At 67.1% G+C, this 56,270-nt stretch carries 50 protein-coding genes and 1 pseudogene (2 of these 51 running past the window's edge); 22 read left to right on the forward strand and 29 right to left on the reverse strand.

The window, feature by feature from the left end; all coding sequences use genetic code 11:
• Positions 1-434 carry the 5' portion of a universal stress protein gene (locus tag ACTJKF_RS10710; RefSeq protein ID WP_440623511.1) on the reverse strand. It extends 1 nt beyond the left edge of the window, so the window shows 434 of its 435 coding nt (coding positions 1-434); it begins with the start codon at positions 432-434; only part of the stop codon is in view: it crosses the left edge, with 2 bases visible at positions 1-2.
• Between the two features lie 372 nt (positions 435-806).
• Here ACTJKF_RS10710 and ACTJKF_RS10715 point away from each other — a divergent pair, with 372 nt between their 5' ends.
• From ACTJKF_RS10715 to ACTJKF_RS10730, 4 genes are all read left to right on the forward strand, one after another.
• The gene (locus tag ACTJKF_RS10715) at positions 807-2,291 is read left to right on the forward strand and encodes an amidase (protein WP_440623512.1); all 1,485 of its coding nucleotides are present in this window, start codon (positions 807-809) and stop codon (positions 2,289-2,291) included.
• 281 nt (positions 2,292-2,572) lie between these two features.
• Positions 2,573-3,265 carry a hypothetical protein gene (locus ACTJKF_RS10720; RefSeq protein ID WP_440623513.1) on the forward strand — a complete coding sequence of 231 codons (693 nt, stop codon included), beginning with the start codon at positions 2,573-2,575 and terminating at the stop codon, positions 3,263-3,265.
• Between the two features lie 124 nt (positions 3,266-3,389).
• Entirely contained in the window at positions 3,390-4,223 is an 834-nt protein-coding gene (locus ACTJKF_RS10725; protein WP_440623514.1) for an arylamine N-acetyltransferase family protein, read from the forward strand.
• A gap of 119 nt (positions 4,224-4,342) precedes the next feature.
• Entirely contained in the window at positions 4,343-5,209 is an 867-nt protein-coding gene (locus ACTJKF_RS10730; RefSeq protein WP_440623608.1) for a class I SAM-dependent methyltransferase, read from the forward strand.
• Between the two features lie 24 nt (positions 5,210-5,233).
• Here ACTJKF_RS10730 and ACTJKF_RS10735 read toward each other — a convergent pair whose 3' ends face one another.
• From ACTJKF_RS10735 to ACTJKF_RS10755, 5 genes are all read right to left on the reverse strand, one after another.
• Positions 5,234-10,084: an NAD-glutamate dehydrogenase gene (locus ACTJKF_RS10735; protein ID WP_440623515.1), complete on the reverse strand. Its 4,851-nt coding sequence runs from the start codon at positions 10,082-10,084 to the stop codon at positions 5,234-5,236.
• Between the two features lie 159 nt (positions 10,085-10,243).
• Complete coding sequence (locus tag ACTJKF_RS10740; RefSeq protein WP_440623516.1) at positions 10,244-10,465, reverse strand: hypothetical protein; 222 nt, start codon at positions 10,463-10,465, stop codon at positions 10,244-10,246.
• A 105-nt stretch (positions 10,466-10,570) separates the two neighbouring features.
• Complete coding sequence (locus ACTJKF_RS10745; protein WP_014898956.1) at positions 10,571-10,759, reverse strand: 4-oxalocrotonate tautomerase; 189 nt, start codon at positions 10,757-10,759, stop codon at positions 10,571-10,573.
• 53 nt (positions 10,760-10,812) lie between these two features.
• Positions 10,813-11,589 carry a class II aldolase/adducin family protein gene (locus ACTJKF_RS10750; RefSeq protein WP_440623517.1) on the reverse strand — a complete coding sequence of 259 codons (777 nt, stop codon included), beginning with the start codon at positions 11,587-11,589 and terminating at the stop codon, positions 10,813-10,815.
• Positions 11,564-12,457 carry an urea transporter gene (locus ACTJKF_RS10755; protein ID WP_440623518.1) on the reverse strand — a complete coding sequence of 298 codons (894 nt, stop codon included), beginning with the start codon at positions 12,455-12,457 and terminating at the stop codon, positions 11,564-11,566. The genes ACTJKF_RS10750 and ACTJKF_RS10755 overlap by 26 nt, the downstream gene beginning before the upstream one ends.
• 286 nt (positions 12,458-12,743) lie before the next feature.
• On the opposite strand from ACTJKF_RS10755, the gene ACTJKF_RS10760 reads away from it, so the two are divergent.
• Positions 12,744-14,282 (forward strand): Fic family protein, encoded by a 1,539-nt coding sequence (locus ACTJKF_RS10760; protein ID WP_440623519.1) that lies wholly within the window; start codon positions 12,744-12,746, stop codon positions 14,280-14,282.
• Between the two features lie 29 nt (positions 14,283-14,311).
• Here the strand turns inward: ACTJKF_RS10760 and ACTJKF_RS10765 are convergent, their stop codons facing one another.
• The 8 genes from ACTJKF_RS10765 to ACTJKF_RS10800 all read right to left on the reverse strand — a co-directional run bounded on the left by ACTJKF_RS10765 (position 14,312) and on the right by ACTJKF_RS10800 (position 22,349).
• On the reverse strand, positions 14,312-15,241 hold the full coding sequence (locus ACTJKF_RS10765) for an alpha/beta fold hydrolase (protein WP_440623520.1): 930 nt from the start codon (positions 15,239-15,241) through the stop codon (positions 14,312-14,314).
• Between the two features lie 4 nt (positions 15,242-15,245).
• Positions 15,246-16,151 carry a metal-dependent hydrolase gene (locus tag ACTJKF_RS10770; protein ID WP_440623521.1) on the reverse strand — a complete coding sequence of 302 codons (906 nt, stop codon included), beginning with the start codon at positions 16,149-16,151 and terminating at the stop codon, positions 15,246-15,248.
• Complete coding sequence (locus tag ACTJKF_RS10775; protein WP_440623522.1) at positions 16,148-17,077, reverse strand: SDR family NAD(P)-dependent oxidoreductase; 930 nt, start codon at positions 17,075-17,077, stop codon at positions 16,148-16,150. The genes ACTJKF_RS10770 and ACTJKF_RS10775 overlap by 4 nt, the downstream gene beginning before the upstream one ends.
• Before the next feature lie 21 nt (positions 17,078-17,098).
• Complete coding sequence (locus ACTJKF_RS10780) at positions 17,099-18,682, reverse strand: flavin-containing monooxygenase (protein WP_440623523.1); 1,584 nt, start codon at positions 18,680-18,682, stop codon at positions 17,099-17,101.
• A gap of 246 nt (positions 18,683-18,928) precedes the next feature.
• The gene (locus ACTJKF_RS10785) at positions 18,929-19,600 is read right to left on the reverse strand and encodes a lysoplasmalogenase (RefSeq protein ID WP_440623524.1); all 672 of its coding nucleotides are present in this window, start codon (positions 19,598-19,600) and stop codon (positions 18,929-18,931) included.
• Between the two features lie 306 nt (positions 19,601-19,906).
• Positions 19,907-20,743: a MerR family transcriptional regulator gene (locus ACTJKF_RS10790; RefSeq protein WP_440623525.1), complete on the reverse strand. Its 837-nt coding sequence runs from the start codon at positions 20,741-20,743 to the stop codon at positions 19,907-19,909.
• A gap of 9 nt (positions 20,744-20,752) precedes the next feature.
• Positions 20,753-21,313: an N-acetyltransferase family protein gene (locus tag ACTJKF_RS10795; RefSeq protein ID WP_440623526.1), complete on the reverse strand. Its 561-nt coding sequence runs from the start codon at positions 21,311-21,313 to the stop codon at positions 20,753-20,755.
• A gap of 121 nt (positions 21,314-21,434) precedes the next feature.
• Positions 21,435-22,349, reverse strand: coding sequence for a LysR family transcriptional regulator (locus ACTJKF_RS10800; RefSeq protein ID WP_440623609.1), 915 nt, complete (start codon positions 22,347-22,349; stop codon positions 21,435-21,437).
• A gap of 125 nt (positions 22,350-22,474) precedes the next feature.
• Here ACTJKF_RS10800 and ACTJKF_RS10805 point away from each other — a divergent pair, with 125 nt between their 5' ends.
• Positions 22,475-23,473: a quinone oxidoreductase family protein gene (locus tag ACTJKF_RS10805; protein ID WP_440623527.1), complete on the forward strand. Its 999-nt coding sequence runs from the start codon at positions 22,475-22,477 to the stop codon at positions 23,471-23,473.
• Positions 23,474-23,578: 105 nt separating this feature from the next.
• On the opposite strand, the gene ACTJKF_RS10810 is transcribed toward ACTJKF_RS10805, so the two are convergent.
• A complete protein-coding gene (locus ACTJKF_RS10810) occupies positions 23,579-25,093 on the reverse strand; it encodes an MDR family MFS transporter (protein WP_440623528.1) in 1,515 nt (504 codons plus the stop codon).
• A gap of 228 nt (positions 25,094-25,321) precedes the next feature.
• On the opposite strand from ACTJKF_RS10810, the gene ACTJKF_RS10815 reads away from it, so the two are divergent.
• Complete coding sequence (locus tag ACTJKF_RS10815) at positions 25,322-26,881, forward strand: methyl-accepting chemotaxis protein (protein ID WP_440623529.1); 1,560 nt, start codon at positions 25,322-25,324, stop codon at positions 26,879-26,881.
• A 199-nt stretch (positions 26,882-27,080) separates the two neighbouring features.
• On the opposite strand, the gene ACTJKF_RS10820 is transcribed toward ACTJKF_RS10815, so the two are convergent.
• The 4 genes from ACTJKF_RS10820 to ACTJKF_RS10835 all read right to left on the reverse strand — a co-directional run bounded on the left by ACTJKF_RS10820 (position 27,081) and on the right by ACTJKF_RS10835 (position 31,534).
• Positions 27,081-27,476, reverse strand: coding sequence for a hypothetical protein (locus ACTJKF_RS10820; protein WP_440623530.1), 396 nt, complete (start codon positions 27,474-27,476; stop codon positions 27,081-27,083).
• 53 nt (positions 27,477-27,529) lie between these two features.
• A complete protein-coding gene (locus tag ACTJKF_RS10825) occupies positions 27,530-28,699 on the reverse strand; it encodes a DUF6402 family protein (protein ID WP_440623531.1) in 1,170 nt (389 codons plus the stop codon).
• A gap of 191 nt (positions 28,700-28,890) precedes the next feature.
• Positions 28,891-30,558 (reverse strand): ATP-binding domain-containing protein, encoded by a 1,668-nt coding sequence (locus ACTJKF_RS10830; RefSeq protein ID WP_440623532.1) that lies wholly within the window; start codon positions 30,556-30,558, stop codon positions 28,891-28,893.
• 121 nt (positions 30,559-30,679) lie between these two features.
• Positions 30,680-31,534: a helix-turn-helix domain-containing protein gene (locus ACTJKF_RS10835; RefSeq protein WP_440623533.1), complete on the reverse strand. Its 855-nt coding sequence runs from the start codon at positions 31,532-31,534 to the stop codon at positions 30,680-30,682.
• Positions 31,535-32,063: 529 nt separating this feature from the next.
• Here ACTJKF_RS10835 and ACTJKF_RS10840 point away from each other — a divergent pair.
• Both ACTJKF_RS10840 and ACTJKF_RS10845 read left to right on the forward strand, forming a co-directional pair.
• Positions 32,064-32,273, forward strand: a complete 210-nt coding sequence (locus ACTJKF_RS10840; protein WP_440623534.1) for a hypothetical protein — start codon at positions 32,064-32,066, stop codon at positions 32,271-32,273.
• Between the two features lie 255 nt (positions 32,274-32,528).
• Positions 32,529-32,813: a hypothetical protein gene (locus tag ACTJKF_RS10845; protein ID WP_440623535.1), complete on the forward strand. Its 285-nt coding sequence runs from the start codon at positions 32,529-32,531 to the stop codon at positions 32,811-32,813.
• Positions 32,814-32,969: 156 nt separating this feature from the next.
• On the opposite strand, the gene ACTJKF_RS10850 is transcribed toward ACTJKF_RS10845, so the two are convergent.
• Positions 32,970-33,404: a hypothetical protein gene (locus tag ACTJKF_RS10850; RefSeq protein ID WP_440623536.1), complete on the reverse strand. Its 435-nt coding sequence runs from the start codon at positions 33,402-33,404 to the stop codon at positions 32,970-32,972.
• A 106-nt stretch (positions 33,405-33,510) separates the two neighbouring features.
• Between ACTJKF_RS10850 and ACTJKF_RS10855 the strand changes: the two genes are divergently transcribed.
• On the forward strand, positions 33,511-34,845 hold the full coding sequence (locus tag ACTJKF_RS10855) for an NAD(P)/FAD-dependent oxidoreductase (RefSeq protein WP_440623537.1): 1,335 nt from the start codon (positions 33,511-33,513) through the stop codon (positions 34,843-34,845).
• Between the two features lie 87 nt (positions 34,846-34,932).
• Positions 34,933-36,027 carry a potassium channel family protein gene (locus ACTJKF_RS10860; RefSeq protein WP_440623538.1) on the forward strand — a complete coding sequence of 365 codons (1,095 nt, stop codon included), beginning with the start codon at positions 34,933-34,935 and terminating at the stop codon, positions 36,025-36,027.
• Positions 36,028-36,136: 109 nt separating this feature from the next.
• On the opposite strand, the gene ACTJKF_RS10865 is transcribed toward ACTJKF_RS10860, so the two are convergent.
• On the reverse strand, positions 36,137-36,676 hold the full coding sequence (locus tag ACTJKF_RS10865; protein ID WP_440623539.1) for a TetR/AcrR family transcriptional regulator: 540 nt from the start codon (positions 36,674-36,676) through the stop codon (positions 36,137-36,139).
• Between ACTJKF_RS10865 and ACTJKF_RS10870 the strand changes: the two genes are divergently transcribed.
• The 6 genes and pseudogenes from ACTJKF_RS10870 to ACTJKF_RS10895 all read left to right on the forward strand — a co-directional run bounded on the left by ACTJKF_RS10870 (position 36,609) and on the right by ACTJKF_RS10895 (position 42,660).
• Positions 36,609-38,405, forward strand: coding sequence for a carboxylesterase/lipase family protein (locus tag ACTJKF_RS10870; RefSeq protein ID WP_440623540.1), 1,797 nt, complete (start codon positions 36,609-36,611; stop codon positions 38,403-38,405). The genes ACTJKF_RS10865 and ACTJKF_RS10870 overlap by 68 nt on opposite strands.
• A 32-nt stretch (positions 38,406-38,437) precedes the next feature.
• Positions 38,438-39,883 carry an APC family permease gene (locus ACTJKF_RS10875; RefSeq protein WP_440623541.1) on the forward strand — a complete coding sequence of 482 codons (1,446 nt, stop codon included), beginning with the start codon at positions 38,438-38,440 and terminating at the stop codon, positions 39,881-39,883.
• Between the two features lie 100 nt (positions 39,884-39,983).
• Positions 39,984-40,157, forward strand: coding sequence for a hypothetical protein (locus ACTJKF_RS10880; protein ID WP_440623612.1), 174 nt, complete (start codon positions 39,984-39,986; stop codon positions 40,155-40,157).
• A pseudogene (locus ACTJKF_RS10885) lies at positions 40,145-40,255 on the forward strand (porin); the annotation flags it as partial. The gene ACTJKF_RS10880 and the pseudogene ACTJKF_RS10885, both read left to right, overlap by 13 nt.
• A 114-nt stretch (positions 40,256-40,369) precedes the next feature.
• The gene (locus ACTJKF_RS10890; protein WP_440623542.1) at positions 40,370-41,848 is read left to right on the forward strand and encodes a sensor domain-containing diguanylate cyclase; all 1,479 of its coding nucleotides are present in this window, start codon (positions 40,370-40,372) and stop codon (positions 41,846-41,848) included.
• Positions 41,849-42,327: 479 nt separating this feature from the next.
• Positions 42,328-42,660 carry a cupin domain-containing protein gene (locus ACTJKF_RS10895; RefSeq protein WP_440623610.1) on the forward strand — a complete coding sequence of 111 codons (333 nt, stop codon included), beginning with the start codon at positions 42,328-42,330 and terminating at the stop codon, positions 42,658-42,660.
• An 18-nt stretch (positions 42,661-42,678) separates the two neighbouring features.
• Here ACTJKF_RS10895 and ACTJKF_RS10900 read toward each other — a convergent pair whose 3' ends face one another.
• From ACTJKF_RS10900 to ACTJKF_RS10910, 3 genes are all read right to left on the reverse strand, one after another.
• Positions 42,679-43,437, reverse strand: coding sequence for an SDR family oxidoreductase (locus ACTJKF_RS10900; RefSeq protein WP_440623543.1), 759 nt, complete (start codon positions 43,435-43,437; stop codon positions 42,679-42,681).
• A gap of 116 nt (positions 43,438-43,553) precedes the next feature.
• Positions 43,554-44,498 carry a LysR family transcriptional regulator gene (locus ACTJKF_RS10905; RefSeq protein WP_440623544.1) on the reverse strand — a complete coding sequence of 315 codons (945 nt, stop codon included), beginning with the start codon at positions 44,496-44,498 and terminating at the stop codon, positions 43,554-43,556.
• Positions 44,499-44,522: 24 nt separating this feature from the next.
• Positions 44,523-44,687, reverse strand: coding sequence for a hypothetical protein (locus ACTJKF_RS10910; RefSeq protein ID WP_440623545.1), 165 nt, complete (start codon positions 44,685-44,687; stop codon positions 44,523-44,525).
• Between ACTJKF_RS10910 and ACTJKF_RS10915 the strand changes: the two genes are divergently transcribed.
• Positions 44,686-45,900, forward strand: a complete 1,215-nt coding sequence (locus tag ACTJKF_RS10915; RefSeq protein ID WP_440623546.1) for an FAD-dependent monooxygenase — start codon at positions 44,686-44,688, stop codon at positions 45,898-45,900. The genes ACTJKF_RS10910 and ACTJKF_RS10915 overlap by 2 nt on opposite strands.
• Before the next feature lie 115 nt (positions 45,901-46,015).
• Here ACTJKF_RS10915 and ACTJKF_RS10920 read toward each other — a convergent pair whose 3' ends face one another.
• Complete coding sequence (locus ACTJKF_RS10920) at positions 46,016-47,416, reverse strand: LLM class flavin-dependent oxidoreductase (RefSeq protein ID WP_440623547.1); 1,401 nt, start codon at positions 47,414-47,416, stop codon at positions 46,016-46,018.
• The gene (locus tag ACTJKF_RS10925) at positions 47,413-48,678 is read right to left on the reverse strand and encodes an acyl-CoA dehydrogenase family protein (RefSeq protein ID WP_440623548.1); all 1,266 of its coding nucleotides are present in this window, start codon (positions 48,676-48,678) and stop codon (positions 47,413-47,415) included. The genes ACTJKF_RS10920 and ACTJKF_RS10925 overlap by 4 nt, the downstream gene beginning before the upstream one ends.
• A gap of 294 nt (positions 48,679-48,972) precedes the next feature.
• On the opposite strand from ACTJKF_RS10925, the gene ACTJKF_RS10930 reads away from it, so the two are divergent.
• Positions 48,973-50,211 (forward strand): SfnB family sulfur acquisition oxidoreductase, encoded by a 1,239-nt coding sequence (locus ACTJKF_RS10930; RefSeq protein ID WP_440623549.1) that lies wholly within the window; start codon positions 48,973-48,975, stop codon positions 50,209-50,211.
• Positions 50,212-50,327: 116 nt separating this feature from the next.
• Here ACTJKF_RS10930 and ACTJKF_RS10935 read toward each other — a convergent pair whose 3' ends face one another.
• Both ACTJKF_RS10935 and ACTJKF_RS10940 read right to left on the reverse strand, forming a co-directional pair.
• Positions 50,328-51,263, reverse strand: coding sequence for an alpha/beta hydrolase (locus ACTJKF_RS10935; RefSeq protein WP_440623550.1), 936 nt, complete (start codon positions 51,261-51,263; stop codon positions 50,328-50,330).
• Between the two features lie 66 nt (positions 51,264-51,329).
• Positions 51,330-52,433: an OpgC domain-containing protein gene (locus ACTJKF_RS10940; protein WP_440623551.1), complete on the reverse strand. Its 1,104-nt coding sequence runs from the start codon at positions 52,431-52,433 to the stop codon at positions 51,330-51,332.
• Positions 52,434-52,816: 383 nt separating this feature from the next.
• On the opposite strand from ACTJKF_RS10940, the gene ACTJKF_RS10945 reads away from it, so the two are divergent.
• The gene (locus ACTJKF_RS10945; protein WP_440623552.1) at positions 52,817-53,971 is read left to right on the forward strand and encodes a porin; all 1,155 of its coding nucleotides are present in this window, start codon (positions 52,817-52,819) and stop codon (positions 53,969-53,971) included.
• Between the two features lie 53 nt (positions 53,972-54,024).
• Here ACTJKF_RS10945 and ACTJKF_RS10950 read toward each other — a convergent pair whose 3' ends face one another.
• Positions 54,025-54,936 (reverse strand): LysR substrate-binding domain-containing protein, encoded by a 912-nt coding sequence (locus ACTJKF_RS10950; protein WP_440623553.1) that lies wholly within the window; start codon positions 54,934-54,936, stop codon positions 54,025-54,027.
• 138 nt (positions 54,937-55,074) lie between these two features.
• On the opposite strand from ACTJKF_RS10950, the gene ACTJKF_RS10955 reads away from it, so the two are divergent.
• Both ACTJKF_RS10955 and ACTJKF_RS10960 read left to right on the forward strand, forming a co-directional pair.
• Positions 55,075-56,091 carry an aldo/keto reductase gene (locus tag ACTJKF_RS10955; protein ID WP_440623554.1) on the forward strand — a complete coding sequence of 339 codons (1,017 nt, stop codon included), beginning with the start codon at positions 55,075-55,077 and terminating at the stop codon, positions 56,089-56,091.
• Between the two features lie 110 nt (positions 56,092-56,201).
• Positions 56,202-56,270 carry the 5' end (the start) of a sulfite exporter TauE/SafE family protein gene (locus ACTJKF_RS10960; protein WP_440623555.1) on the forward strand. Its footprint extends 672 nt past the window's final position, so the window shows 69 of its 741 coding nt (coding positions 1-69); its start codon is at positions 56,202-56,204; its stop codon lies off the right edge, out of view.

A 56,270-nucleotide genomic window follows, 5' to 3' on the forward strand; every position in this document is an offset into this window, starting at 1 on the left:
TACCGTACGGTCGTCACCGGCACATTCGCAATCCGCACGAGCCGGCCCATCATGCTGCGGCGGAACATCGACAGCATCGTGTGAAACGGATCGTGCCGCGGCGCGACCACGACGATTTCGTCGCAGCCCGTCTCGGCCGCCACCGCCGCGATCGTGTCGGCCACCGGCCCGACCTTCTTCACGATGCTGTATCGGACCTCGGCTTCCCGCAGCATCCGCTCGGCGAGCGCCAGATCGTCGCACGCGAACCGGTCCTCGATCGAGCGCAGCCGCGACAGCGAATGAAACGCCTCGAGCCGCGTCGCTTCGAGCGGCGGCTGGACGTTGATCAGCACGATTTCCGACGCGCAACGCTCGCGATACAGGAAGATCGCGTGGCGGACCGCCTGCAGCGAGCGGGGCGAATGACCGACCGGAACCAGCAGCTTGAGCATGAGGATGCTCCGGAATCGAGAGGCTTCCAGCGTAGCGCGCGGCCTGGTCGCACGACCTAAAGAGATCGGGCGGCCGCGTAAAAATGGCGTCAACGTCCACCGCGTCTATTAGAAATATAAGAAATTTAAGTTTATGCGCATAAACGTTTTCACCAACCGGCCCGGCGGCGCAGCCTCGCCGATTCAGTCGGATCCTCAATGAATCGCGGCGAAAAATATCGAAGGTCGGCGATCCGGCGTCGCGTAGAGTAGGGCAACGGCCGCGGCGCGGCCTCCTCCCGGGCGTTCCAGGCTTTCCAGGCGATTCGGGACGGACGATGAGCGCCGCCACCACGCGGCCCGCCATTCCATTCCGATTCCAGGAGACCTCGCATGCCGCACGGCGCCCCGCAGCCTCTCGCTCCCGCTTCCATCACCGTCGACCCGATCGTCCGCCTGTCGGCCGGCGAGCTCGCGTCGGCGATCCGCAGCCAGGCGGTCTCGTGCGTCGAGACGATGCGTGCGTATCTCGATCACATCGAGCGCGTGAACGGCGCGGTGAACGCGCTGGTCTCGCTGCGCGATCGCGCGACGCTGCTTGCCGAAGCCGCGGAAAAGGACGCCGCGCTGGCCCGTGGCGAGTATCACGGCTGGCTGCACGGGATGCCGCAGGCGCCGAAGGATCTCGCGATGACGAAAGGGCTGCGGACGACCTACGGCTCGCCGATCTTCCGCGATAACGTGCCGCAGGCCGATTCGGTCGGCGTCGGGCGGATGCGGGCAGCCGGCGCGATCTTCATCGGCAAGACCAACACGCCGGAGTTCGGCCTCGGCTCGCACACGTTCAATGAAGTCCACGGCGCGACGCGCAATCCGTACGACCTGACGAAGAGCGCGGGCGGCAGCAGCGGCGGCACCGCGGCGGCGCTCGCATCGCGCATGCTGCCGGTCGCCGACGGCAGCGATTTCGGCGGCTCGCTGCGCAATCCGGCCGCGTTCTGCAACATCTACGGTTTTCGTCCGTCGCAGGGCCGCGTGCCGCGCTGGCCGGGCGTCGACGTGTTCATGCAGCAGCTCGGCATCGAGGGGCCGATGGGCCGCACGGTCGGCGACGTCGCGCAGCTGCTCGCGATCCAGGCGGGCTACGACCCGAACGATCCGCTGTCGCTCGCGGAAGATCCGGCCGTGTTCGCGAAGCCGCTCGACAAGGATCTGCGCGGCGAGCGCATCGCGTGGGTCGGCGACTGGAACGGCTACCTCGCGACCGAGCCGGGCGTGCTCGCGCAGTGCGAAAAGGGCCTCGCGACGCTGCGCGAGATCGGCTGCGACGTCGATGCCGCGCTACCGGCGTTCGCGCCCGAGCGGATCTGGCGTCTGTGGCTCGCGCATCGGCACCTGCTGTCCGGCGGCGGGCTGCTCGCGCACTATCGCGATCCGGCCCGGCGCGCGTTGCTGAAGCCCGAGGCGATCTACGAGGTCGAAGGGCTGCTCGCGATGCCGGCTGCCGAGGTGTTCGACGCGAGCATCGAGCGCACCGCGTGGCACCAGGCCGTGCTGAGCTTCTTCGATCGCTACGACTTCATCGCGGCGCCGACCGCGCAGGTGTTCCCGTTCGACGTCGAGCAGCGCTGGCCGAAGGAAATCGCGGGCCGCACGATGGACACCTACCACCGCTGGATGGAAACGGTCGTGCCGTGGACGCTCGCCGGCTGCCCGGTGATCAGCGTGCCGGTCGGCTTCAACGGCGCGGGGCTGCCGATGGGGCTGCAGCTGATCGGCCGGCCGCGTGCGGATCTCGCGGTGCTTCAGCTCGCGCGCGGTTACGAGCGGGCGGCCGACTGGGTCGGCCAGCGGCTCCCGGCGTGGATGGCGGCCTGACCCGCTGCCTGACTGCCTGGCACAGGGTGCGGGGGCGCCGCGCGCGGCGTCGATGCCGGAAATCCGACGCCAACGATATTGATGCGGCAAAGGAACGAATCCCGATGCGCACCTGACATCGCGCGGCAAACGCGGCGGAATGCGCGCGGTGACGTGACGCGGCGGCGGAATTGCAAGCGACCGCCGCGTGCGATTTCGTTTCGATGTGTTTCAGTCGTTGCGGCGGCGTGCGACGCGCTTCGACAATAACGGCCTCAATAATTCGGGCACGAGGCAAACACATGAAGCACATTCGCGCGACGGGCAAGCACCTGGCATCGGCAGGCATCGCATTCGGCATCCTGCTGGGCGTGAACGGGTCCGCGCATGCGCAGCTCGACCTGCAGTCGATCGGCTCGGCGCTGCTCGGCGGCGGGCAGCAACAGGCCGCGCCCGCGCAGGGCGGCATCGCGCAACTGATGCAAGCCTACGTCGGCGCGAACCAGCAGGTGCTGACCGGCCAGTCGTCGCTCGCGTCGGCGATGGGGCTGACCGGCGCGGCCGGCCAGGCGCAGCAGGCCGCCAGCCTGCTCGGCGGCGGCAATGCATTGACGCCGGCCGCGCTGTCGCAGATGGGCGGCGCGCAGCAGTCGGTGTCGCAGGCGCTCGGCCAGGCGTTCGCGAGCGGCGGCGCGGCGCGCGGCCCGGTCGACAAGCAGGCATTCAGCAACGGTCTGGCGTCGCTCGGCCAGGGCCTCACGCAATACTCGCAGCTGCAGTCGGGGCTCGGCAGCCTCGGTTCGACGAGTGCCGCGTCGCTGCTGCAGGCGGGCCTGAATCCGCAGAACATGCAGGCGGCGTCGTATATCGCGCAAAGCGCGCCGGGCCAGCTGCAGTCGCTCACGTCCACGCTCAGCCAGGCCGTGCAGTTCGCGACGAGCCAGGGCATTGCGGTGCCGTCGGTCGCGTCGTCCGCGCTGAAGCTGCTGCCGTAACGCCGCCGGACCCGCGCGCGACGGCGGTGCCGGCCGCGCGCGCGGACCTTCGGGATAGCCCCGGGCAACATGGGGATTTCGCTCGATGCTATCGTGGCGTGTCTCCCGTTCCCGGTGCCGGTTCATGACTGACTCGTTCGACCTCCCGCGCTACTTCGCCCGCATCGGCTACGACGGCCCGGCCGAGCCGTCGCTCGACGTGCTGCGCCGGCTGCATCGGCTGCACCCGCAGGCGATCCCGTTCGAAAACCTCAATCCGCTGACCGGCGCGCGCGTCGCGCTCGACCTGCCCGCGATCGTCGACAAGGTGATCGGGCACCACCGCGGCGGCTACTGCTTCGAACTCAACAAGCTCTTCTACACCGCGCTCACGACGATCGGTTTTCGCGTGACGCCGCTGATCGCGCGCGTGCGCTGGATGCGGCCGCCCGACGTCGTCACCGCGCAGACGCACATGCTGCTGCGCATCGATCTCGACGGCGCGGCGTGGCTCGCCGACATCGGCTTCGGCAGCGCGACGCTCACCGCACCGCTGCGCTTCGTGCCGGGCGAGCGGCAACTGACGCCGCACGGCGCGTTTCGCGTCGTCGACGCGCCGGTCGACGGCGAATTCGACATGCAGTTCGAGATTCCCGACGGCTGGCAGACCACCTACCGGTTTTCGCTGAAACCGGCCGAGTGGATCGATTACGACGCCGCGAACTGGTTCACGTCGACCTATCCCGACTCGATCTTCGTGAACGACCTGATCGCGTGCCGCGTGCTGCCGGAGGGCCGCGCGGCATTGTTCAACACCGTGCTGACACTGCGCGACGCGGCGGGCGCCGGGCGCACCGTCACGTTCGACGACGCGGCCGCGTGGGGCGCATGCCTGCGCGACACGATCGGCATCGATACGGCCGGCTTCGATCTCGACGCGCTGTTCGCGCGGGTGGCCGCGCGGGCGAACACGATGTGACGGCAGTGCAAGCGGCCGTGCGGCGGTAGGGTCGCGCGTCGACGTCTGCCGCGCGCCGCGCCGCCGATTCCGGTACCCGATGGACTTTCGCCATTTTTCCAGCATGTGAGGGCATGACGATGACCGATGACCGCCAGGATCAGGACGCCCCCGACAGCACTGCCGCGCGCGTCGCGCTGTGGCGTGCGCTGCACGTCGAACTCGATGCGCCGCCGCACGTGCTCGCCGACGAAGTCGGCCGGCAGCTGCTCGCGCCGGAACCCGGCTGGCAGCAGCGCGGCGACATGGATCCGGAGTTCACGCGGCCGTTTCGCGCATCGATCGTCGCGCGGGCGCGCTTCATCGAGGATCTCGTCGTCGAGCAGGTCGCGCGGGGCGTGAGCCAGTACGTGATCCTCGGCGCGGGTCTCGACAGCTTCGTGCAGCGACGGCCCGAGATGGCGGCGCGCCTGACCGTCTTCGAGGTCGACCCGCCCGTACCGCAGGCGTGGAAGCGCCGCCGCTTGACCGAGCTCGGTTTCGGCGTGCCGGACTGGCTGCGCTTCGTGCCGGTCGATTTCGAGGCGAAGCAGTCGTGGCGCGACGCGCTCGTGCGCGCGGGCTTCGAGGCGGGCAAACCGGCGATCGTGGTGTCTACCGGCGTCAGCATGTACCTGACGCGCGAAGCGAACGCGGCGGCACTGCGCGAAGTCGCGTCGCTCGCGCCGGGTTCGACCTTCGCGATGACGTTCCTGCTGCCGCTCGAGCATGCCGATCCGGACGTGCGTCCGGGGCTGGAAATGGCCGCGAAGGGCGCACGCGCGAGCGGCACGCCGTTCCTCAGCTTCTTCATGCCGGCGGAGATCCGCGCGCTGGCGACGGAAGCGGGCTTTACGCAGGCCGAGCACGTGTCGGCCGCGGCGCTCACGCGCCGCTATTTCATCGATCGCACCGACGGCCTGCGTCCGCCGAACAACGCCGAAGAGTTGCTGGTCGCGACGGTGTGACGCCGGGGTCACACCGGCCACGCATCACGCGCGCTCCAGCACGGCCATCTCGCGCACGACCACGAGCAGCACCGCGAGGCTCGCGCCGCCCGACGCGCGCAGGTCGGCGAGCAGGTGCTCGTAGCGCTGCAGCGCCGCTTCGCGCCGCTCGCGCCACGCGTGGACGATCGTCTCCGGTGCCGTCGAATCGGCCGATTCCGCGAGTGCGCTGGTCGCGAGCGTGCGCTTGAGCCGAGCGACTTCCGCGAGGGCGGCCGCGCGCGCCAGCATGTCCCAGTGCGTCGGCGTGGGCAGCGAGGCCGCACGCTCGCCGATCCACCCGTAGTTCAGCAGCGTGCCGAGCGAGAAGTACACGCCCGCGACGAGTTCGAGGCTGCGGTCGCAGGTCGCCGCCACTTCGGCGATGTCGAGCAGCGCGGCCGAGATGTCGCCGCTTGCGACGCGCGCGGCGAGTGCGCCGTCGACGCCGGCGTCGACCAGCACACGCTGCCGCTCGGACAGCGCGTCGAGGTCGCTCGCCGGCAGCAGCGACGGCAGTTGCGGCGCGATGCGCTGCACCGCGTCGCGGCAGCGCGCGATCAATCCGGCGACGCCGCCGTCGGCCACCGCGCCCGACTGCAGGTGCCGCAGGAACCACAGCGCCGCGCGCTCCAGCAGCCCTGCGACGTCGACGAACATGCGTGCCTGCACGTCGTCGGCGACGCGGTTGTCGAGCGCGTCGATGTCGCGCCACACCGCATCGAGATCGAACACGTCGCGCGCCATGATGCAGGCGCGCACGATGTCGCCCGGCTTCGCGTCGGTTTCCTCCATCAGCCGGTGCACGAACGCGCAGCCGACCCGGTTGACGAGCGCGTTGGTCAGGTGCGTCGCGAGGATCTCGCGGCGCAGCGGATGGCGCTGCATCGGTTCGTTGAAGCGCTGTTGCAGCGGCTTCGGGAAATAGTCGACCAGCAGCGCGGCGACGAGCGGATCCTCCGGCACGTCGGTGTCGAGCAGCGCGTCGTACAGCCACATCTTGCTGTACGCGAGCAGCACCGCGCGCTCCGGCGACGTGAGGCCCTGTTTCGCGGCTTGCCGTTCGGCGATCTCGTCGTCGGTCGGCAGGAACTCGATCACGCGGTTCAGGCGGCCCGCGCGTTCGAGCCAGCGCATCAGGCGCGCCTCGGCGTCGAGCAGCTCGACGCCGTAGCGGCCGGCGATCGACAGCGCCTGCGTCTGGTAGTAGTTGTCGCGCAGCACGAGCAGCCCGACTTCGTCGGTCATTTCCGCGAGCAGCGCGTTGCGCTGTTTCTCGGTCATCTCGCCGTCGGTGACGACGAGCCCGAGCAGGATCTTGATGTTGACTTCGTGATCCGAACAATCGACGCCGGCCGAGTTGTCGATCGCGTCGGTATTGATGCGCCCGCCACGCTGCGCGAACTCGATGCGGCCGAACTGCGTGCAGCCGAGGTTGCCGCCTTCGCCGACCACTTTGCAGCGCAGGTCCGCACCGTTCACGCGCACCGCGTCGTTCGCGCGATCGCCGACCTGCTGGTGGGTTTCGTGCGCGGCCTTCACGTAGGTGCCGATGCCGCCGTTGTACAGCAGGTCGACCGGCGCCTGCAGGATCGCGCGGATCAGCTCGGTCGGCGGCAGCGCGTGCGCGTCGATGCCGAGCGCGGCCTGCACGGCCGGCGACAACGGAATCGTCTTCGCGGTGCGCGGATAGACGCCGCCGCCCGCCGAGATCACGGTCGTGTCGTAGTCGGCCCAGCTCGAGCGCTCGAGCGCGAACATCCGCTGGCGCTCCGCGAAGCTCGTCGCCGGGTCGGGATTCGGGTCGAGGAACACGTGCCGGTGATCGAACGCCGCGACGAGCCGGATATGCGGCGACAGCAGCATCCCGTTGCCGAACACGTCGCCCGACATGTCGCCGACGCCCACCACGGTGAAGTCGGTCGTCTGCGTATCGACGCCCATCTCGCGGAAGTGCCGCTTCACCGACTCCCACGCGCCGCGCGCGGTGATCGCCATTTTCTTGTGGTCGTAGCCGACCGAGCCGCCGGACGCGAACGCGTCGTCGAGCCAGAAGCCGTATTCGTGCGAGATCGCATTCGCGTAGTCGGAGAAGGTGGCCGTGCCCTTGTCGGCCGCGACGACGAGGTACGGATCGTCGGGGTCGTGCCGCACCACGTCGGGCGGCGGCACGATCGCGTTGCCGGCGAGGTTGTCGGTCAGGTCGAGCAGCCCGCGCAGGAAGGTCTGGTAGCACGCGATGCCTTCGCGCATCCACGCTTCGCGATCGGTCTGCGGCGGCGGGTTCTTCACGACGAAGCCGCCTTTCGAGCCGACCGGCACGATCACGACGTTCTTCACCATCTGCGCCTTCATCAGCCCGAGCACCTCCGTGCGGAAATCCTCGCGACGGTCGGACCAGCGCAGCCCGCCGCGTGCGACGCGCCCGCCGCGCAGGTGCACGCCCTCGACGCGCGGCGAATACACCCAGATCTCGAACATCGGCTTCGGTTCGGGCAAGCCGGGCACCTTCGCCGGATTGAACTTGAACGACAGGTACGGTTTCGATTCGCCGTTCGCGTCCTGCAGGAAATAGTTGGTGCGCTCGGTCGCGTTGATCACGCCGAGGAACTGGCGCAGGATCCGGTCCTCGTCGAGATTCGGCACCTGGTCGAGCGCCGTCTCGATCGCCTTCAGCAGGCGTTCGGCCTGCACGTCGCGCGTGCCGCCCGTACCGCCCGTGGCCGGGTCGAAGCGCAGCAGGAACAGCTCGACGAGCTGTCGCGCGATCGCCGGGTTGCCGGTCAGCGCGCGCTCGATGTATGCGTCGCTGAACGTCGAGCCGACCTGCCGCAGGTATTTCGCGTAGGCGCGCAGGATCGTGACCTCGCGCGCGCTCAGATGCGCGCGCAACACGAGGCGGTTGAAGTCGTCGTTCTCGATCCGGCCGCTCCAGATCCGGTCGAACGCGTCCTCGAACAGGCCCTTCACGCGCTCGATGTCGAACTCGGTATCGTCGGCGAGCTCGAGGCCGAAGTCGTGCACCCACGCATGTGCGGCATCCTGCGTCTGGATCCGGTACGGCCGCTCCTCGTCGACGCGCACGCCGAGATGCTCGAGCATCGGCAGGCTGCGCGACAGCGCGATCGGATCGCCCGCGCGATAGACCTTGAAGCGGAACGCGCGCGGCCCGGCCTCGATCGGGCGGTACAGGTTCATCGCGAGCTGGCCCGATTCCTTCACGCGCTCGATCAGCTCGATGTCGCGCACGGCCGTGCGCGCCGGATAGTCGTCGCGATAGCCGGCCGGGAACGAGTCCGCATAGCGTTGCAGCAGGCGGTTGCCTTGCTCTTCGCCGAACGCGTCGAGCAGCGCGTCGGCGAGATCGTCCTGCCAGCGGCGCGTGACCTGCACGAGCCGCGTCTCGAGCTCGCGCGTGTCGACGTCGGGCATCGTGCCCGGTTCCGCGTGGACGACGAAATGAATTCGCGCGATCGCCGATTCCGACAGCAGCGGCGTGAATTCGACGTTCACGCCGTTGTACGCGTCGACGAGCAGCTTCGCGATGCGGCGGCGCAGGTCGGTGTTGTACTTGTCGCGCGGCACGAACGCGAGACACGACACGAAGCGGTCGAAGCGGTCGCGCCGCACGAACAGGCGCGTGCGCTGGTGTTCCTGCAGGCGCAGGATGCCGAGCGCGATGTCGTAGAGCTGGTCTTCGTCGGCCTGGAACAGTTCGTCGCGCGGATAGGTTTCGAGCACCGTCACGAGCGACTTGCCGAGATGCCCCTTCGGCAGGAAGCCCGCGCGCCGCACGATGTTCGCGCACTTGCGGCGCACGATCGGGATCTCCGCGCTCGACACCATGTACGCGGTCGACGTGTAGAGCCCGATGAAGCGGCGCTCGCCGCTCACCTTGCCGTCGGCGCCGACCAGTTTCACGCCGACGTAGTCGAGATAGCCGGGCCGGTGCACGGTCGCGCGCGAGTTCGCCTTGGTCAGGAAGATCGGCCAGGGGCCGGTGATGATCTCGGCCGCGGCCGGCGGCAGCGGCGTCACGTCCGGCGCGCCGGGCGGCCGCAGCGATTCGCGCAGCAGGCCGGCGCCCGAGCCTTCGACGCCGCGCAGCCCGAAGCCGGTGCCGTCCGATACCAGCGAATAGTCGCGCTGGCCGAGGAACGTGAAGTGATCGGCGGCCATCCATTCGAGGAACGCGCGCGCCTCGATGTCTTCCGCGGTCGATTCGCGGGCTTTCATGTCCTTGATCGTCGCGCGTGCGATGTCGACGATCTTCGGCCAGTCCTCGACCGACGCGCGCACGTCGCCGAGCACGCGCGCGATGTCGTCGCGCAGTGTGTCGAGCAGCGCGGCGTCGCCGCAGCGGTCGACCTCGAAGTGGATGAACGACGCGAGTTGCGACTGGTTGTCGCCGGGCGTCGCGCCACCGGCTTCGACGCGCTCGATGCTGCCGTCGCGGCCGCGCCAGATGCGGAACACCGGGTGCAGCGCGGAGTGCAGCGCGAGCCCGAGGCGGTTGACGGCCATCGTCACCGAGTCGACGAGAAACGGCATGTCGTCGTTGACGATCTCGATCACCGTGTGGTCCGAGTGCCAGCCGTGCTGTTCGAGGATCGGGTTGTACACGCGCAGCCGCTCGCTGCCGGGCACGAATTTCTGGGCGGTCTGCCAGTGCGCCATCGCGGCGCCGTAGAGATCGGCGATGCTGCGATTCTGCAGATCGTCGGCGTCGACGAAATCGTAGTAATGACGCAGGAACGGTTCGACGATCCGGAACGTGGCTTCGGGCAGGCGCCCGCGCGCGAATTCGACGACATCGGAGAGCAGGTGTGCGACGACTTCCTCGTTCTTCGCTTCCATGGCGGTCTCCTGATCGGGTGGCCATTGGCTGCTGCGTGTGTTCGGCATTATGCGCCGATTGATGCGCCGGTTGCGTGACGGCGCGATGTGCGGGCGCACAACGGGCGCAGCGGGAAGCGGAGCCCGCGCAACGCGTGGTCCTGGCGTCGCGCGGGCGGGTCAGGCGAGGTCCGGCGGCTTCAGGTCGGGGTGACGCGCGTACAGCGGGTTCATGAAGTCGACCCGCATCGTGGTCAGGACTTGCGACACGAATTCGCGATAGGCGATGAACGCGTGGCGCGGGCAGGCCTCGTCGACCTGCCGAAGCGACTGATCCAGTTGCGTACCCATCGACAGGATCATGTCGTTCAGCGTGCCGGCGATACGTTGGTCCTCGATCATGCGGTCGCCGTCGAGCGACGCGTCGCGCGTCGCGTGGGTTCGGGTGTCACCGTCGTTCGAGCGCGTACCGCCCGGCAGGTCCGGCAGTTGCCGAAGACGCGGGTATCAGCGCTCGTCGCTCCACAGCTTGCCGGCCGTCGCCCAGTTTTCCTTCTTCACGTCGGCGAGGATGATGTCGACCGAGCCCGGGTCGCAGCCGAGCGTCTCGCACGTGACGCGCGTGATGGCTTCGACGAAGGCGCGCTTCTGCTCGACCGTGCGGCCTTCGAACAACTGGATATTGAAAGTCGGCATGACTGGATGCTCCGGTGGTTGGGGTGGGGAAGTTCGTCGGGACGCCGGCGGCGTCAGTCGCGATACGACGGATCGATCCGGTCGAGACGGCGCAGCAGCGCCGGCCATTCCAGTTCGCCTTCGATCGCGCCGCCGTCGCGCAACTGCTCGGCGGTGCGGTCGGCGACGGCCGGGTCGGGCAACACGAGCGGCCCGCCGCCCGCCTGCGCGCGCACCTGGATGTCGCACGCCTTGATCAGCGTATCCATCAGCACATAGGCCTCGGCGACGGTCCGGCCGGCCGTCAGCGTGCCGTGGTTGCGCAGCAGCATCGCGGATTTCGCGCCGAGACTGGCGGTCAGTCGCGCGCCTTCGGCCGGCGAGAACGCGAGCGCCTCGTAGTCGTGATACGCGAGATCGCCGTGAAACCGCAGCGCATGCTGCGATGCGGGCAGCAGTCCATCGCGCTGGATCGATACGGCGATGCCGGCCGTATTGTGCAGATGCATCACGCAGACGGCGTCCGGCCGCGCGGCATGCACGGCCGCATGCAGCGCGAAACCGGTCACGTTGACCGCGTGTTCGCTGTCGCCGATCCGGTTGCCGGCCAGGTCGATCTTCACGAGATTCGACGCGCGCACCTCGTCGAACGTGAGGCCGAACGGGTTGATCAGGAAATGGCCGGGTTCGCCCGGCACCGTCGCGGACAGGTGCGTGTAGATCAGGTCGTCCCAGCCGTTCAGCGCGACGAGGCGGTACGCGGCGGCGAGATCGACGCGCAACCGGCGCTCGGCGTCCGAGATCGGGCCGCCGGGCTTCACGGTGTCAGGACGGTGTGCGAATGACGACATCGGGTTCTCCGAGGGTAAGGCGGCGCGCGACGGTCACGGTGATCCACGACGCGAGCGCGAACGGCGCCGTGAGCGCGATGATGCCCGCATGCGTCGCGAGCCACTGGATCAGCGCGGCCAGCGCGGCGGCCGCGAGCGCCGCGCGTGTGCCGCGCGACATCAGCGCGAGCGCGGCGAGCGCGCCGTTGAAACCGAGCAGGCCGTCGGCGAATACCGTGCCGTTCGCGCCGAGCGCAACCAGCAGCACGGTCGAGACGATTGCGCCGCCGAGCGCGATTGCGGCCGCGCGGCGGGATGCGGCCGCGATGCCGGCGACGATCAGCGCGCCGGCCCATGCGCCTTGCGCGAAGGTGGTTTGCGCGACACCCGACAGCAGCGCGGCGGCGACCGACGAAAGCGTGAGCGCCGCGCCGGTCGCTGCGCCACTCGCATGCTGCGCCGCGACAAACGGCAGCCACAGCGCGGTGGCGGCGAGGCACGGGCTCGAATACGGACACTGGCGCCATTTCGCGAGCGGGGTGCGCATCGCGCGCTGCACCAGCGCGGCACCGATCGCGGTGAGCGGCACCAGCACGAGCGCCGCCAGCGGCGCGGGCGCGAACAGGACGGCCACCAGCGCGGCGAGCGCGCCGTTGAAGCCGTGCAGCCCTTGTTCGACGTCGTGGCGTTCCGCGCCGGTCAGCACCGCGGTCAGGTTGGCGGCCGCCGCGCCGACCAGCGCCGCGCACGCGAGCCGCAGGTCGGTCAGCGCGAGTGCGGCGACCAGCATCGCCCCGGTGAACGCGTTCGCCTGCAGCACGATCTGTCCGATGCTGCGCAGCAGGATGCGCAGGTCGATCGACGGCGAAGCGGGGCGGGCGGTAGGCATGGCGGCAGCAGAACAGGACGAGCCGCGAGCATAGGACACAATTCCATGCACCGGAATAGGGAATTCTGGATAGTCGGGATTTGGGGTGGGTGCCCTGAATTGGGGCGCAGGAAGGCGGTCAACGTGTATTCGGAACACGTGTGTTAACGTTTTCGCCGAATTTGCGCGGCTTGGTAGCGAATTTGGATCGTTGCTATTGTTTTCGTGCGCCGGCTAACACGTTAGCGTTTTCGTGTAGGATCGAGGAATTATTAGTGTTTTCATACTCTCGGTAGGGGATTTGTGCATGCAAGTCGGTTTCAAGGCGCTGGCTGCTCGCTACGGCATTACGCTGGCGCAACCGCTGCGTGTCGATTCGATCGTCGGCAGCAGACGTGCGAGCCGGGAAACCGAGGATCAGGTAGAAAACCGGTATCCGCCCAGCTACCGGCCCACCGACGACTTCGCGGGGCATTTTGAGTTCGGACTGAAGTATGAAGAGCTTCACTTCGAGTTTTTTGCCCGTCTGTTTGCCGTCGTTGGACCGGAACCCATCGAAAGTTGGTGCCGAAACGCCCGGTTCGGCCAATACGCTCGGCGCACGGGCTTCTTGTATGAATGGCTGACAGGCCAGCGTCTGGACGTGCCGGATGTGACGAATGGCGGCTATGTCGATGCGATCTCTTCAACTGAATACCTTACCCGCACAGAGCCACTGCGAAATCGCCGTTGGCGGCTGCACGACAACTTGCCGGGCACGCCTGCGTTTTGCCCGCTGGTTCGCCGAACCGCGGCGGTGCAGGAAGCCCTGCAGTTTGATTTGAGCGCGGCATTAAGCGAGCTGGACCGCGTCTTCGGGCCAGACATCTTGATGCGGACGGCCAGTTGGCTGACATTCAAGGAGTCGCGTGCAAGCTTTCTCATCGAGAAAGAGGTGGACCAGGCGGACCGCATCCAGCGATTTGCGCACGTCATCGCGCAGTACTGCGGCCGTATCGACGCGCCACTAAGCGCCGCAAGCCTGCATACGCTGCAAGCCGGCATTCTGGGCCACGATGCGTTTGGCTTGGGGGTGCGGCGTTCACCCGTCTTCGTGGGGCAGGCTACGATGCGCGAAAACATCGTGCATTACATTGCCCCGGCGTTCGAGGACGTGACGCCGATGCTGGCGGGGCTCGGCGAATTCGAGGCGGCAACGCGAGGTGCAGAGCCGCTGGCACGCGCCGCGACGTTGGCGTTCGGCTTCGTTTATATCCATCCCATGCGTGACGGCAATGGCCGGATTCATCGCTTCTTGATCAATGACTCGCTGGTGCGGGACAAGGCGGTGCCGGATGGCGTGATATTGCCGATCTCGGCAACCATCACGAGTTCGACGGAGTTTCGTGCCGGTTACGATCGCACGCTCGAGGTGTTTTCTCGCTGTGTCATGCGGCGCTACGCAACGTCCTATCGGTTCGGAGAACTCGTGACCTATGACGACGGAACGCGCAGCAACTTCGATTTCGACAGCTACGAAGATGCGCGTTTCGTCTGGCGCTATCCAGATCTGACGGCTCACGTCCTGTACACCGCGCGAGTCGTCGAGCACACGATTCGCACGGAGATGGCCGAAGAAGCCAGAATGCTGGTTATCTTTCAGCGTGCCCAGGAGCGACTCAAGGAGGTCGTGGAGATGCCGAACCTGGATGCAGACCGGGTCATTCGCTCCGTCAGGGAAAACGGCTGGCAAATCTCTCGCAAGCTCAAACAGCAGTATCCGCAGCTCGAGGATGAACACAGAGCGGCGCGAGTCGTGGAAGCTATCCGATCAGCGTTTGAGGGGCCGGATATCGAACACGAGTGATGCGCGCCGGACTCGTCGCTCGTGATCGACTACGAAACGCTGTTCAAGCGCCTGCCGGCGGTGCGCTGAACCGCCGCGCTCGTTCCCGTTCCGGCTGCCGCTGCAGTGACGGCCGTTCTCTCATGCATCGCCGCAAACCGGTCGATCCGCGCCGCGATCAACGCCGGATCGCGCATCACGATCCAGTGCGAACCGTCGATTTCCTCGCGCACGTGCTCGCCGAGCCAGCGGTCGAGACCGACCGACATCTCCGGCGTCACGTAGCGGTCGCGCACCGGCACGAGGATCTGCACGGGCGCCTGTGCATACCGTTCGCGCGGCTTGCGCGCCCGCGCAAGAAAATTCGCGCGATAAAGCTGCAACCCGTTCAACGCGTTCTTCAACTGAGCAGGATCGCGCTCGGGCCGCACGCGCTCGGTCAGCTGCAGCCAGCGCGGCCACAGCGCGGCGCCGCCGAGCCGCCACACCAGCGACGGCACGACCGGCAGGTGAAAGAACGCGATGTACCACGACTTCAGGCTTTGCTTGAGCCGCAGCTTCGCGCGGAACACGTGGTCGAGGCACGGGCCCGAGATCGACGTATACGACGCGATCCGGCCGCGGAATGCCGGATCGGTCACGGCCTCCCAGCACTGGATCGACCCCCAGTCGTGACCGACCAGATGAAACGGCCGGTTGCCGCAGGTCGCGTCGGCGACGGCCTTCAGGTCCTCCGCGAGCCGCTCGAGTGCATAGTCCGCGCGGCGGCGCGGCGCATCGGATGCACCGGCGCCGCGCACGTCGTAAGCGATCACGCGATAGCGCTTCGCGAGCCGCGCGCGCACCGGCGCCCACACGGCCGCCGAATCGGGATAGCCATGCATGAGGATCAGCGGCGGTGCGCGCCGCGGGCCGCTGACATGGACGGCGAGTTTCACGTCGCCGGAATGGACGGTCAGCATCTCGTGTGCGCGTGCCATGACGTCATGCCTGGGGAACCGGATGCAGCGGCACGCGGCGCGGGGCCGCCTGCGCCGCATAGCGCGCGTTGGTCGCGTCGATGTTCGCGAGCAGCGTGTCGAGCCCCTGCAGATACTGATGGTTGTCGTGGTCCCACGGATGGAAGCCCGGCCGGAAATAGTCGAGCCATTCGCGCGCGATGCTCGGGAACACGCCGGTCCTCGGGCTGTACAGGTATTTCACGAGACGCCACATGCCGCCGAACCCGCCATGCTTGCGACGATGCGACAGCATCAGCCGCACGTGGAAGTCGAACACGATCGTCCAGAACATCATGGTGGTCAGCAGCATCGTGCCGGTGCGCAGCAGGTAGCTGCCGACACCCGGCTTCATCACGGCGTTCCATACGTCGTACGACACCGCCTTGTGCTCGGTTTCCTCCATCGCGTGCCACATCCACATCTGCTGATAGCCTTCGACCGACCCGTCGATCCGGTGCTCGTGGCCCGACAGCAGCTGGTTCGCGAGGATCGCCGTGTAGTGCTCGAGCGCGATCGTGATCGCGAGCTGCATCGAATGCGGCAGCACCTTCTTGAAGAAGCCGAGGATCGTCCACAGCCGCTTGTCGAGCTTGTGCGCGGGCAGGCCGGACGATTGCAGCAGGTCGTTGTACTCGATGTGCTCGCGGGTGTGCATCGCTTCCTGGCCGATGAAGCCGAGCACCTGCTTCTTCAGCTCCGGATCCTCGATGCGGTCGCGATAGTGGCGCACCGAATCCATGAAGAAGCGCTCGCCGGCCGGGAACAGCAGCGACAGCGCGTTCATGAAGTGCGTGACCGGCACGCCCTGCACGTGCCAGTCCTTCGCGTGTTCGGGCGGCAGCGCGAACCGGATGTCGCGCCGCACGGGCATCATGTTCGGGGTCGTCATGATTGTTCTCCCTGATTGCCTGCATTGTTGTAGGTAGCGTGCAGCGGTGCGGGCGTCGGCGCGCCGCGCGCGGCCCGGCGGGCCTTCGCGGCCTCGCGGCGCGTCGCGAGCACGACGAGCGCCTGGTACGCGGCCGGCAGCACGCGCGCCATCCAGTCCGCGGCCTTCGCGTCGCGGCCGATCAGCACGCGGCGCTTGTTCTTGCGCACACCGGCGAGAATCGTCCGCGCGGCATCGTCGGCGGTCGTGATGAAGAATTTCTCGAAGCTGTCCTTGCCTTGCTGCTCGCTCTCGACGATGAAGCCGACCATGTTCTTCGCGACGCGGCTCGACTGCGCGATGTTGGTGCGGATGCCGCCCGGGTGCACGCACGTGGCCGACACGCCGCACTTCATCATGTCGAGCTCCTGGCGCAGCGATTCGGTGAAGCCGCGCACCGCGAACTTGGTCGCGTTGTAGCCGCTCATCCCCGGCTGCGCGAAGATCCCGAAGATGCTCGACGTGTTGATCACGTGGCCTTCGCCTGCTGCCTTCAGGTGCGGCAGGAACGCCTTCGTGCCATGCACGACGCCCCAGAAGTTGATGTTCACGATCCATTCGAGATCGCTGTATTCCATCCCTTCGATCGTGCTCGACAGCGCGACACCCGCGTTGTTGAAGATCAGGTTGACCTTGCCGTGCTCCTTCGCGGTGTCGTCGGCCCACGCGAACATTGCGTCGCGGTCGCCGACGTCGAGCGTGCGCGTCGACACGCGCACGTTCGGCGCGATCGCGCGGACGATCCGCTCGGTTTCCGCGAGGCCGACACCGTTCTTGTCGGCGAGCGACACGTGACAGCCGGCCTGCGCGAGCTGGATCGCGAGCGCGCGGCCCATGCCCGAGCCTGCGCCGGTGATCGCGGCGACCTTGTTGGCGAAATCTCTCATGTCGTTGGCTCCTTGTCTGGCTCAGGCCGCTTCGGCGGAACGGGGCGTGGACGCGGCGGGCGCGGCGGCGGGCCGCGCGCTCGTGTCGTAGTGCGGCGCGCGATACGCGTGGTAATCGGCGATCGAGAAGTGCGCGGTCGCCTGGCGGAAGCGCCAGGTGAAGCCCGGCCACAGCGTCGTGTTCTTGCCGGTGCGCGGATCGAGGTACCAGCTCTTGCAGCCGCCCGTCGACCAGATCGCCTTCTTGAGCTTGCCCTGCAGGTCGTTGTTGAACTGCGCCTCGACGAGCGGCCGCACCTCGATCGCATCCGCATGTTCGCGATGCATCGCCTGCAGCGCGCCGAGGATGTATTCGATCTGCGACTCGATCATGAACACCATCGAGTTGTGGCCGAGGCCCGTGTTCGGGCCGACGATCATGAAGAAGTTCGGGTAGCCGGGCAGCGTCGTGCCGAGATACGCGTGTGCGCCGTCGCGCCACGCGTCGACGATGTCGAGCCCGCCGCGGCCGATGATCGCGCCGCGCGGATACGGGTCGGCGACCTGGAAGCCCGTGCCGTAGATCAGGCAGTCGACTTCATGACGCTTGCCGTCGGTCGTCACGACCGCATCGGCCTCGATGTGGTCGATGCCGGTCGTGATCACGTCGACGTTCTTGCGCGACAGCGCCGGGTAGTAGTCGTTCGAGATCAGCACGCGCTTGCAGCCGAGCGTGTAGTCCGGCGTGACGGTCTTGCGCAGTTCCGGATCGGGAATCTGCTTGCGGATGTGGCGCAGCGCGAGCTTCTGCACGTTCTTCATCAGCGACGGATGGATCGCGAAGCCGAGCACGCGCGATTCGAGCATCCAGTAGATGCCGCTGCGCACCGCCTTCTGCGTGAACGGCAGCGTGCGGAACAGCCATTTCTCGAAGCCGGTCAGGTTGCGGTCGGGCTTCGGCATGATCCACGGCGGCGTGCGTTGGAACAGCGCGAGCGCCTTCACGCGCGGCGCGATCCGCGGCACGAACTGGATCGCGCTCGCGCCGGTGCCGATCACCGCGACGCGCTTGCCTTCGAGCGCGTAGTCGTGATCCCACTGCTGCGAATGGAACGCGCGGCCCTGGAAGTTCTCGACGCCGGGAATCGCCGGCAGCGCGGCACGCGACAGCCCGCCCATTCCCGACACCAGCACGCGCGCCGACAGCCGCTTGCCGTTCGCGAACGTGAGGCGCCAGCGTTGCGCGGCTTCGTCGTATTCGGCGCGCTGCAGCGCGTGGTTCAGGCGCAGGTGCGGACCGACGCCGAAGCGCTGCACGCAGTCTTCCAGATACGCGCGGATTTCCGGCTGCGGCGCGAACATGCGCGTCCAGCGCGGGTTCGGCGCGAACGAGAACGAATAGACGTGCGATTGCACGTCGCACGCACACCCGGGGTAATGATTGTCGCGCCACGTGCCGCCGACCGACGCGGCCTTCTCGAGGACGACGAAGTCGGTGACGCCTGTCTGCCGCAGGCGAATGGCCATCCCGAGACCGGCGAAGCCGGTGCCGATGATGGCGATGTCGGTGGTTTCGTCCAGGCCGTCGTGGCCGGGCGGGCCGAAAGGCAACGTGCGAGCATTCATCCGGGTGTCTCCGATTTGGCTCATTTTAGAATGTTACATTGTTTGATGTAACGATAGTGGGTGAGCCTGGAAACCGCAAGAGGCTAGAAGCGGCGCTCTAAGGGCCGGAAGCCGTGCGGGAAAAGGCTGAGCGGGGTTTGGAACGGGGCGGTTTCCGCATGGCGGGATGCGCGGAAACGGCCGTCGGCCGGGCGCGAGAGGAAGGCGATCAGGCCGCCGACGCGTGGCGGCCTGTTTGAAACACCATCAGGGGCGGATCGAGCGGGCGGCCGTCTCATGGAAAACCCCGGCCACGATCGTGACCTGCGCGAGCGCGTAGAGGCCCCAGATCAGGTAGTCGACGCCGGGAAAGCCGCCGAGAAAGCGCCCGACGCCGATCAGCGTGTCGGAGCCGACGAAGATCAGGCTGCCGATCGCGACCAGCGGGCCGCGCGTGCGGGCCGCGAGCGCGAAGCTCGCCATCGCGCACAGCACGAGCATGTACACGGCGACCGGCACGCGCAATGCGCCCAGGTGTGGCAGGAACGCCGCGTAGAACGCCGGCGCGGCGATCCATAGCGCGATCAGCGCGGCGATGCGCCAGCCGTGCGGCCGCGCGCGCCAGCGCGTGAAGATCGCGCAGTAGAACAGATGCGTGAGCAGGAACGCGCCAAGGCCGAGCACGAACGACGGCGGCCAGTCGGGCAGCGCGAGCAGCACGTCGCCGAGCACGGCCGTGGCGAGCGCCGCGCACAGCCACGCGCGTTCGCGCGGTGCCGCGCAGGTGCTGCCGGCCGCGAGCAGCAGGAGGCCCATCGCGGCTTTCGCGGCGGCCTGGCCGCGATAGGGCGCGGCGGCGAGCGACAGTCCGTACAGCAGCGCCGCGGCGACGGCGAGCGGCCAGAGCCGGCGATAGGTGGCGGGAAGCGTGGCGAGCAAGGCGGGTGTCTCCGGCTTGTTGTTGTCTGCGCTGGACGGCGCGCCGTCGGGGGCGCGGCTGCAGGTCATTATCCGGAAGAACGGGGGCGGGAAAACCGGCGAATCCTTCTAGGAATCGTGGGCCGGCGATCGGTCATGCGCCGGTGCGGCGGGATCAAAAAAACAGCCGGCGGGCATCGTGTGCCGCCGGCTGTTGCGTGCTCGCCGAGCGTGCGCGTGTGCGTGTATGCGTGCGCGTTCGTCGGTGCGTCGCTTGGCTTGGCGTCGCTGGGCGCAGGGCCGCCGCGAACCCGCTGCCGCGGCGGCTTATTTGCCTTCGCCGTCTTTCGGCGCTTTCGTACCCGCCTGGCGCGCCGCTTCGTCGCTGAGCTTCTTGTCGAGGATCGTCGCGACGCGTCCGCCGAGATAGGCGCTCGCCGCGTTCTCGAGCGCGCGGTTCGTCTCGCCTTCGACGAACACGGCCGCGAGCGGGCGCAGCCGCCAGATCGCATCGACGAGCGCGGGCACGTCGTTGACCGGCGGCAGCGAGCCTTCGTCGTAGCGGTCGAGCCGCTTCACGACGAGATCGACGAGCAGCCGCGCGATCGCGTCGAAGTGCGGCCGCGCGAGGCTGATCACGTCGAGCAGTTCGCGCGGGGGAATGCCTTCCTTCGTCATCGCGGCCGCCGCTTCGAGCAGCGCGGGGCTTTTCGCGACGAACGACAGCCCGCGCCGTTCGAGCAGGCCGAGTTCGGTCACGCGCGACAGTTGCGACGCCGTCTGCGGGCCGAACATCTGCGCGAGCGCCGCCAGCGAATAGGTTTTCGGCAGTTCGTGCGACCAGCGGCCGCCGATCGCGTTTTCCAGGCCGAGGATCGAGCGCAGGTCATGACCCTCGTCGATCGCCATGATCAGGTCCTGGATGTTCGACAGCGTGTAGCCGCGCGCGAGCAGGTGGTTGATCAGCTTCAGGCGAGCGACGTGCGTGTCGTCATAGATGCCGACGCGCCCGCGCTTCTCGGGCGGCGCGAGCAGCCCGCGATCCTGGTATGCACGCACGTTGCGCACGGTCGTGTCGGACACGCGCGCGAGTTCGTCGACCGTGTACTCGTTGCGGGAATCCGCGGCAGCCTCGTCGGGCATGGTGGGAGTCTGTTTTGACATGCGGCCATTCTAGCGCGACGCGCCAGCCTCGGGCGACGCGGGGAGCGTGCGTGCGCCGTCGCCGAGCGCGCGCTGCATCAGCACGGTATCGATCCAGCGGCCGTGCTTGAAACCGACCGCCTTCAACACGCCCGCCGGCTCGAAACCGAACGCGCTGTGCAGCGACGTCGAGCCGCCGGTGCCGCCGTCGGCGATCACCGCGATCATCTGCCGCCACGGGCCGGCCTCGCACCGCGCGATCAGTGCCGCGAGCAGCGCGCGGCCGATGCCGCGGCCGCGCTGCGTGTCGTCGATGTAGATCGAATCCTCGATCGTGTGGCGGTACGCGCTGCGCGTGCGATACGGCGTTGCATACGCGTAACCGGCCACGTGGCCGTCGTATTCCGCGACGAGATAGGGCAGCCCGTTGCGCAGCACCGCGTCGCGGCGCGCGCGCAGTTCGTCGACGCCGGGCGGCGACTCTTCGAATGAGGCGACGCTGTGGCGCACGTGGTGCGCGTAGATCGCGTGAATGGCGTCGAGATCGGCATCGGTTGCGTCGCGGACGACGCAGGCGGGCGTGGCGGGCATGGCGGCGGAGTGGACGGGCGAAATCGCTACTATGCCGGCCTTCGTGAGGCGCGGTAAAGGTGTTGGCAGCGGCCGCGGTCGCTGCCGCGTCGTGCGCCGGACCGAGGCCTGCGCGACAGGCTTACAGGTGCCCGTCCGCGTCGCGAACCGCGTCGGCGATCGCATCCGCGACACGCTGCACACGCGGCGAGCGCCGCACGTCCGGGTGGACGACGAGCCAGATCTCGCGCTCGACATCGCAACGGGGCACGGACGTCAGTTCGACGAGCCCGGTCGCGGCCGGCGACGACGGATCGACCGGCGCCGGCGCGTCCGAGCCCGCATGCGTGGCCGGATCGTCGACGAGAAAGCGCGGCAGCAACGCAATTCCCGCTCCGGCGACACACGCCCGGTGCAGCGCGGCCAGATCGTTCGCGACGAACGCGAAGCGGCGGCCGGCCGCGAAGCGTTCGAGCCACTGCTGCTGCGGCATTTGCGCGAGCGCGTCGTCGTAGCCGAGAAACGCCCACGTATCGGGCGGCGCGGCAACCCAGTCGGGCGACGCGCACAGCGCGAAGCGCATCGTGCCGAGCCGGCGCGCGGCCAGCCCCGGCTCGCCCGGCCGCGACAGGCGCACCGCGAGATCGGCTTCGCGTGCGTACAGGTTGGCCGCGTGCATCTCGCCCATCAGGTCGATCCGCAGCGCCGGCCACGCGCGCTGCGCGCGGGCGAGCCGCGGTGCGAGAAAGTGGCTCGCGAACACCGGCGACGCCGACACGCGCACGACGCCGTCGAGCGCCGCCGCCCCTTGCGCGGCACGCGCGAACGCATGCACGTCGGCTTCGACGCGGCCGGCATGGTCGGCGAGATGCAGCCCTTCGTCGGTCGGCGGCCAGCCGCGCGGCAGCCGGTCGAACAGCCGGATGCCGAGCGCGGCTTCCAGCGCGTCGATGCGCCGGGCGACCGTCGAATGCTGGACCTGCAGCGTGCGCGCGGCGGCCGACAGGCTGCCGCCGCGCATCACCGCGAGGAAATAGCGGAGGTCGTCCCAGCTCAACGGCGATGCGGGCGCGGGTGTCGGATCGGTCGAATTTTGCACAGTAGATGGGCGCATAACGGGAATTCCGCTTGATTATGCACGATGGGATGATCGTGTCACTTAATTCGATTGCGAGGAACGTCATGACCCAAACTGCCACCGCCATCCGGATCGGGCTCGACCACTACGGCGACGCCGGCGTGCTGCGCCGTGTCGATGCGCGTGTCGTGCCGCCCGGCGCGGGCGAGGTGCGGATTCGCCAGACCGCCGTCGGCGTGAATTTCGTCGACATCTATTTCAGGACCGGCGCGCATCCATTGCCGGCGCTGCCGGACGCGCTCGGCGTCGAGGCGGCCGGCGTGGTCGACGCGGTCGGGCCCGGCGTGACGTCGCTCGTCCCCGGCCAGCGCGTCGCGTATGCGGGACTGCCGACCGGAAGCTACGCGAGCCTGCGCACGCTGTCGGCCGAGCGTGTCGTGCCCATGCCCGACGGCGTGAGCGACGAGACGGCCGCCGCCGGGCTGCTGAAAGGCATCACCGTCTACATGCTGCTGCACCGCGTGCGGCAGGTCGGTGCCGGCGACACCGTGCTCGTGCACGCGGCGGCCGGCGGTGTCGGGCTGCTGGCGACGCAGTGGGCGCGCGCGCTCGGCGCGCGGGTGATCGGCACCGTCGGTTCGGCCGAGAAAGCCGCGCTGGCACGCGCGCATGGCGCGGAGGTGGTGGTCGACTATCGCGAGGAGGACTTTGTCGCGGCGGCACGTGCGTTCGGCGGCGGCGCGGGCGTCGACTATGCGATCGACGGGATCGGCGGCGATGTGCTGACCCGCACGCTCGGCGCGGTCCGGCCGTTCGGGATGGTCGCGAGCATCGGGCAGGTCGCCGCGCTCGGCGCGCGGCAGTCGATCGATCTCGACGAACTGGGCCCGGCACGCTCGATCGCGCTGGCGCGGCCGAGCGTGCTCGGCTTCATCGCGCGTGACGTGGCGGGGTACGCGGAAGCGGCGCGCGCGACGCTCGACCGGTTCGCGAACGGGATGCACGTGGAGATCGGCGCGCGGCTGCCGCTCGAACAGGCGGCCGACGCGCATCGGCTGCTCGAGTCGCGGCAGACGATGGGCGGGGTGGTGCTGGTGCCGTGACGGCGGCCCGCGCGACGACCGCAAGCGGTGAGGGGCGCGGCGCGGCGTCGATCCGCGGGCGGCGCTGCTACGCTGCCGCCGCCCGCGGATCGGTAACCTTGGCGATCAGTGATGCTTGCGCAGCGGCACGCTCTCGACGAACCACGCGAGCACGAACGCGATCGCGATCACGCCCGCCGCCGACAGATACACGACATGCAGCGATCCGGCGAACGCATGCAGGTACGCATCGCGCACCGCATCCGGCAACTGGTGCACGGCGGCCGGGCCGAGCGCGGGCGGCAGCTCCGTGCCGGCCGGCAGCGCCTGCGTGATCCGCGACTGCAGCCCGTGCGAGAACAGCGCGCCGAATGCGGCCACGCCGAGCGAGCCGCCGATCGAGCGGAACAGCGTCGCGCCCGACGTCGCGACCCCCATGTGCCGGAATTCGACCGTGTTCTGCACGGCGAGCGTCAGCACCGGCATCACCATCCCGAGCCCGATCCCGAGCAGTGCCATGTACGCGTACATCGTATGCAGCGGCGTATCGAGCGACAGCGTCGACAGCAGCGCCATCGCGATGCCGCCGATCGCGGTCCCCGCGATCGGAAACGGCCGATACGTGCCGAGCCGCGAGATCAGCCGGCCGCTCGCGACCGACATCGCGAGCATTCCGCCCATCATCGGCAGCAGCTGCATCCCGGCTTGCGACGGCGTCGAGCCTTTCACGACCTGCAGATAGAGCGGAATGAACGTGACCGAACCGAACAGCGCAATTCCGACGACGAAGCCGATCAGGCTCATCAGCACGAAGGTGCGCTGGCGGAACAGGCCGAGCGGCATGATCGGCTCGGCCGCGAGCCGTTCCTCGTAGAGGAAGCCGCCGATCGCGACCAGGCCGAGCACGAGCGTCATCCACAGCTGCGGCGACGACCATGGCAGCAGCGAACCGCCTTCGCTGGTAAACAGGATCACGCAGGTGAGGGCCGTCGCGAGGAACGCGGCGCCCATGTAGTCGATCCGGTGCTTCACCTGCGCGGTGTGCGGCCGGAACGCGATGCCGATCACCGCGAGCGCGAGCAGGCCGAGCGGCAGGTTGATCGTGAAGATCCAGCGCCACGACAGATGCTCGACCAGGAAGCCGCCGAGCAGCGGCCCGACGATCGTCGCGAGGCCGTACACGCCGCCGAACATCCCTTGATAGCGCGCGCGGCGGTCGGGCGGCACCAGGTCGCCGATCGCCGCCATCGTGACGACCATCAACCCGCCGCCCCCGAGCCCTTGCAGCGCCCGCAGCACGATCAGCTGGGTCATGTCCTGCGCGACGCCGCACAGGGCCGAGCCGGCGAGAAACAGCACGATCGCGGCCTGCAGCACGATCTTGCGGCCATACAGGTCGCCGAGCTTGCCGTACAGCGGCAGCACGACCGTCGACGACAGCAGGTACGCCGTGACGACCCACGACAGCTGGTCGAGGCCGCCGAGCTCGCCGACGATGGTCGGCAGCGCGGTCGACACGATCGTCTGGTCGAGCGCGGACAGCAGCATGACGAGCAGCAGCGCGGCGACGATCAACCCGGTGGGCGCGTCGCCGCGGGCCGCTTCGGCGGCCGGCGGGGCAAGGACGGTATCGGTTCTCATCGAAATATCTGCCATGGCAGGGAATTGACGGAAATATAGAGGCATTTGATTGCCTGGTCAATTTCTGCCGCGCCTTGAATTGTTGCAGCGGTAACAGGAGATTGCCGGCCGGGAAATTGACCGCGATCAGCCCGAAAGCGGGGCGGACTCAAGTTTCTTGCAGGCAAACCGTAATAAGGAGGGCCGCGGATCGATTGCCGCGGCACTTTTCATCGCTCACGTGCCGTCATGAACCTGAACGCCCTGTTTTCCCGTTTCTCGATCCGTACGCGGATTTTTTCCACGCTCGCTCTGGTCGCCGTGCTGCTCGTCGTGTCGGGCCTGATCGGCCTTGCCGGCATGCACAGCTCGAATCGCGCGCTCGACGAGGCTTATACGCGCCAGCTGGCCGCGAAGACCGCGCTGTCCGCCGCCAGCCTGAACCTGACGATCGTGCGCACGACGCTCGACCGTGCATTGCTGCATCCGGACGCGCCGGAGGTGCCCGATCTCGTCACGAAGGCCGAAAACTATCTCGCGAAGGGCGACGCCGCGTGGCGCACCTACGCGGCGATGCCGCACGACGGCGACGAAGGTCCGCTCGCGATCCGGCTCGATGGCGCGCGTCAGGCGCTGATCGGGCAGGCGCTGAAGCCGCTGATCGATGCGATCCGCGCGGGACGCCGCGACGACGCCGACCGGCTGCTGATGACGGTCGCGCCGCCGCTGTCGGTCGCGCTCACCCAGGCGAGCGATGCGCTCGATGCGTACCAGGCCGCGCGCGGCAAGGACGTCTACGACACCGCGCAGACTTACTACGGCTGGGTGCGCGCGGGTGCGATCGCCGGTATCGCGTTCGGTCTCGCCGCGTGTCTCGGCTGCGCGGTCGGCCTGCATTTCGCGATCACGCAGCCGGTGAACCGGCTGCTGTCGCATTTCCGCCGCCTGTCGGACGGCGACCTGACGTCGGAAGTGCGCTGGTCGTCGCGCGACGAGATGGCCGAGCTGGTCAACGGCGTGACGGGCATGCAGCGCAGCCTTGCCGATACGGTGCGCCAGGTCAGCCGGGGCTCCGAAGCGATCTCGAGCGCGACGCACCAGATCGCGGCGGGCAATACCGACCTGTCGCAGCGCACCGAGGAGCAGGCGTCCGCGCTGCAGGAGACGGCCGCGAGCATGGAACAGCTGACGGCGACCGTGAAGCAGAACGCCGACCACGCGGTCGAGGCGCAGGCGTGCGCGGACACCGCGAGCGAGATCGCGACACGCGGCGCGGCGGTCGTCGGCGAAGTGATCGGCACGATGAACGAGATCGACCAGAGTTCGCAGAAGGTGGCCGACATCATCGGCACGATCGAGGGCATCGCGTTCCAGACCAACATCCTCGCGCTGAACGCGGCGGTCGAAGCCGCGCGCGCGGGCGAGCAGGGCCGCGGCTTCGCGGTGGTCGCGGGCGAGGTGCGCACGCTCGCGCAGCGTTCGGCGTCGGCCGCGAAGGAAATCCGCACGCTGATCGGCGAGTCGGTCGAGTGCGTCGCGACGGGGTCGCGACTGGTCGGCGTGGCCGGGACGACGATGCAGGACATCCAGCAGGCGATCGGCCGCGTGACGGGCATCATGACCGAGATCGCGGCCGCGTCGAACGAGCAGCGCGACGGGATCGAGCAGGTGACCCGCGCGGTGTCGCAGATGGATCAGGTCTCGCAGCAGAACGCGGCGCTGGTCGAGCAGGCGGCGGCGGCCGCCGCGTCGCTCGAGGAGCAGGCTGATGGGCTGCGGCGGGCGGTGGGGGCGTTTCGGGTGGCTTGATCGATGGCGGGGTGGGCGGCGCAAGTGGGCGGCATCGTGGCTGCTCAGGCGTGCCGCCCGCGACGTGCTTCACGGGGGAGGTGGTTACGTCGTTCCGATGATTCGGTCGGGAAGATGCCATCGTCCGTTGAGCTTCCCTGACCGATCGATGTCCGTATTTTTCAAGTGTCCGTCTTGACGTACGTTCAGTTCGACGCGCTCAAAACAAAGGCAATCTGGCTCGAAGCCAGTCCCACTTGGTCGGCGGAATTGTCAGGTACTTGTCGTAGTTCGACTTATCGGTCAAGTCGATGTAACGAACCACGTTGCCATCATAATTCAAGGGTCGATGGAAACTTTTTCCGTGATACCAGTTTACGGAAAAATATCGCCTCGCCAGGAGTTCGTCTTTTTCGCTGAAAACTCGCAACTCTATTTTGTCGTTCGTGCCGTCTTGATCATTTCCGCCAGTGCCGCACATCGTGAATCGGTATGAGACTCCATTCATGATTTTGGTGCCTCCGTCTAGCGTTTCCGGGCGATCGTAGAAATCGCAGCGTCCATAAATGGGGCGATTGAAGTGAGTGATCAAGCCGGCGCCGATATAGAAAATCATGGCTAAGCCAATGTATCGGATGGCTCTAATCTGCATATCTCGCCAGGATCAAGTTAAATCGGTTTCTTCAGTTTCAGGTGGGCGGGCTTCGAATATGTCATGAAGTCCTTGCCCCTTTGATGTCGTTCTCTCCAGCGATCGTAGTCTGCGTTGTAGACTGGAAAGTAGACGTCGGATTTTCTGAATTTCCCAAGCAAGCTTTTTCGCGTATCTACGGGCTTGTTGATGCTTTTCGCCCAAATGTCGATATCGGAATCCCGCTTTGGCGAGCTGGAGCTCGTGAGTAGCGAACCTGGCGCAATGACTACTCCGAACTTGTTCCAGTGTCCCAAATACTGTTTCCCGTTGAATGAGTAGCTGTCTTTCACGTAAGCATAGATGTGCGTGATTTTTCCAGTGGCATTGATGCAATAGAAGTTGCCTGGTTTATCGTATTTGAAGTATTTCTCGTTCGATATTTCAACATTTCCTATGGCGATGTAGATGTTGAAATTGGCCAGGGCTCCCGTGAGATCCGTTGGCGAGAAGTTTTCCAGGGTGTCCCAGTTGCTTATTGGTGGAAGTTGAAACTGCCAATCGTTATGGAATTTCAGCAAATCGCCGATGAGTCGTGAGGTGTTGAAGCTGAACGTTGGATTTCTTTCGAGAAACAGGTTTTTGACGACGGGTTTGATGATGTTTGTTGCTGTTTCTACGGATCGTTTGCTATAAATCCCGTGCGCAAGGAAGCGTTCGAATTTCCTTCGGATGCTGCCGAATTTCAACGTCCAGTCGAAGGTGATGCTGTCGTCATTCAATGGCTGGCGTGACGTTGGGTCGTCATTGTATGTGTGCGCCGAACCCGCAAACCAGATTCGCGCGAGTCTGGCGGAAACCTTCCAGCCCAGGTTGTCCATCGCAATTGGCACGTCCTGAAGGTCGAAAGGCGGCGGGCTTTCGCACACTTCCGATTCAGCTTGCTCCGGCGGGACTTTGGTTGTTGCAGGATCGGCTTTCGGCCGCGATTGAGGTGCAGCCGGCTGCGCCGGCGACTTCGGGACTTGAGCAATCGTGTCGGGACGAGCGGGTGGTGGTGGCTTTTCCCCCGGGGCAGGTCTGTCGATCGACACGCTCTTTTGAGTATCGAGGGGAACGCATCCCTGGCGCCCCTTGTACTCCTTCAGTTCTGGTCCCCACAATCCTTTTTGCGGCTTGTAGTACGGCGCTCTTTTTACGTCGGCCATGGAATATTCCGCTTGCAACGAATGGCCTGACATCGTAGTGACAGGCCACAAGCGGATAAACCATCAGGTATTGCCGGAACAGGACGAAACGCGAGTGGACAAGGGGGCTGGACAGAACGAAATGTGTCCAATTGTCGCAAGCAGCATCGTGATGGGGATCGTCGTCATGCGTGGCGCCCCGTGCGGCCGCATCAGCCGCCGGTGAGTTGCGCGGCCGCGCGCGACGACGCGACGAGCAGCAGCTTCATCGTCGCGCGCGTGGCCCCGACGAACAGCTTGCGGGCCGCGCGCGCATCGAGCGTGTCGAAGTCGATCTCGGTGAGGATCACGCACGGTGCGGATTGCCCCTTGAAGCGGTAGATCGAATCGAGCAGCACGTCGCCTTCGCGATATTCGGGGTTGCCGAACAGGTCGTACTTGCCGGTGAAGCGCTTGACCCGGTGCGGGCCGAGCTGGTCGAGCCGCGCAAGCGCCGAGCTTTCGCGGCCGCGATAGGACAGCACCGCGATGTCCTGCTTGCGGAAGCCGAGCGACAGCGCGTGCGTGATCGCGCGCTTGGTCGCGTCGATGCAGGCTTCGGCGAGCGCATCGCCCGATGCGCCGTGTTCCCCGTATGACGATACCGACGGATCAGACCCGTCGAACGGGCTGCCCGAGCGCAGTTCGGCGGCGAGCGGCTCGACGCGGCCGACGACGTCGCGCACGTATTCGAGCAGGTCGCGCGGGCTGCGATAGTTCGTCAGCGCCTTCAGCGTGACCCAGCCGGGCAGCGCGACGGGCTCGCGCAGATAGAGGTTCTGCAGCGGATCCTCCAGCCACCACCATGCGCCGTCCGGCGCCAGCAGGCGCTCCAGTGCGGCCGCCCACGACGCGTGGAAATCCTGGCCCTCGTCGACGATCAGGACATCGAAGCGCCAGCGCTCGGGCACCGGTGCTTCCGCGAAGCGCGCCTCGAGCTGCTCGAACGCGCCGGGCACGTCGAAATCGGGCGTATAGCCGCCATCGCGGGCGACCCAGTCGCACAGCTGGTGGTAGTTCGCGATTTTCGCGCCGGGCGGCGCGATGCGCGCGATGTAGTCGGCGAGCGGCCGGTTGAAACACACGTAGAGCACGCGCTTGCCGGCCGCGACCGCATCGCGCATCGCCTGCATCGCGAGCTGCGTCTTGCCCGACCCCGCGGTGCCCGTCACGCGCAAGCGAAACGGCGTGAACTCGAGCTGGCGCGCCCACGCGGCGAGCCCGCCCGACAGCCGCGTGACGAGCGTGCCGGCCTGCCCGACGAGCGCGCTCGTGTCGGGCGTGAGCGCCAGCTCGTCCGCGAGGAAATGATGCAGCTTGGCTGCGTTCGGCAACGGTTCGTCGTGCTCGGGCAGGATCTGCCGGATCACCTGCGCGAGCTGCGCCTTGCGCGACGCATCAACGATGCGCTCGGCCGCGACGCCGGCGATCGCCGTTTCACGGATCGCGTAGTCGGGGCAGTACAGCAGTGCTTCGACGCCGTAGACGCCCGCGCCGAGCGCGGCGGTCAGGCGCCGGTGCAGCGTCTCCTGCGTGCGCGCGAGCTGGATCGGAACGTTGCGCTCCTTCTGCAGGTAGACCTTCACGAGCCCCTTCGGCGTTTCGCGCAGGAAGCCGGCCTTCTGCTCGATCAGCAGCACGCGACCGGCCGCGCTCACGACGACGAACGCCGCTTCGCCGAACACCGAGAAGCCCTGGTCGGCGCGCGTCCAGTGCACGCCGTGATAGACGGTGTAGCTGTCCGGCAGCGCGTGTTCGAGGGCGGCGAGCGTTTCGCGTTCGCGTTCGGCCGCGCCGGTGGCGGCGAGGCTTTTCCAGTCGTCGGGAATCAGGCGGGCCATGAAGTCGGGCGGCGGATGCCGGTCGTGAACAGGGTGCGGCTATTGTACTGAGGAACCTGTTCACGACCGCCGTGCAACGCGGACATTGGCCATCCGCAAGGCGGATGCCGGCGGGCGAGACTTACCCGCGTGCGAGCCGTTTCGCGAGATCGGCGCTGAGGATCGCCATGCGCGCGGGTTTTTCGTAGCAGACGACGTCGAATGCGCGAATCACTTCGCTGATGTCCGCTTCGCTCGCGCGGCCGGTGAGGAGGTCGCCCGTCAGCACGAAGATCGGCGCGCCCGGATTGTCGGACGTGCGCACCGCCTTGATCGCGGTGGCGGCCGTGCTGTCGTCGAACAGCCATTCGGTGACGACCGCGTCGAACGCCTGGCCCTGCAGCGCGTCGACGAACGGCGCGAGGCCGTCGAACGCGGCGGTCGCGAAACCCTGCTGTTCGAGATAGCGGCACAGCTCGGTCGCGCTGACGCGATCGGGATCGATCACCGCGACGACGAGCTTGTCGCTCTCCGCGCGGCGCGGATAGATCTCGATCTTGTGCACGTCGTACGCGTTTTGATACAGCACGCCCGAGTGGCGCAGCACGCGCCAGCGGCCGTTCTGTTCGTACGCGACGAACTCGGGGCGCGCGCCGGCCTCGAGCGGCGCGCCGATCCATGCGGTGCACGGCATTTCGGCGACGCCGGCATACAGGACGGCCTCCTGGGAACAGGCGCCGACCATGCCGGGGTCGAGCGTCTGCGCGCCGAACAGTTGAGCGGCGGGCTCGCCGTACGCTTCGGCGACTTTCTTGATCTGCGCGAGCGTCCAGGGGCTGCTGCCCCGCAGTTTGCGGTGACCCTGCGAAAAGCTCAGGTCGAGGATGCGGCACAGCTCGGTGGTCTGCTGGCGCTTGCCGATGCCGTTGCGGCTCATCAGCTCGCGCACGCGCTCGGCAACCGCGAGGGAATCCGTGGTGATTGCTTCAGTGGTCATGCGACGGGAACGGATCGTGACGTTCAGAACGACGCCTTGCGGCAGTCTCGGCGGACAGTCTTGACGACGTCCAGTGGCGAGCCGACCGGCCACGCGCGGAAAAGATAACTTTACCGCAAAACGAGTGTCATTCCATGTCGCGAAAGGTGCGTTTCTGTGAAAGGTGTGTCATGACGTTACACTCGCGACGCATTCGTGCGCCGGACGCCGCTGGCCTGTTCGAAACCGTCAGGCGCGGATCGCGAGGTGTCGCGCCGATTCCTCGCGCGGCGACAGGTAATCCCCCCGCATTGACGGCGAAATGCACCAGCGCAGGGCGCGTCGTTGGCCCCGGCCGCGGCATTGTGCCGCTTCGCCGGCGACAAATTCTTGCATGACGCCGCGCGCCGGCCGGGCGCAGCCGCATCTTATACGCGGACCGGTCGAGGGTTGCCTCTAATGAAACCGATGTGGATACATTTCTGATCGGTGCAAGGAGGCGGCGGAGCCCCATGCTACGATTCCCCGTCTCAAAAAAAACGTTGAAGCGATGCAGAAGAAATTTGTGATGCGTGGGTACGAGATGAACTGCGAACCGCGCGTGACGGAGGACGGCAAGTACGCCGCCCAGGTCGAGGTCACGAAACTGGGTTTCAGCCGCGAGGCGGCATTCCGCAGGCTGGGCGAATTCGATACCGAAGCCGAGGCCGTTGCCTACGCGAAAAAATTCTCCGAAGAGTGGTTGAGCCGCTACGCGTAGCGCGTCCATCGCGCATCGTTTGCCCGTGCAAGACGGGCGCCCCGTTCAACGCGACACGCCCGATCGCCGTGCCGGACAAGGATGCCGTGCAGGAGCCCGCGACGATCTGCGGGCAACCCGCGAAAAGCGCTGCACGATCGGTGCGAGATTGATTCCTGATGGTGATGAATATCCGGGGAAGTCGGTAGATTAACGCGCTACGTTGTGAGGTATCGTTCGATGCTCGATTGAAAGCAACACAATTGGAGACTGCGAATGGCCACCTTGTGCATGCAGACCGTCGTTCTCGGTAAAACTGTCCAGGTCGTGTTGTCGCCGGAGCGCGGTACCGCCAGGATTGACATCGTCGACCACGACGCGGGCAGCCATCCGCCCCGCACGATGAGCATCGAACAGTACGTCAGCGCCGGGATGGACGACGACGAAATCGCCCGGCATGTACTCGAAGTCGTCGCGATGTCGATCGAGCAACTGGCGCGGCTTCAGCCGTTCAACCGCGCGGCCCCCGCACCCGCGCGCTATTCACCTCGCGCATCTTGATACCGGTGCACCGGGATCGTCCGGTGCGAACCGTGCATTCCGGCTTTCGATCACGCCCTCGGGTCGCGATGGACGCGCGGTCCTATCTCTTCAGAAATGCTGACCCATGGAGCACCATCCGTTGCTCGAGATTTTGCCGGCCCGATGACTTGTCGCTCAGGTGACGCCAGCGATCGCGAAGCTCGGCCCAGTTGATGCGCGGGAAGTCCGGAATCGCGTGCGGGAGCGTGCCTGCTTCGGCCGGTTCGGGCCGTGCGCGCAACGCGCAGCGCAGTGCCTTGCGCGCCCGTCCCGCCATTCTTCCGAGAACGGCGCATAAACGTCGAGCGAACGCCCGATCGGATTCGCGCGCTCGATTTCCTTCTCGAGCAGGTAGCCGAGCCGCCGAGGCGCGGAGCCATGCGCGAGCATACCCGGATCGAGCACGCGAATCCGGTGCGATGCGTTCGCGACGCGAGCCTTCAGTTCCCACCGCGTCAGGCGCAGATGCTGCACTTCCAGGATCAGGCGCTGGACGTCCGCATAAGTGCAATTCGTCCACCATTCGGTGAGTTCGTTCAGCTTCGGGGGATCGAATGGGGGGGGGATCATTGCTACTGCGAAAATGCTGTACGGATGTGCAGTATTTCGCGCGGTAACATGGCGCCGTCAAGGCAAAAAATGGGGACGGCCGCGAGGCCGGGGTGATCAGGGAACAATGACGACGACCTATCCGTTGCATCACACATTGACGCGCGCCGACACGGCGTTCCCGGCCGAAGCCGACGTCGTGATCGCCGGCGCCGGCATCATGGGCTGCGCGGCTGCGTATTACCTCGGCTTGCGCGGGCTGAAAGCCGTCGTGCTCGACAAGTCGCGCATCGCAGGCCAGCAATCGACACGCGCGTGGGGCTTCGTGCGGCAACAGGGCCGCGAATCCGCCGAAGTGCCGCTGATGATGGCCGGCATGCGGATCTGGGAAGGACTCGAGCAGGCGCTCGGCTTCGATCTCGAATGGCGGCAGGGCGGCTGTCTCTACATGGCCGACAACGACGACGACTGGGCGTCGTTCCACGCGTGGCTCGCCGTCGCCCGCGAACACGGGCTCGACACGCGCACGCTCACGCGTGCGGAGATCGACGAACGCGTGCGCGGTTTGTCGACGCAAGCGCGCACGCTCGGCGGGCTGTATACCGCGACCGACGGGCAGGCCGAGCCGCGCCGTGTGGCCGCCGCGTTCGCGGCGCGCGCGACCGAAGCCGGCGCGCGTTTCTTCGAAGGCTGCGGCGTGACCGCGATCGAGGCGGCCGGCGGCGCGGTCGTCGGCGTCGTGACCGAGCGCGGCACGATCCGCACGCGGCGCGTGATCTGCGCGGCCGGCGCGACCAGCTTCCGGCTGCTCGACGGCGTCGGCATCCGGTTGCCGCAGCAGGCCGTGCGCGGCACCTGCATGCGCACCAACGTGCTGCCCGACGTGTCCGCGGCGACGATCTGGGGGCACGGCCTTGGCATCCGGCAACGCACGAACGGCGCGATCAATCTCGCCGACGACATGCAGGTCGACGTCGACCTGACGCTCGGCCATCTGCGCGGCCTGAGCCTGTTCTGGCCGGAGTTCTGGTCGCAGCGCGAGAAATTCCGGCTGCATCTGAACGCGGCGGCGTGGCGCGATGTCCGCGCGCGCATCGGCGGCGCAACCGGGCCGCTCGAGCCGCGCGATCCGCAGCCGCAGCCGAATCGCGCGCATGCGCCGCGCGCGCTCGCGAAGCTCAAGGCGATCTTTCCCGCGCTGAAGGACGCGCAGATCGTCGAGGCATGGGCCGGCCTGATCGACGTGCTGCCCGACGGGATCCCGGTGATCGATGCGCCCGGCACGCCGTCCGGGCTCGCGATCGCGACCGGGTTCTGCGGGCACGGCTTCGCGATGGGGCCGATCGTGGGCCGGCTGCTGGCCGAATGGGTCGATACGGGCGTGCCGTCGCTCGACCTGTCGGCGTTCCGCTCGCAGCGTTTCGTCGACGGGACGATGGTCCGGCCGCGCAGCATGCTGTAGCGGAGGGCCGATGGCGGAGGGCCGGTAGCGGAGGGCCCGCGTCCTCCCGTCGTAGAATCGAGCCCGCATCCTTCAGGAGAATCCCCGTTGGCCTCGCCTTCCGCCCAGCGCCGTTCGTTGCGCTCACGCCTGCGTCGTGCCCGCGATCCGTGGCAGGCGCCGCGTGCTCGCACGCTGTTCACGCGTCCCGCGACGTCGCCGCGGCGCACGCTGCTGTTCCGCCTCGGCGCGGTCGTGCTGCTGTGCATGCTCGCGTTTCTCGTGCTGTATCTCGATCGCGACGGCCTGCGCGATTCGACCAAGAGCACGCCGATGAATGTCGCCGATCTCGTGTACTTCACGATGGTCACGGTCGCGACGGTCGGCTATGGCGACATCGTGCCGGTCACCGCGCGCGCGCGTCTGATCGATGCATTCTTCATCGTGCCGATCCGCATTGGCATCTGGTTCATCTTCCTGGGCACGGCGTATCAGTTCGTGATCCAGCGCGTCATCGAGGAATTCCGCATGAAACGCCTGCAGAAGCAACTGTCCGATCACATCGTCGTGTGCGGCTATGGCCTGTCCGGGTCGATCGCCGTGCGCGAGCTGCTCGAGAGCGGCGTCGATCCGTCGACGATCATCGTGATCGATGCGCAGCAGCAGGCGCTCGAGGCCGCGACATCGCTCGGCGTGGCGGGGCTGCTCGGCGATCCCGCGCATGAAGACCTGCTGCAGCAGGCGCAGGTGCGTGCGGCGAAGGCCGTGATCATTTCGGTGACCGACGATCCGACCGCGATCCTGCTGACCTTGTCGGTGCGCAGCATCGCGCCGGAGACCAAGATCGTCGTGCGGATCCAGGAGAACCTGTATCAGCGGCAATTGCGACAGGCCGGCGCGGACGTGATCGTGTCGTCGACGAAGATCGGCGCGCTGCTGCTCGCGGATGCGGTGCATAGCCGCTACATCGTGCCGTTCGTGAACGACATGCTGTCGACGCGTGGCCGCGCGACGCTGCTCGAGCGCGAGGCATTGCCGCACGAGATCGGCTGCATGACGAACGTCGTGCCGGGCGCGATCGTGGTCGGGCTCGATCGTTGCGGGAAGATCCATTCGTTTTACGAGGATCCGCCGTGCCGGATCGAGGCGGGGGACACGCTGGTGGTGATTCAGTCGGCGCGGATTCCGGATCCGGATGTGTGAACGCCGCGCGTTTCAGACGATCCGGCATGGGTCAAACGGCATGCCGCCGTCCATCTGCCACGGCACGTGCGCCACGAGATCTGGTCGAACCCGAAGGGGTTCCCCGAATTCATGCCGTACGCGTCATGGCAAGCAGCGAGTCGATGAATGCCTCGCGCTGCGCCGCGTCGAGCGGGCGCAGTCCGCACACCTCGTCGAACCACAGGCCTTCCACCGCAAAGCGGATGATATGGGCCGTGCGTTCGGGCAATGAGTCGCGGCTCAGCAATTCCGCCCAGCGGGCGGCGTGCGTCGCATAGACGGGCAGCAGGCCCGGCTCCAGGAGCAGGCTCCCGATCACGGCCGACAGGCTTCTGCCCTGCAGCGCCTGTTCGGAACTCGCGATGATGTACGCGCGCGTCCATGCGCCGGGCTGACCGTCGGCCTGGGCGGCTTCGGTCACCGCTTGCTCGAAGGTGGTGGCTTCGAAGTGCAGCAGCCCGGCCAGAAGCTCGGACTTGTTCGAGAAATGGTAGAGCAGCCCACCTTTGCTGACACCCGCAACCGCTGCGGCCTCGGCAAGGGTTAATCCCAGGATCCCTTTGTCTTGCAGGATTTTTCGCGCGGCGAGGAAAATTTTCCTCTTTGTTTCGCTTATTTCGTTATCCATGTTCTCTCGATTGGGGAAATTAAGGGGTAATGCACTGAAACGGACCGTACCGGCTGGACGGTGCATTATACAAATTCCCTTTGAGATTTTTTTTGAACTCGGTACTGTACCGGCTGGACGGTATACATCCATCAAACCTGAGCCTCATCTTCCCGGTATCGACAGAACGATGAACGAATACACGAGTCTCCCCGCGATCGACGCATGCACCGAACGCCGCGACGGCATAGTGCGGCTCGCGCGAGGGAGTGTCCGCGGCATCTGCACGCATCGCGGCATTCGATTTCTTGGCATTCCTTACGGAATGGAGGCGGGCGGCGATCTGCGTTTCAGGCCGCCCTTGCCTGCACCGGCGTGGGACGGCGTCCGCGATTGCCGCACCTATGGCGACGCGTGTCGGCAGTTCAATGACGACTTGCCGGCATGGCAGTTCGATGGCGGTCATTCGTCGAACTGCCTGAACCTCAACGTCTGGATGCCGTCATCGGCGGCGCGAGGCGATCGTTTGCCGGTGATGGTGTGGCTGCACGGAGGCGCCTATCTGTCGGGCTCGGCAAACCTGCCGCTGTACGACGGACGCATGCTCGCCGAAGAGCAGCAGGTGGTGGTCGTGTCGATCAACCATCGTCTCAATGCGTTCGGTTACCTGACCTTGTTCGATCGGGACGACCGCGATTCGGATGCTGTGAACGTGGGGCAGCAGGACATCGTGCTGGCGCTCGAATGGATCGCGGCGAACATCGACGCGTTTGGCGGCGACGCGGCCAACGTCACGCTGTTCGGCGAATCGGGTGGCGGCGGGAAGATCTGTGCGCTGACGATGATGCCGTCGGCCGACGGCCTGTATCACAAGGCGATCATCCAGAGCGGCGCATTCGTCACGACGCTGTCGCGGGAGCAGGCGCGCGACAGGGCCGACGCGTTTCTCGCGATGCTCGGCGCCGATGCGCGATCGCTCGACGGGATTCCGGATGAGCGGATCCTCGCGGCCGCGCGGCGCCTGTTCGATCGCTACGGCTATACCGCGTTTTGGCCCGTCGACGATGGCGTCGTCATCGATGCATCGAGAAGCCGGCGGCCGTCGATACCGATGGTGATCGGTACGACGCGACACGAGGCGGCGTACTTCCTGGAGCCGCGCCTGCTGGCGCACCGCACGCTCGATTCGGTCGACCGTTGCCGTGCGCTCGAGAACGGTTTCAGGCCGTTCAGCATCGGCCCGGACGACGCGAAGGCAGCCGTCGCCGCCGCGTGGCGTACTCATGCGATCCGGCCCGGCACGGTCGGCGAGGACCTCACCGACGTCATGTTCTGGATGCCCGCGATGGCGCTGGCGGAGCGCAACGGTTGGCAGGCCAGCACGTTCATGTATCGGTTCGACTGGGAATTCCCGTGCTGCGGCGGCAGCTACTCGATCCACGGCGCCGAAATCCCGTTCGTATTCGGCACGCTGGATTACCCGCTGCCGGCTTGGGATAGTGCCGATTTTCCTGACACCCGGTACCTGGGCGACACGCGTGGCGACCGGTACGGACTGGCGGCACGCATGCGGCGCGCATGGGCCGACTTCGCCCGATACGGCGATCCGTCGACGCGGGACGCCCTGGCTTGGCCGTGCTACACGCCGGACGTGCGTTCGACGCGGATTTTCGACCGGACCTGCCGCATCGAACAGGATCCCGATGCCGAGCGCCGGCAGGCGTTGTTCGCCGGGCACACGGGCACGTGACGCATTTCATTCATCAACGACAAGGAACGAACATGGAGACGTCAGCAACCACACCTGCAACCGCATCCTCGCGGCCTCTGAACTGGATCGCCATCGTATTTTTCGTGCTTGCCACCAACGGGCCGCTCACCAGCCTCATCGGCTGCGTACCGTATGGCGTCGCATACGGTAACGGCATCGGCATCGCCGGCTCCTATTTGTGCGTCGGGCTGATCTACCTGGTCTTTGCGGTCGGTTTCACGGCGATGAGCCGGCATGTACGCAACGCAGGCGCGCTCTATGCGTACGTCGGACAGGGCCTCGGCCGGCCGGCGGGCGTGGGTGCCGCGTTCATGGCCGTCGCATCGTATTTCGTGATTACGCTCGCATGCTACGCGCTGCTCGGCTTCTATATCAGCTATTTCATCAGCAGCCTCGTTGGCGTGGCCGTGCCGTGGTGGCTCAGCACGCTTGCGGCGGCAGTCGTCGTACACGTGTTCGCGATCAACAACGTGCAGTTCAACGGCGCGGTGCTGTTCCTGCTGATGATCGTCGAGATCGGGTTGATCGTCGCCTTCAACATCAAGGTGGCGGCCACGGCGGGCGGCGTGGAGCACTTCAGCCTCGCACCGTTGCATCCGGCGAATGTCTTCACCGGGAAATTCGGTACGTCGCTCGTGTTCGTGGTCGTGGCCTACATGGGTTTCGAGACGACGGTGATCTACGCGAACGACGTCAGGAACCCGAGCCGCTCGATTCCGGTTGCCACGTACGTCAGCGTCGCGGTCATCATGGCGATCTACGTGGTGTCGACGGTGCAGATGTCCAACGCGTTCGGTTACGCCGAGGTCGTTGCCCTGGCGGTGAAGTCCCCGGCGGATCTGTGGTTCGCGGTGACGGAGCGGGTGCTCGGCAAGCACATGGTGGTCGTCACCAATGCGCTGCTGATCACCAGCATGCTTGCCGCGATCATCAGCTTCAACAACGCGACCGTGCGCTACTGGTATTCACTCGGCCGCGACGGCATTGCGTTCGGGTGGCTCGCGCAGTTGAGCGTGAAGAAGGGGCTCCCGATCCGGGCCGCGAACATGCAGTCAGCGATCATGATCGTGCTGATTGTCCTGTTTGCCGCCTATCGCGTCGACCCGGTCATGGTGATCGCGCCGTATCTCAGCATTCCGTCCGCGATCGGCATCGTATGCGTGCAGGCGCTGACTGCCCTGGCGGTCATCCGGTTCTTCGCTACCCGCAGCAAGCGTGACACGCGATTCGTTCGATGGGCCGTGTTCCCCGCCATCAGTTTTGCGGGATTCAGCTACTTCCTGTACGCGATGATCGGCAACGTCTCGCTGATGGCCGGAACGTCTTCGGTCGTCGTGTCGATCCTGCCGTGGACGACACCGGCGATTGCCGTCGCCGGCGCACTATTCGCAGCATGGTTGCGGCACGCTCGGCCGACGGTCTATACGCAGCTCGGGCGATTCCTGAGCGATAGCTGACCATGCGGGACATTTTCTACATACGAGAGACTCAAATAATTAGGTATACGGACGAATAGAGGGCGTCGGAAGCTGACGAGGCTGACGGGCTTGGGGGGAGTTGAAAAGCGAGCAGGGCGCGCTGACGTTCGGCAACCCGGCGGACCTGACCAACGAGCTCGTTTGCCCGCGCGACATTCCGTCGTGGGGCGGCGGATATGCGATCGGCATGGGCGATTTCGCTCGCATGGAGGGCGATCACGTTGCGAATGCGATCAAGTCGGGGATTATCTGAGTGCCTCGTCAGGTGTCGATGCTGTAGTCGGCTACAGCTTCACACCTTCCTCGTCCACCACGCAAGCCGACGTGCGCGTCGGGACGCGGCCTGCGTTCCAGTCGATTGCATCCTGCCCGGGGCATCCCCCGCTTGATATGCCACCTCCCGTTATTTAGTATGAGGGAATCGCGCTGCGCGCCTGCGCACAAGCCTGGTCACCGAGGAGACACATGCAATCCAGGTCGGCGGCACCCCAAACCATCGTCGTGATCGGCATCGTGGTCGCCTGCGCCCTCATGGGCCTGTGCGTGCTGCAGCTGTTCCAGAGCCGCAACGACGCGCTCGAGCGGGCGAGCGAAACCTCCCGCAATCTCGGCCTGATCGCCGAGCGCGACATCCAGCGCAACTTCGAACTCTACGACCTGTCGCTGCAGGCGGTCATCGAGGGTCTCAAGCGCCCCGACGTGATGAATGCGCCCGCGAGCCTGCGGCGTGCCGTGCTGTTCGACAATGCGATGACGGCGGAATTTCTCGGCTCGGTGCTGGTACTCGATGCCGCCGGCAACATCGTCCTGGATTCGGCCAACGACGTGCCGCGCCACGGCAATTTCGCCGACCGCAAGTACTTCACCGTCCATCGTGACAATCCCGATGCCGGGCTCTTTGTCAGTGATCCCTACCCGTCGCGCCTGCGCGGCGGCTCGCTCAGCATCGGGCTGACCCGGCGAATCTCGAACCCCGACGGCTCGTTTGCCGGCATCGTGCTCATTGCGGTCAACCTCGAGTATTTCCACCAGCTGTTCGCCGGCCTGTCGCTCGGGCAACATGGTTCGATCTCGCTGATCGGCAGCGACGGCGTGATGGTGATGCGTCAGCCGTACGACGTCCATACCGTCGGTCGCGACATCAGCCAGGCCGCGACCTTCAGGCGGTTCCAGTCCGAACGGGAGGGCGTGTTCTCGGAAACCGCGTCGCTCGACGGGGTGCGCCGTCTCTATTACTTCAGGCACCTGCCGAAGCTGCCGTTGATCATCATGGTCGCGGAGGCGGAGCAGGACATCTATGCGGCGTGGCGGCACCGGGCCATGACGATCGGCGCGCTGGTGGCGACGTTCGGCGCCGCGTTCATCGCGGTATCGATCATGCTCGGCGCACAGCTGCGGCACCGGATGCGCGCCGAGTCGGAGCTCGTGCTGCTCGCACGCACCGACGGCCTCACGGGCCTGAACAATCGCCGCAGCTTCGGGGAAGTGCTGGATCGCGAATGGCGTCGTGCGCGGCGGGCGCGATCGGTGTTCTCGCTGTTGTTCGTCGATGTCGATCGCTTCAAGGCCTATAACGATACCTACGGCCACCAGGCGGGCGACGACGCGCTCGCGGCGGTTGCGCGCTGCATCGGCGACAACATCCGCCGGCCGGTCGATACCGCGGCCCGCTACGGCGGGGAGGAATTCGTCGTGCTGCTTCCCGATACACCGCAGACGGGCGCTGCCCAGATCGCCGAGCGCATTCGCGCGGCGATCGATCAACTGGCGCTCGAGCATGCCGGCAGCGAATATGGGCACGTCACCGCCAGTATCGGCCTCGCGAGCTGGACGCCGGAGGGCGATGAAGAGGCCGGTATCGTGATCAAGGCGGCCGACGAGGCGCTGTACCACGCGAAGGCGACCGGCCGGAACAAGGTTGCCTCCTTTCAGGCGACGACGTGACCCGGAACACGACACGCGATCTCGCGGTAACGTGAGCCGCGCGGCGAGTCTGCCGCCACCTCCGCCGCGATTGCGGATGCGCGTCGCTGCCAGGCGCGCGACCGGAAACGTTATGACGTACACCGAATAATTTATCGATTTATATCGGTTGGGATAGCCGGATCGCAAGAACAGAATCGTTGCTTCCAGAACCAGAAGGCTAGCGCCGGGCTTCCGGCGAAACCAGGGAATGCGATGAGTTCGATCGATCTGAATGCCGCTATCACGCCGGTTTCCGCGCCCATCCGCTCCGCGAGCGACGTGGCGCGCCTGATCAATACGACGGACAGCTCCGTCGGCCACGGCGCGATATCGACGACGAGGCGGCCGCGTAATCGTCGGTCTTGCCGGGACCGCAAAACAAGTTCGCCGCAACGACGCCCGCCGCGCTACAGTGGACGTCAACCGCCTTCACGTGAAGGCCGATGCGAGGTCGAACCATGCAACTTCAAACCGGCAACCTGTTCAGCATCGAGCAAGCGCGCGACAGCGACGAGCGAGTCGACCTGCTCGTCGCGGGATCGCGCCTGAACGTCGAGCGGATCGTGTCGATGGGGCACACGAGTCCCGACGGGTTCTGGTATGACGATCCGCGCGCCGAATGGGTCGCGCTGCTGTCGGGGGCCGCGGTGCTCGAGTTCGAAGCGGATGCGGTGCTGCACGACATGCGCCCCGGCGACTACGTCCTGATCGAACCGCATTGCCGGCATCGCGTCGCGTGGACGCATCCCGACGAGCCGAGTGTCTGGCTCGCGATCTATCACGAACGCTGAATCGCGCGGGGCGCCGGTTTATCCGCGCCCCACGAACGGCATGGTCGTCGCCATGATCGTCATGTTCAGGATGTTCGTATCCAGCGGCAGGTTCGCCATCTGAACGACCGCGTTCGCGACATGCGTGACGTCCATCCGCGCCTCGGGCGCCATGCGTCCGTCGGCCTGCAGCACGCCTTCCGTCATCCGGTCGGTGAGCGACGTCGCCGCGTTGCCGATGTCGATCTGGCTGCACGCGATGTTGTACGCGCGGCCGTCGAGGGCGAGCGACTTGGTGATGCCGGCCACCGCATGCTTGGTGGCCGTGTACGCGATCGTGTTCGGGCGCGGCGTATAGGCGGAGATCGAGCCGTTGTTGATGATCCGGCCACCCTGCGGCGTTTGCGCCTTCATCAGGCGCCACGCGGCGCGCGCGCACAGAAAGACGCCCGTCAGGTTCGTCGCGACGACGTCGTTCCACACGCCGAAGTCGTATTCGTGGAGCGGAACGGCAGGCGCATTGCGGCCCGCATTGTTGAAGAGTACGTCGAGCCGCCCGAACTGCTGCGCGATCTGATCGAACGCGTGTTCGACCGACGCTTCGTCGGTGACGTCGGCCGGGAACGCGTGCGCATCGCCGTGGGCGGCGACGATCGCTTCCTTCGTTTCGAGCAACGCGGCTTCCTTGCGACCGATCAGCGCGACGGTAAATCCGGCGTTCGCGAGTGCGATCGCCGCGGCGCGACCGATGCCGGATCCGGCGCCCGTGACGGCGGCGAATTTCTGCGAGACAGACATGGCTTGATTCCCTGCGGGTTGGGGGAAGGAAAGCGGCGGCGAGTGCTCGACGGACTCGCCGTGCGTGGAGCGAAGCGACATCCTACCGCGCACGCCGGGTTTCGCTGCGTGAGCGGTTATTTCTTGCGCGCCGGCGCGGCCTTCCGTGCGCGTGCCTCGCCTTCCGCGAACAGGTTGACCACGACATCCCGCAACCACCGGTTGCCTTCGTCCTGATTCACGCGCGTATGCCACAGCATGTGAATCGGCGCGCCCGGCAGCGTGACGGGCAACGCCCGCCAGCCCAGCGAAAACGGTGCGGCGAGCTGCAACGCAAGATGTTCCGGTACGGTCGCGATCAGATCGGTGCGCTGCAGGATGTACCCGACACTCATGAAATGCGGCACCGTCAGCCGCACGCGGCGCTTGACGCGGCGCCGCTTCAGCCATTCGTCGACTTGGCCGTGACCGGTGCCGGCCGACACGACGACCAGATGCTCGGCGTCCCGCCAGGCGTCGACGGTCAGCGGCGCGTCTTCGAGCGGATGGCCGCGCCGGAACAGGCACACATACCGCTGATCGAACAGCCGCCGCTGATAGAACCCGCCCTGCAGTTGCGGCAGCAATCCGATCGCGAGATCGACGCGGCCGTCGGCCATCTCGTCGCCGAGATTGACGCTCGTGTTGCGCACTGTGTTGAGCGCGATGCCCGGCGCCGCGCGCGACAGGTGTTCGAGCAACGCGGGCAGGAACACGACTTCGCCGATATCGGTCATCCCGATCGTCATCGTGCGCGACGCGTGCAGCGGATCGAAACCGGTCTCGGGATTGAGCGCGGCATGCAGCGTCGACAGCGCGTGCGCAACCGGCTCGGCCAGCCGCAACGCGAACGGCGTCGGGACCACGCCGCCGGGCCCGCGCACGAACAGCGGATCGCCGAGCCGGCGGCGCAGTTTCGCGAGCGCATTGCTGACGCCCGGCTGGCTCATGTTCATCTGTTCGGCGACGCTCGACACGCGCCGCTCCTGCATCAGCCGCTGGAACAGCAACAGCAGGTTGAGGTCGATCTCGCTCAGTTCCATGAGGGTGGGGCGTCTCCAATTATTTCATTCGGTGATGAAGCAGATTCCCTGCATTTTATTGTGGGATGAAGGTGCGCTGCCGACAATATCGATACGGCGCCGGCATTCGACAGGCGCGCCGGACAGGCTACGCGCGCCGCGGCCTCGCCCCATCACCATCTGAATCAATAGCGGAGACACGTTCATCATGCAGAAGAATCCGAGGATCGCGATCGTCGGTGCCGGCATCGGCGGCCTGACACTGGCGCTCGCCTTGCGCGAGCAGGGCATCGACGCGCAGCTGTACGAGCAGACCGACGTGCTGCGCGAGGTCGGCGCGGCTGTCGCGTTGTCGGCCAACGCGACGCGCTTCTACGAACGAATGGGATTACGTCCGGCTTTCGACGCGGTCTGCGCGGAGATTCCGGGCCTCGTCTATCGCGACGGGCGCAGCGGCGCGGTGATCGGCCACCATCGCGGCGAGCCCGACTATCGCCGTCAGTTCGGCGGCTCGTATTGGGGCGTGCACCGCGCGGACCTGCAGGCGATCCTGTCGAAGGCGGTCGGCGCCGGGCGGATTCATCTCGGCCATCGGCTCGTCGATCTCGTACAGCATCCGGACCGTGTGACGCTGTCGTTCGCCAACGGCGAACGCGTCGAAGCGGATCTCGTGATCGGCGCGGATGGCGCACGTTCGATCACGCGGCGCTGGATGCTCGGCTACGACGACGTGCTGTATTCGGGTTGTTCGGGCTTTCGCGGCGTGGTGCCGGCCGAGCGGATGGACCTGCTGCCCGATCCCGAGACCATTCAGTTCTGGGTCGGGCCGCACGGCCATCTGCTGCACTATCCGATCGGCGAGCGCGGCGACCAGAACTTCCTGCTGGTCGAGCGCCATCCGTCGCCGTGGCCGTCGCGCGACTGGGTGATGCCGGCGCAAGAGGGCGAGCAGCTGCGGCTGTTCGGGGACTGGCATCCGGCAGTGGTGCAGATGATCACCGCGGTGCCGGTCAGCCAGCGCTGGGGGCTGTTTCACCGGCCGCCGCTCGGTCGCTGGAGCCGCGGGCGCGTGACGCTGATCGGCGATGCCGCGCATGCGCTGGTGCCGCATCACGGGCAGGGCGCGAATCAGTCGATCGAGGATGCCGTGGTGTTGGCGGCGCAACTGGCGAAGGCCGGGCCGGGCAACTGGCGCGAAGCGCAGGAAGCGTACGAGCGGCTGCGGCGCGGCCGCACGCGCAAGGTGCAGTACGCGTCGATCTCCGCGGCCGACGTGCTGCACCTGCCCGACGGGCCGGCCGCGCAGGCGCGCAATGCGCGTCTGGGCGAGCGCGACAGCGTGCTGCATCACCTGGACTGGATTCACGATTTCGACGCGCTTGCCGATGAACCGAACGAGCGGCAGGGCGGGACATGGCTTTGACGCGCGGGCGGTGCTGCCGTCAGTCATCGTGTGCCGGATGACCGGCGCGGCGGGCCCGCAGTCGCCCGCCGGGGATGCCGGCCGGCCCGCACGCGAGCCGGCCGGCGCATGACCGTCACGCGTAGTCGGCCACCTGTTCGGCAGCGCGCTTGACCTGCTCGATGTCGCGAAACCGTGCGGCCGGATGCGCGTCCGGCAACGTCGCCGAGCCGCCGAACAGCTTTTCCCGCAGCGTGCCCGGTGCGTATCCGGTCGGATAGACGCCGCGCCGCTGCAACTCCGGCACGAGATGGCGCACGATGTCCTCGAAGGTTTCGTGCGCAACCGCATACGCGAGGTTGAAGCCGTCGACGTCGGTCGCGGCGACCCATTCCTGCAGGATGTCCGCGACGGTCTGCGCGGAGCCGACGAACACCGGCCCCATCCCGCCGATGCCGCCCCACGCGGCCAGCTCCTCGATGGTCCACGCGGTATCGCCGCCCGCCAGATGCTCGACGGCCGACACGATCGCATTCGTCTCGACGCGCCTGACGGGATCGGTCGGCGCGTACTGGCCGAAGTCGATGCCGGTCCAGCCGGACATGAACACGAGCGAGCCGTCGTACGACTCATAGCGGCGATACTCGTCGAACTTCGCCTGCGCCTTCTCGTCGGTCTCGTCGACGATCACCGTGACCAGGTTGTAGATCAGCACGTCGTGCGGGTCGCGGCCGGCGGCCGCAGCCTGCGCGCGCACGTCGGCGACATGGCGGGCGAGCTGTGAGCGGGTTGGCGCGGCGACGAACACGCATTCGGCGTGCCGTGCGGCGAATGCCTTGCCGGGGCCGGACGCGCCGGCCTGGAACAGCACCGGCGTGCGCTGCGGCGACGGCTCGCACAGGTGATAGCCGGGCACGTCGAAGAAGCGCCCCTTGTGGCCGATCTCGTGCACCTTCTCCGGATGCGTGAACACGCGACCCTCGCGATCGCGCACGACCGCGCCGTCTTCCCAGCTTCCCTCGAACAGCTTGTACAGCACCTCGACGTACTCGGCCGCGACCGCATAGCGGTCGTCGTGCGTGCGCAACCCGTGGTCGCCGACGTTCTTCGCGCCGCTTTCCAGGTACGACGTGACGATATTCCACGCGAGCCGGCCCTTCGTGTGATGGTCGGCCGTCGACAGCCGGCGCGCGAACGTGTACGGATGCTCGAACGTCGTCGACGCGGTGATGCCGATGCCGAGATGCTCGGTCGCCATCGCGATCGGCGCGGCAAGCTGCAGCGGATCGTTGACCGGGATCTGCGCGGCCTGGTGCAGCGCGTGGTAGTTGCTGCCCTGGTAGACGTCGTAGTAGCCGATCACGTCCGCGATGAAGATCGCGTCGAAGATCCCGCGCTCGAGCACACGGGCGAGATCGGTCCAGTAGTCGAGATCCTTGTACTGCCACGACCGGTCGCGCGGATGCGCCCACAGCCCCGGCGACTGATGGCCGACGCAGTTCATCTCGAACGCGTTGAAGCGGATGGTCTTGCTCATCGCGCGGCCTCCGTTGCCGTGCCGGCTTCCGCGCTGGCACCGCTGCCGACGCGCCAGACGAACGGTGGCGTGCGCCCGTTGATGATCCAGTCGCCGACGATCCGCGCCTTGTAGACGAGCGGATTGTGCGACGACACCGTGCGCGCGTTGCGCCAGTGACGATCGAGCGCGGCCGTGCTGCGCGTCGCGGACGCGCCGAGCGCGTCGAACAGGCGCGTCGCCGCGCGCAGCACGAGTTCCGACACGACGAGCTGGCTCTGCGCGGATTCGATTTCGGCCGCGACGTTCGCGGCGTGCTCGGCGTCGTCGTCGTGGCCGAAGCGTGCGAGGTACGCCTGTTGCAGCGGTTGCGCGGCACGCAGCGCGAGCGCATCGGCCGCGTAGGCCCACGACGCGATTTCGCCGATCACCTGCTGCAGTTGCGCATCGTCGCCGGCGCGCACGGCGTTGCCGTGGCTGTACACGCGCGTGCGGCTGCGCACGAGCTCGCCCGCATCGCGCACGATCGCGTGGCCGATGCCGGCCAGCGTGGCGACATGGAACAGCTGGTAGAACGCGGTCTGGTATTTGAAGCGGCGCGCGAAATCGATCACGTTGGCGGCATCGACCGCCGCATTCTCGAAGCGCGTCGTGCCGCTGCCGGTCGTGCGCTGGCCGAAGCCGTCCCAGTCGTCCTCGAGTATCACGCCGGGCTGCACGGTGGCGATCGCGACGATCACGTCGCTGCCGTCGTGTTCGCGCTGCGCGAATACGTCGATCCAGTCCGCGAACAGGCTGCCCGTGCTGTAGAACTTCCGGCCGTTCAGCACCAGCCGGCCGTTGCGTTCCGATACCTGGGTGACGGTCTGGCCGAGCGGGACGTCGCCGGCTTCCGACCATGCATTGCCGACGAGCTGGCCGCTCGCGAAGCGGTCGAACCACGTCGTGCGCTGCGGCCCGGGCGGCGCGTTCAGCCAGTCTTCGACGAACGCGAAGTGGCCGCGCAACGCCTGCGGCAGATTGGAATCGGCGGTGGCGAGTTCGGTCAGCAGCCGGAACAGTTGCGGCAGCGACGCGCCGGCGCCGCCGTCGCGCACCGGCAGGCGTACCGCGCCGAAGCCGGCGGCCTTCAGCCAGCCGATGGCTTCGTGCGGCAGTTCGCGACGGCGCTCGCGCTCGGCGGTGCCGGCGGCGATCCGGTCGAAGAGGGGGCGAAACCGGCTCGCGAGTGCGTCGTAGTCGGTGCCGGTGGAGAGATCGATGTCTGCGTGCGACGAAGTCATGCGGTGTTCCTCGAAGGGCGGGGCCGTTTGCACCGGGAGGCCAGTATAGGAAGCACGCCGCAAGCGCTCCAATAACGGATTCGCAGATCGTTATCGTCGATCCGCATTACGCGGCGCAACGACGGGAAGCGTCGATGCTTCGGCATCGATTGCGACGTCGCAACGCGGAATCGACTGCCGAGCGACGCCATGTCGTTTGTTATCCGAAGGAATATCGTTACGTGAATCGCTCGGTTTGCCGGCCCGCGACGCACTGCTAGATTGAATGCTTTCGTGATTCGACGGGAGAACCCGATGTCAGAGACGAGTGCAGCGCTTCAGGACCGGCCAGCCGACGCCAAACCGCAGGTGGCCCGCGTGATCGCGGACGACGCACAGGCAATCGCGGTCGCGCATGCGCTCGCGCGGCGGCTGGCGGAAGGGGCGGCCGAGCGCGATCGCGAGCGACGCTTGCCGCGCGACGAGATCGAATGGTTCTCGCAGTCGGGGCTGTGGGCGATCACGGTGCCGAAGGCGTACGGCGGCGCGGGCGTATCGCACGTGACGCTCACCGAGGTCATCAGGATCGTCGCGGCGGCCGATGCGTCGCTCGGGCAGTTGCCGCAGAACCATTTCGGGCTGGTCGACGTGATCGCGCTGATCGGCACCGACGCGCAGAAGCGCTATTTCTTCGCGGAGATCCTGAGCGGCAAGCGCTTCGGCAACGGCTTCTCGGAGAAGGGCACGAAGCATGTGCTCGACCTGAAGACACGCGTGCGCCGCGATGGCGACCACCATGTGGTCGACGGCACGAAGTTCTATTCGACCGGCGCGCTGTTCGCGCATTACGTGCCGGTGCTCGGTCTCGACGATGCGCAGCAGGCGTGGCTCGCCTATGTGCCGCAGCCGACGCCGGGGCTGACCGTGATCGACGACTGGTCGGGTTTCGGCCAGCGCACGACCGCGAGCGGTACGGTGGTGCTGGACGGCGTGCGCGTGCCGGCTTCGCATGTGCTGCCCGCGCAGCGCGTGTCGGACGAGCCGACGCTCAACGGCCCGTTGTCGCAGATCATCCAGGCGGCGATCGACGCCGGCATCGCGCAGGCGGCGATCGCCGATACCGAGGCGTTCGTGCGGTCGCGCACGCGGCCGTGGGTCGACAGCGGCGTCGAACGGGCAGTCGACGACCCGTTGCTCGTGCGCGAGATCGGCCGTCTGCATATCCAGCTGCATGCGGCGGAAGCGCTGCTCGAACGCGCGGCGCGCACGCTGGACGAGATTGGCGCACGTGGCACCGTGACCGACGACGATGTCGCGCGTGCGTCGGTCGCGGTCGGCGAGGCGAAGGTGCTGACGACCGAGATCGCGCTGCTGGCGGGCGAGAAGCTGTTCGAACTGGCCGGCACGCAGTCGACGCTCGCCGAGCACAATCTCGACCGGCACTGGCGCAATGCGCGCACGCATACGCTGCACGATCCGGCGCGGTGGAAATATCACCTCGTCGGCAACTACTACCTGAACGGCGTGCGTCCGGCGCGCCATGCATGGAATTGAAATGCGTGCGATCGGGCCGGGCGCCCGTGCGCGCCGTGTGCGGGCGCCGGCAGTCGAGTGGAGGATGAAGCGTCAGGCAGCCGGCGAGCGGTTGCCCGACGCGTGGCCCGGCGTCATCACTTCACGCACTCCAGCGCATACTTCAACCCCTGCCCGAGCAGCCCGCGCCACACTTCCCACGTATGCCCGCCGTCGACGATGCGCAGCTCGGCGGGGTTCTGCGCGCGGCGCAGGTGCGTGTACAGCACGCTCGATTCGGCCTGGATCGTCAGGTCGTCGTCGCCCGCCGCGATGAACATCGGCACGCGCCAGTTGCGCGCGAAATAGCCGCGCATCAGCGCCGGGTAGTTGAGCTCGTGCCACACGCGCGGATCGAACTGGCGGTCGCCGAATACGCCGACGTAGCGCGCGGCGGAATTGAGCGGCGGCTCGTTCGCGTAGATCGCGGGGCTCAGCAGCATCGCGCCGCAGAACAGGCCCGGCTCGAGCAGCGAGAAACGCAGCGCGCCGAAACCGCCCATCGACACGCCGCCGATCGCACGGCCGGCGCGCTGGTTCGACACCGCGAAATGCGCTTCGACTTCCGGCAGCAGGTCGTTCAGGAACGCGCTCTGCATCTTCTCCTTGCGATCGACGTACCAGTCGGTGCCGCCTTGCGGCATCACGATCACGGCGGGCGGGATCTCGTGGCGCTCGATCAGCGTGTCGGCGGTGGCCTGCAGCCGGCCCTGCGTGATCCAGTCGTTCGCGTTGCCGGCATTGCCGTGCAGCAGGTACAGCACCGGATAGCGCGCGCCTTCCGGATTGTAGCCGGGCGGCAGGTACACCGTATAAGACCAGTCGCGCTTCAGGGACGCCGAACGGAACGCGCGCAGCACGATGCTGCTGCCCGGATTGACCGGCGGCTCCTGCGCGGCGGGCGCGGGCGTTGCGGGCGGAACGAGCGCGGGCGCGGACGCCGGCGAACCCGCGGGCCCGCCAGGCGTGGCGTGGACGGTGGCGACGGAGCCGGCGAGCAGGGCGACGGCGAACGGAAGGGCGAGTCGGCGCATGGCGAATCGAATCGTTTCAGGAGAAGCGCCCGCTATCGTAGCAGCGGCGCAGGACGGCGCGGCACGTCATCGCCGCGAACGGAACGGGAACGGCAGCCGCGACACCAGCGGCGCATAGAGCTTCGCGACGAGATACAGCAGCCCGATTGCAACGATGTCGGCGGTCAGGCCGAGCGGCACGTCCAGATAGCCTTCGGTTGCCTGGTAAAGCAGCGAGTCGACCGCGAGCGAGATGCCGGTGCCGGCGACGAAGCACAGCAGCCCCTGGCGCCCGATCGTGCCGATCCACGGCATCGCATGCGCGACCTTCTTCATCCATCCGAGGTGCACGAGCTTGGCCGCGAGCCACGCGATCGCGAGGAAGTTCGCGAGCCGCGGCGCGCCGAGGTTCTGCTTGATCGACGGATCGGTCGGGAACGGCTCGATGCGCAGCCGGTAATACGCGCCGGCCGCGACGATCGCGAGCGCCGTGGCCGTCAGCAGCCAGCCCTGCGGCTTGGGCGCGAGCGTCTGGTAGACGGGCTGGCAGCGCGCGATCACGCCGAGCACGAACAGGAACTGCCACGCGAACGGGTTGAAGTCCCACGGCGCGCCTTCCACGGTCGGCAAAAAGCGCGCGACATGCGGCGCCGCGTACCAGAGCGAGCCGCTGAACGCGAGCATCAGCCACGGCTGCGTGCGCGCGAGCGGCAGCGCGAGCGGGACGAGCAGCGCGAAGAACGCATACATCGGCAGCACCGACGCGAGATACGGCTGGCGGCGGAACAGCAGGATGTCGCGCAGCGCGGCGAGCGGCCTGTGGAGCAGGCCGTCGAGATCGTTGGTCGGCATGTTCGGGCCGTCGATCGAGAGCGCGTTCAGCGCGGCGGTGATCAGCAGCATCAGGCCGGCCGTCACGAGGAACGCACGGTAGATCTCGAATGCGCGGCGAACGAAACGCTGGCGCGCGGCGGCCTCGTCGTGCCGCTCGGCGAGCGAGTTGTACGCGATGGCGGTCGCGAAGCCGCCGAGAAACACGAATACCTCGGCCGCATCGCACAGCGCGTACGCATGCAGCGTCACGCGCGACAGGATGCTGCCGCCGATGTGGTCGACGACGATCACGAGCAGCACCAGGCCGCGGAAGAAATCGAGCTCGGCGTAGCGGCCGGCCCGGGCGGCGGCGGTCATCGGGCCGCCTCCCGGCGCGCGCCGCGTGCGCGGCCGGCAGCCGCCGCGCATGAATCGGGGTGAAGCATGACTTCGTGAAGAAATGACGAACGGATGCGCATTGTGCCACCGATGCGACGCCGTTCGGGTTTACGCCGATGGCGGGCCGGTCAGCCGTGGCCGGCAAGGCGAGTCGGACGGCGACGCGAACCGGGCAGTTGGAGCAGCGCAACGCTTTGCCGGCCCGGCCCACGCCCCGATGGACGCGCGATTTCCGACGTGACACCATTTTGTCCTCGCGGCCGCACACCGCGTTGTTGTCCGCCCTGCGGGCCACCTCAATAAACAGACCAAACAATCGCCGGGCGAACGACCTGCCCGGCCACCGGCTCCGGAGATTCGTCATGAAGCAGCACGTCATTTTTGCCGCCGCGCTGGCAGCCTTCGCCGCGCCGGCCTTCGCGCAGGACAGCGTGACGCTGTACGGCCTGATCGACGAAGGCTTCAACTACACGAACAATGTGAACGTGAATGGGGTCGGGAAAGCGAATTACCAGCTCGCGAGCGGCTATGCGCAGGGCAGCCGCTGGGGCCTGCGGGGCAGCGAGGACCTCGGCGGCGGGCTGAAGGCGATCTTCACGCTGGAAAACGGCTTCGACGTGAACAACGGCCGGCTCAACCAGGGCGGCCGGATGTTCGGCCGCCAGGCGTTCGTCGGGCTGAGCGCGTCGCGTTTCGGCACGCTGACCTTCGGCCGCCAGTACGATTCCGTCGTCGACTATCTCGCGCCGCTGACCGCGAACGGCAACTGGGGCGGCACGTTGTTCTCGCACCCGTTCGACAACGACAACACGGACAACTCGTTCCGCGTCAACAACACGGTCAAGTATGCGAGCCCCGACTGGAACGGGCTGTCGTTTGGCGGGACCTATAGCTTCAGCAACAGCACCGGCTTCTCGACCAACCGCCAGTACAGCATCGGCGCGCAGTATTCGCTGGCCGGGCTGCAGGTGGCGGCTGCCTATCTGCAGGCGAACAGCCCGGGCGTCGGCAGCGCGGGCGCGATCGCGGCCGACGATGCGAACTTCGTCGCCGACCGCCTGCGGATCTTCGGCGGCGGCGTCAACTACACGTTCGGCCCGGCGACGGTCGGCTTCGTCTATACCAAGACCGACGTGAAGAACCCGGTGTCGACCGTCTACCTGCCGGCATCGACGTTCTCGGGCCTCGGGTTGACCGCGACCAAGTTCCAGAACTTCGAGATCAACGGCAAGTACCAGCTCACGCCCGATTTCTATCTCGGCGCGCAGTACGTGTACACGGACGGCAAGTTCGACGCCGCGGCCGGTTCGGTCAAGCCGAAATACCACACGGTCGGGCTGATGGCCGACTACAGCCTGTCCAAGCGCACCGACGTCTACCTGCAGGGCGCCTGGCAGAAGGTCGCCGGCGACAAGACGGGCACCGCGGCCGACGGCGGCTACGTGGTCGGGACGGACGGCCCGTCGTCGTCGTCGAACCAGTTCGCGGTGCGCGCCGCGATCCGCCACAAGTTCTGAGGATCGTCCGATCCGGCGCCGCCGCGGCCTGACCGCCCGGGCGCCGGCGGCCGTCAGTCCGCCCGGTGCGCGTCGCCGAGCGTCTGCGCGAGCCAGTCGACGAAGATTCGCACGCGCGGCGCCAGATGCCGGCCGTGCGGAAACACGACCGACACCGGCAGCGGCGCGGCATGCCATTCCGGCAGCACTTCAACCAGCGAGCCATCCTCGAGCAGCGGCGCGAGCCCGTCGCGCGGCACCTGGATCAACCCGAGGCCCGCGAGGCAGCACGCGAGATACGCCTGCGAGCTGTTCACCGCGACGACGCTACGCATCGTCACCGTCTGCAGCACGCCCGAATCCATGTCCGCATATTCCCAGTCCAGTTCGCGGCCCGTGCGGCTCGAGAAATAGCCGACCGCGACGTGGTCCGGCAAATCGTCCGGCGAGCGCGGCGTGCCGTAGCGCGCAAGATAGGCGGGCGACGCGCAGTTGGCCTGCGCCATCTCGCCGACGCGCCGCGCGACCAGCGACGTGTCGGACAGCACACCGACCCGCACCGCGCAGTCGATCCCGTCGGCGACGAGGTCGACGAAGCGGTCGGTCGTGCTCAGCACGACGCGCAGGTCGGGATAGCGTGCGTGGAAATCCGGCAGCGCCGGGATCACCTTGGACAGCGCGAAGCGTTCCGGCAAGTCGACGCGGATCAGGCCGCGCGGCGACGCGCCGGCGTCGTCGAACAGCGTTTCGGCATCGTCGAGATCGGCCAGCAGCCGCGTGCAGCGTTCGTAGTAGGTCGCGCCCTCGGCGGTCAGCGCGACGCGCCGGGTGGTCCGTTGCAGCAGGCGCACCTTCAGGTGTTTCTCCAGATACTGGACGGCGTTGCTGACTGTCGGGCGCGGCAATTGCAACTGCTCGGCCGCTTTCGTGAAGCTGCCGAGGTGGGCGACGCGCGCGAAGATGCGCATTGCATGCAGATGATCCATGCGGGGGAGCGTTGGCGGATGGGAACAGGCTCCATTGTTAATCAGCGTCGAATGATTTGGTTGCGCGTTTCGCGTTTATCGCGCGCCGCAATGCGTCCAGAATCCGGTTCATTCATTCACCACCTGAAGGACACGGACATGGACAAGCGTCAACTGGGCCGCACGGGCCCGCAGGTTTCGGCGATCGGGCTCGGCTGCATGGGGATGTCGGACCTTTACGGGCCGGCGGATCGCGACGAAAGCATCGCGACGCTGCACGCAGCGCTCGACAACGGGATCACGCTGCTCGATACGGGCGACTTCTACGGGATGGGCGACAATGAAATGCTGATCCGCGACGCGCTGCGCGGCCGCACGCGCGACCAGGTGTGGATCAGCGTGAAGTTCGGTGCGCTGCGCGATCCGGCCGGCGCGTTCGTCGGCTACGACGCCCGGCCGGCGGCGATCCGCAACTTCGTCGCGTATTCGCTGAAGCGGCTCGGTACCGATCATATCGACATCTACCGGCCGGCGCGCGTCGATCCGGCGGTGCCGATCGAGGAGACCGTCGGCGCGATCGCCGATCTCGTGAAGGCCGGCTATGTGCGCCATATCGGCCTGTCGGAGCTCGGCGCCGACACGATTCGCCGCGCGGCGGCCGTCGCGCCGATCGCCGATCTGCAGATCGAATATTCGCTGCTGTCGCGCGGGATCGAGGCGGAAATCCTCCCCGTGTGCCGCGAACTCGGCATCGGCGTGACGGCCTACGGCGTGTTGTCGCGCGGGTTGCTCGGCGGCGGCTGGAGCGCGGCACGGCAGGGCGAGCGCGATTTCCGCGCGGCCAGCCCGCGGTTCCAGGGCGAGAACCTCGCGCACAACCTCGCGCTGGTCGACGCACTGCGTGCGATTGCCGACGAGAAGGGCAGCAACCCGGCGCAGATCGCGATCGCATGGGCGCTGTCGCGCGGCGACGACATCGTGCCGCTGGTCGGCGCACGCAAGCGGACGCAGCTTCACGACGCGTTGCAAGCCTCTCAATTGCAACTAACGGTCTATGACCTGGCTCGCATCGAAGCGGCGGTTCCCGCCGGGGCGGCTGCCGGTGAACGCTATCCGGCCGCGCAGATGGCGCACCTCGACAGCGAGCAGGGACGGGGGCCGGCGCATGGCGCCTGAGCGGTGAGCATGGCGGGCAAGCCCGAGCCAGCCTCAGGCAAAGCCAGATGGCGGGCGGCGTGCCGGTGGTTCAACATCGGCGCCGTGTTCAACCGGACGGAACGCCTCCCATGCCTGTTCATACGCTGACGATCATCGTGCTGGTCTTTCTACTGGCCGGCGCGGTCAAGGGGATGATC

This window comes from Burkholderia sp. 22313 (genome assembly GCF_052045245.1).
In the GTDB taxonomy this organism is placed as follows: Bacteria; Pseudomonadota; Gammaproteobacteria; order Burkholderiales; family Burkholderiaceae; genus Burkholderia.

What these genes read in the sequence shown, in the direction of transcription:
- ACTJKF_RS10715 (WP_440623512.1), top strand. Translation starts at nt 807, where the DNA reads ATGCCGCACGGCGCCCCGCAGCCTCTCGCTCCCGCTTCCATCACCGTC.
- ACTJKF_RS10720 (WP_440623513.1), top strand. Translation starts at nt 2,573, where the DNA reads ATGAAGCACATTCGCGCGACGGGCAAGCACCTGGCATCGGCAGGCATC.
- ACTJKF_RS10725 (WP_440623514.1), top strand. Translation starts at nt 3,390, where the DNA reads ATGACTGACTCGTTCGACCTCCCGCGCTACTTCGCCCGCATCGGCTAC.
- ACTJKF_RS10730 (WP_440623608.1), top strand. Translation starts at nt 4,343, where the DNA reads ATGACCGATGACCGCCAGGATCAGGACGCCCCCGACAGCACTGCCGCG.
- ACTJKF_RS10735 (WP_440623515.1), bottom strand. Translation starts at nt 10,084, where the DNA reads ATGGAAGCGAAGAACGAGGAAGTCGTCGCACACCTGCTCTCCGATGTC.
- ACTJKF_RS10740 (WP_440623516.1), bottom strand. Translation starts at nt 10,465, where the DNA reads ATGATCGAGGACCAACGTATCGCCGGCACGCTGAACGACATGATCCTG.
- ACTJKF_RS10745 (WP_014898956.1), bottom strand. Translation starts at nt 10,759, where the DNA reads ATGCCGACTTTCAATATCCAGTTGTTCGAAGGCCGCACGGTCGAGCAG.
- ACTJKF_RS10750 (WP_440623517.1), bottom strand. Translation starts at nt 11,589, where the DNA reads ATGTCGTCATTCGCACACCGTCCTGACACCGTGAAGCCCGGCGGCCCG.
- ACTJKF_RS10755 (WP_440623518.1), bottom strand. Translation starts at nt 12,457, where the DNA reads ATGCCTACCGCCCGCCCCGCTTCGCCGTCGATCGACCTGCGCATCCTG.
- ACTJKF_RS10760 (WP_440623519.1), top strand. Translation starts at nt 12,744, where the DNA reads ATGCAAGTCGGTTTCAAGGCGCTGGCTGCTCGCTACGGCATTACGCTG.
- ACTJKF_RS10765 (WP_440623520.1), bottom strand. Translation starts at nt 15,241, where the DNA reads ATGGCACGCGCACACGAGATGCTGACCGTCCATTCCGGCGACGTGAAA.
- ACTJKF_RS10770 (WP_440623521.1), bottom strand. Translation starts at nt 16,151, where the DNA reads ATGACGACCCCGAACATGATGCCCGTGCGGCGCGACATCCGGTTCGCG.
- ACTJKF_RS10775 (WP_440623522.1), bottom strand. Translation starts at nt 17,077, where the DNA reads ATGAGAGATTTCGCCAACAAGGTCGCCGCGATCACCGGCGCAGGCTCG.
- ACTJKF_RS10780 (WP_440623523.1), bottom strand. Translation starts at nt 18,682, where the DNA reads ATGAATGCTCGCACGTTGCCTTTCGGCCCGCCCGGCCACGACGGCCTG.
- ACTJKF_RS10790 (WP_440623525.1), bottom strand. Translation starts at nt 20,743, where the DNA reads ATGTCAAAACAGACTCCCACCATGCCCGACGAGGCTGCCGCGGATTCC.
- ACTJKF_RS10795 (WP_440623526.1), bottom strand. Translation starts at nt 21,313, where the DNA reads ATGCCCGCCACGCCCGCCTGCGTCGTCCGCGACGCAACCGATGCCGAT.
- ACTJKF_RS10805 (WP_440623527.1), top strand. Translation starts at nt 22,475, where the DNA reads ATGACCCAAACTGCCACCGCCATCCGGATCGGGCTCGACCACTACGGC.
- ACTJKF_RS10810 (WP_440623528.1), bottom strand. Translation starts at nt 25,093, where the DNA reads ATGAGAACCGATACCGTCCTTGCCCCGCCGGCCGCCGAAGCGGCCCGC.
- ACTJKF_RS10815 (WP_440623529.1), top strand. Translation starts at nt 25,322, where the DNA reads ATGAACCTGAACGCCCTGTTTTCCCGTTTCTCGATCCGTACGCGGATT.
- ACTJKF_RS10820 (WP_440623530.1), bottom strand. Translation starts at nt 27,476, where the DNA reads ATGATTTTCTATATCGGCGCCGGCTTGATCACTCACTTCAATCGCCCC.
- ACTJKF_RS10825 (WP_440623531.1), bottom strand. Translation starts at nt 28,699, where the DNA reads ATGGCCGACGTAAAAAGAGCGCCGTACTACAAGCCGCAAAAAGGATTG.
- ACTJKF_RS10830 (WP_440623532.1), bottom strand. Translation starts at nt 30,558, where the DNA reads ATGGCCCGCCTGATTCCCGACGACTGGAAAAGCCTCGCCGCCACCGGC.
- ACTJKF_RS10835 (WP_440623533.1), bottom strand. Translation starts at nt 31,534, where the DNA reads ATGACCACTGAAGCAATCACCACGGATTCCCTCGCGGTTGCCGAGCGC.
- ACTJKF_RS10840 (WP_440623534.1), top strand. Translation starts at nt 32,064, where the DNA reads ATGCAGAAGAAATTTGTGATGCGTGGGTACGAGATGAACTGCGAACCG.
- ACTJKF_RS10845 (WP_440623535.1), top strand. Translation starts at nt 32,529, where the DNA reads ATGGCCACCTTGTGCATGCAGACCGTCGTTCTCGGTAAAACTGTCCAG.
- ACTJKF_RS10850 (WP_440623536.1), bottom strand. Translation starts at nt 33,404, where the DNA reads ATGATCCCCCCCCCATTCGATCCCCCGAAGCTGAACGAACTCACCGAA.
- ACTJKF_RS10855 (WP_440623537.1), top strand. Translation starts at nt 33,511, where the DNA reads ATGACGACGACCTATCCGTTGCATCACACATTGACGCGCGCCGACACG.
- ACTJKF_RS10865 (WP_440623539.1), bottom strand. Translation starts at nt 36,676, where the DNA reads ATGGATAACGAAATAAGCGAAACAAAGAGGAAAATTTTCCTCGCCGCG.
- ACTJKF_RS10875 (WP_440623541.1), top strand. Translation starts at nt 38,438, where the DNA reads ATGGAGACGTCAGCAACCACACCTGCAACCGCATCCTCGCGGCCTCTG.
- ACTJKF_RS10890 (WP_440623542.1), top strand. Translation starts at nt 40,370, where the DNA reads ATGCAATCCAGGTCGGCGGCACCCCAAACCATCGTCGTGATCGGCATC.
- ACTJKF_RS10895 (WP_440623610.1), top strand. Translation starts at nt 42,328, where the DNA reads ATGCAACTTCAAACCGGCAACCTGTTCAGCATCGAGCAAGCGCGCGAC.
- ACTJKF_RS10900 (WP_440623543.1), bottom strand. Translation starts at nt 43,437, where the DNA reads ATGTCTGTCTCGCAGAAATTCGCCGCCGTCACGGGCGCCGGATCCGGC.
- ACTJKF_RS10905 (WP_440623544.1), bottom strand. Translation starts at nt 44,498, where the DNA reads ATGGAACTGAGCGAGATCGACCTCAACCTGCTGTTGCTGTTCCAGCGG.
- ACTJKF_RS10915 (WP_440623546.1), top strand. Translation starts at nt 44,686, where the DNA reads ATGCAGAAGAATCCGAGGATCGCGATCGTCGGTGCCGGCATCGGCGGC.
- ACTJKF_RS10910 (WP_440623545.1), bottom strand. Translation starts at nt 44,687, where the DNA reads ATGATGAACGTGTCTCCGCTATTGATTCAGATGGTGATGGGGCGAGGC.
- ACTJKF_RS10920 (WP_440623547.1), bottom strand. Translation starts at nt 47,416, where the DNA reads ATGAGCAAGACCATCCGCTTCAACGCGTTCGAGATGAACTGCGTCGGC.
- ACTJKF_RS10925 (WP_440623548.1), bottom strand. Translation starts at nt 48,678, where the DNA reads ATGACTTCGTCGCACGCAGACATCGATCTCTCCACCGGCACCGACTAC.
- ACTJKF_RS10930 (WP_440623549.1), top strand. Translation starts at nt 48,973, where the DNA reads ATGTCAGAGACGAGTGCAGCGCTTCAGGACCGGCCAGCCGACGCCAAA.
- ACTJKF_RS10935 (WP_440623550.1), bottom strand. Translation starts at nt 51,263, where the DNA reads ATGCGCCGACTCGCCCTTCCGTTCGCCGTCGCCCTGCTCGCCGGCTCC.
- ACTJKF_RS10940 (WP_440623551.1), bottom strand. Translation starts at nt 52,433, where the DNA reads ATGACCGCCGCCGCCCGGGCCGGCCGCTACGCCGAGCTCGATTTCTTC.
- ACTJKF_RS10945 (WP_440623552.1), top strand. Translation starts at nt 52,817, where the DNA reads ATGAAGCAGCACGTCATTTTTGCCGCCGCGCTGGCAGCCTTCGCCGCG.
- ACTJKF_RS10950 (WP_440623553.1), bottom strand. Translation starts at nt 54,936, where the DNA reads ATGGATCATCTGCATGCAATGCGCATCTTCGCGCGCGTCGCCCACCTC.
- ACTJKF_RS10955 (WP_440623554.1), top strand. Translation starts at nt 55,075, where the DNA reads ATGGACAAGCGTCAACTGGGCCGCACGGGCCCGCAGGTTTCGGCGATC.